General features: G+C 61.6%; 57 protein-coding genes and 1 tRNA gene (1 of these 58 running past the window's edge). 34 read left to right on the plus strand and 24 right to left on the minus strand.

Annotation, left to right across the window (positions count from 1 at the left end):
- Positions 1-186 precede the first annotated feature (186 nt).
- The 9 genes from BC360_RS14205 to BC360_RS14245 all read left to right on the plus strand — a co-directional run bounded on the left by BC360_RS14205 (position 187) and on the right by BC360_RS14245 (position 10,099).
- Entirely contained in the window at positions 187-1,140 is a 954-nt protein-coding gene (locus BC360_RS14205; protein WP_065795638.1) for a sugar-binding transcriptional regulator, read from the plus strand.
- Positions 1,141-1,349: 209 nt separating this feature from the next.
- Positions 1,350-2,660, plus strand: a complete 1,311-nt coding sequence (locus BC360_RS14210) for an ABC transporter substrate-binding protein (RefSeq protein ID WP_065783109.1) — start codon at positions 1,350-1,352, stop codon at positions 2,658-2,660.
- Positions 2,661-2,802: 142 nt separating this feature from the next.
- Complete coding sequence (locus tag BC360_RS14215; protein ID WP_065783108.1) at positions 2,803-3,675, plus strand: carbohydrate ABC transporter permease; 873 nt, start codon at positions 2,803-2,805, stop codon at positions 3,673-3,675.
- Between the two features lie 5 nt (positions 3,676-3,680).
- Positions 3,681-4,511 carry a carbohydrate ABC transporter permease gene (locus BC360_RS14220; RefSeq protein ID WP_065783107.1) on the plus strand — a complete coding sequence of 277 codons (831 nt, stop codon included), beginning with the start codon at positions 3,681-3,683 and terminating at the stop codon, positions 4,509-4,511.
- Positions 4,512-4,522: 11 nt separating this feature from the next.
- The gene (locus BC360_RS14225; protein WP_065795639.1) at positions 4,523-5,524 is read left to right on the plus strand and encodes an ABC transporter ATP-binding protein; all 1,002 of its coding nucleotides are present in this window, start codon (positions 4,523-4,525) and stop codon (positions 5,522-5,524) included.
- Positions 5,521-6,294 carry an L-iditol 2-dehydrogenase gene (locus tag BC360_RS14230; protein ID WP_065795640.1) on the plus strand — a complete coding sequence of 258 codons (774 nt, stop codon included), beginning with the start codon at positions 5,521-5,523 and terminating at the stop codon, positions 6,292-6,294. The genes BC360_RS14225 and BC360_RS14230 overlap by 4 nt, the downstream gene beginning before the upstream one ends.
- A 40-nt stretch (positions 6,295-6,334) precedes the next feature.
- A complete protein-coding gene (locus tag BC360_RS14235; protein ID WP_065795641.1) occupies positions 6,335-7,819 on the plus strand; it encodes a mannitol dehydrogenase family protein in 1,485 nt (494 codons plus the stop codon).
- A gap of 6 nt (positions 7,820-7,825) precedes the next feature.
- Positions 7,826-8,494, plus strand: coding sequence for an HAD family hydrolase (locus BC360_RS14240; RefSeq protein ID WP_065795642.1), 669 nt, complete (start codon positions 7,826-7,828; stop codon positions 8,492-8,494).
- Positions 8,495-8,515: 21 nt separating this feature from the next.
- Entirely contained in the window at positions 8,516-10,099 is a 1,584-nt protein-coding gene (locus BC360_RS14245; protein ID WP_065795643.1) for an FGGY-family carbohydrate kinase, read from the plus strand.
- Between the two features lie 286 nt (positions 10,100-10,385).
- On the opposite strand, the gene BC360_RS14250 is transcribed toward BC360_RS14245, so the two are convergent.
- A complete protein-coding gene (locus BC360_RS14250) occupies positions 10,386-11,180 on the minus strand; it encodes a response regulator (protein WP_065795644.1) in 795 nt (264 codons plus the stop codon).
- A gap of 135 nt (positions 11,181-11,315) precedes the next feature.
- Between BC360_RS14250 and BC360_RS14255 the strand changes: the two genes are divergently transcribed.
- From BC360_RS14255 to BC360_RS14265, 3 genes are all read left to right on the plus strand, one after another.
- Positions 11,316-11,510: a NepR family anti-sigma factor gene (locus BC360_RS14255; RefSeq protein ID WP_053248081.1), complete on the plus strand. Its 195-nt coding sequence runs from the start codon at positions 11,316-11,318 to the stop codon at positions 11,508-11,510.
- Positions 11,511-11,518: 8 nt separating this feature from the next.
- Entirely contained in the window at positions 11,519-12,073 is a 555-nt protein-coding gene (locus BC360_RS14260) for an RNA polymerase sigma factor (protein ID WP_053248082.1), read from the plus strand.
- A gap of 147 nt (positions 12,074-12,220) precedes the next feature.
- Positions 12,221-13,729, plus strand: a complete 1,509-nt coding sequence (locus BC360_RS14265) for a sensor histidine kinase (RefSeq protein ID WP_065795645.1) — start codon at positions 12,221-12,223, stop codon at positions 13,727-13,729.
- Here the strand turns inward: BC360_RS14265 and BC360_RS14270 are convergent.
- The 7 genes from BC360_RS14270 to hemP form a co-directional block, all read right to left on the minus strand.
- Complete coding sequence (locus BC360_RS14270; protein WP_065795646.1) at positions 13,726-14,157, minus strand: hypothetical protein; 432 nt, start codon at positions 14,155-14,157, stop codon at positions 13,726-13,728. The genes BC360_RS14265 and BC360_RS14270 overlap by 4 nt on opposite strands.
- Before the next feature lie 84 nt (positions 14,158-14,241).
- Positions 14,242-14,610: a DUF883 family protein gene (locus BC360_RS14275; RefSeq protein WP_065783098.1), complete on the minus strand. Its 369-nt coding sequence runs from the start codon at positions 14,608-14,610 to the stop codon at positions 14,242-14,244.
- Between the two features lie 167 nt (positions 14,611-14,777).
- Complete coding sequence (locus BC360_RS14280; protein WP_065795647.1) at positions 14,778-15,569, minus strand: heme ABC transporter ATP-binding protein; 792 nt, start codon at positions 15,567-15,569, stop codon at positions 14,778-14,780.
- A 9-nt stretch (positions 15,570-15,578) separates the two neighbouring features.
- Entirely contained in the window at positions 15,579-16,703 is a 1,125-nt protein-coding gene (locus tag BC360_RS14285) for a FecCD family ABC transporter permease (protein WP_065795648.1), read from the minus strand.
- A complete protein-coding gene (locus tag BC360_RS14290) occupies positions 16,690-17,640 on the minus strand; it encodes a heme/hemin ABC transporter substrate-binding protein (protein ID WP_065783095.1) in 951 nt (316 codons plus the stop codon). Before BC360_RS14290 ends, BC360_RS14285 begins: the two co-directional genes overlap by 14 nt.
- Before the next feature lie 10 nt (positions 17,641-17,650).
- Entirely contained in the window at positions 17,651-18,712 is a 1,062-nt protein-coding gene (locus BC360_RS14295) for a hemin-degrading factor (RefSeq protein ID WP_065795649.1), read from the minus strand.
- A gap of 10 nt (positions 18,713-18,722) precedes the next feature.
- Positions 18,723-18,905 carry a hemin uptake protein HemP gene (hemP, locus tag BC360_RS33050; RefSeq protein WP_065795650.1) on the minus strand — a complete coding sequence of 61 codons (183 nt, stop codon included), beginning with the start codon at positions 18,903-18,905 and terminating at the stop codon, positions 18,723-18,725.
- 213 nt (positions 18,906-19,118) lie between these two features.
- Here hemP and BC360_RS14305 point away from each other — a divergent pair, with 213 nt between their 5' ends.
- From BC360_RS14305 to BC360_RS14325, 5 genes are all read left to right on the plus strand, one after another.
- The gene (locus tag BC360_RS14305; protein ID WP_139110041.1) at positions 19,119-19,553 is read left to right on the plus strand and encodes a hypothetical protein; all 435 of its coding nucleotides are present in this window, start codon (positions 19,119-19,121) and stop codon (positions 19,551-19,553) included.
- 61 nt (positions 19,554-19,614) lie between these two features.
- On the plus strand, positions 19,615-20,532 hold the full coding sequence (locus tag BC360_RS14310) for an energy transducer TonB (protein WP_065795652.1): 918 nt from the start codon (positions 19,615-19,617) through the stop codon (positions 20,530-20,532).
- 234 nt (positions 20,533-20,766) lie between these two features.
- Positions 20,767-21,177 carry a DUF2325 domain-containing protein gene (locus tag BC360_RS14315; protein ID WP_065783090.1) on the plus strand — a complete coding sequence of 137 codons (411 nt, stop codon included), beginning with the start codon at positions 20,767-20,769 and terminating at the stop codon, positions 21,175-21,177.
- 67 nt (positions 21,178-21,244) lie between these two features.
- A complete protein-coding gene (locus BC360_RS14320) occupies positions 21,245-21,514 on the plus strand; it encodes a hypothetical protein (protein ID WP_065783089.1) in 270 nt (89 codons plus the stop codon).
- Positions 21,515-21,524: 10 nt separating this feature from the next.
- Entirely contained in the window at positions 21,525-21,839 is a 315-nt protein-coding gene (locus tag BC360_RS14325; RefSeq protein WP_065783088.1) for an antibiotic biosynthesis monooxygenase family protein, read from the plus strand.
- A gap of 31 nt (positions 21,840-21,870) precedes the next feature.
- On the opposite strand, the gene BC360_RS14330 is transcribed toward BC360_RS14325, so the two are convergent.
- A complete protein-coding gene (locus BC360_RS14330; protein WP_065783087.1) occupies positions 21,871-22,239 on the minus strand; it encodes a DUF423 domain-containing protein in 369 nt (122 codons plus the stop codon).
- A gap of 7 nt (positions 22,240-22,246) precedes the next feature.
- Positions 22,247-22,639 carry a group II truncated hemoglobin gene (locus tag BC360_RS14335; protein WP_065783086.1) on the minus strand — a complete coding sequence of 131 codons (393 nt, stop codon included), beginning with the start codon at positions 22,637-22,639 and terminating at the stop codon, positions 22,247-22,249.
- Positions 22,640-22,778: 139 nt separating this feature from the next.
- On the opposite strand from BC360_RS14335, the gene BC360_RS14340 reads away from it, so the two are divergent.
- The 4 genes from BC360_RS14340 to BC360_RS14355 all read left to right on the plus strand — a co-directional run bounded on the left by BC360_RS14340 (position 22,779) and on the right by BC360_RS14355 (position 25,640).
- The gene (locus BC360_RS14340) at positions 22,779-23,339 is read left to right on the plus strand and encodes a TetR/AcrR family transcriptional regulator (RefSeq protein ID WP_065783085.1); all 561 of its coding nucleotides are present in this window, start codon (positions 22,779-22,781) and stop codon (positions 23,337-23,339) included.
- Between the two features lie 17 nt (positions 23,340-23,356).
- On the plus strand, positions 23,357-23,698 hold the full coding sequence (locus tag BC360_RS14345; RefSeq protein WP_065795653.1) for a DMT family transporter: 342 nt from the start codon (positions 23,357-23,359) through the stop codon (positions 23,696-23,698).
- A 107-nt stretch (positions 23,699-23,805) separates the two neighbouring features.
- Positions 23,806-24,591, plus strand: coding sequence for a ThuA domain-containing protein (locus BC360_RS14350; protein WP_065783084.1), 786 nt, complete (start codon positions 23,806-23,808; stop codon positions 24,589-24,591).
- 5 nt (positions 24,592-24,596) lie between these two features.
- Positions 24,597-25,640, plus strand: coding sequence for a Gfo/Idh/MocA family protein (locus BC360_RS14355; RefSeq protein WP_065795654.1), 1,044 nt, complete (start codon positions 24,597-24,599; stop codon positions 25,638-25,640).
- Between the two features lie 9 nt (positions 25,641-25,649).
- Here BC360_RS14355 and BC360_RS14360 read toward each other — a convergent pair whose 3' ends face one another.
- Together BC360_RS14360 and BC360_RS14365 are read right to left on the minus strand one after the other, a co-directional pair.
- Positions 25,650-26,666, minus strand: coding sequence for a substrate-binding domain-containing protein (locus tag BC360_RS14360; RefSeq protein ID WP_065783082.1), 1,017 nt, complete (start codon positions 26,664-26,666; stop codon positions 25,650-25,652).
- Between the two features lie 66 nt (positions 26,667-26,732).
- Positions 26,733-27,938, minus strand: coding sequence for an alpha/beta hydrolase (locus BC360_RS14365; protein ID WP_065783146.1), 1,206 nt, complete (start codon positions 27,936-27,938; stop codon positions 26,733-26,735).
- 351 nt (positions 27,939-28,289) lie between these two features.
- Here BC360_RS14365 and BC360_RS14370 point away from each other — a divergent pair, with 351 nt between their 5' ends.
- The 6 genes from BC360_RS14370 to BC360_RS14395 are packed head-to-tail and all read left to right on the plus strand — an operon-like array spanning position 28,290 to position 34,640.
- Entirely contained in the window at positions 28,290-29,345 is a 1,056-nt protein-coding gene (locus BC360_RS14370; protein ID WP_065795655.1) for a dipeptidase, read from the plus strand.
- A gap of 48 nt (positions 29,346-29,393) precedes the next feature.
- On the plus strand, positions 29,394-31,034 hold the full coding sequence (locus BC360_RS14375; RefSeq protein WP_065783080.1) for an ABC transporter substrate-binding protein: 1,641 nt from the start codon (positions 29,394-29,396) through the stop codon (positions 31,032-31,034).
- 42 nt (positions 31,035-31,076) lie between these two features.
- Positions 31,077-32,120 carry an ABC transporter permease gene (locus BC360_RS14380; RefSeq protein ID WP_065795656.1) on the plus strand — a complete coding sequence of 348 codons (1,044 nt, stop codon included), beginning with the start codon at positions 31,077-31,079 and terminating at the stop codon, positions 32,118-32,120.
- Entirely contained in the window at positions 32,117-33,049 is a 933-nt protein-coding gene (gene nikC / locus BC360_RS14385) for a nickel transporter permease (RefSeq protein ID WP_065795657.1), read from the plus strand. Before BC360_RS14380 ends, nikC begins: the two co-directional genes overlap by 4 nt.
- Positions 33,046-33,879 (plus strand): ABC transporter ATP-binding protein, encoded by an 834-nt coding sequence (locus tag BC360_RS14390; RefSeq protein WP_065795658.1) that lies wholly within the window; start codon positions 33,046-33,048, stop codon positions 33,877-33,879. Before nikC ends, BC360_RS14390 begins: the two co-directional genes overlap by 4 nt.
- On the plus strand, positions 33,876-34,640 hold the full coding sequence (locus BC360_RS14395) for an ABC transporter ATP-binding protein (protein WP_065795659.1): 765 nt from the start codon (positions 33,876-33,878) through the stop codon (positions 34,638-34,640). Before BC360_RS14390 ends, BC360_RS14395 begins: the two co-directional genes overlap by 4 nt.
- A 193-nt stretch (positions 34,641-34,833) precedes the next feature.
- Here the strand turns inward: BC360_RS14395 and BC360_RS14400 are convergent, their stop codons facing one another.
- Positions 34,834-35,571, minus strand: coding sequence for a glycosyltransferase family 2 protein (locus BC360_RS14400; RefSeq protein WP_065795660.1), 738 nt, complete (start codon positions 35,569-35,571; stop codon positions 34,834-34,836).
- 433 nt (positions 35,572-36,004) lie between these two features.
- On the opposite strand from BC360_RS14400, the gene BC360_RS14405 reads away from it, so the two are divergent.
- From BC360_RS14405 to BC360_RS14415, 3 genes are all read left to right on the plus strand, one after another.
- A complete protein-coding gene (locus tag BC360_RS14405) occupies positions 36,005-36,787 on the plus strand; it encodes a glycosyltransferase family 25 protein (protein WP_065795661.1) in 783 nt (260 codons plus the stop codon).
- A 60-nt stretch (positions 36,788-36,847) separates the two neighbouring features.
- Entirely contained in the window at positions 36,848-37,714 is an 867-nt protein-coding gene (locus BC360_RS14410; protein WP_065795662.1) for an alpha-1,2-fucosyltransferase, read from the plus strand.
- A gap of 201 nt (positions 37,715-37,915) precedes the next feature.
- Positions 37,916-38,632, plus strand: a complete 717-nt coding sequence (locus BC360_RS14415) for an FkbM family methyltransferase (RefSeq protein ID WP_065795663.1) — start codon at positions 37,916-37,918, stop codon at positions 38,630-38,632.
- A gap of 121 nt (positions 38,633-38,753) precedes the next feature.
- Here the strand turns inward: BC360_RS14415 and BC360_RS14420 are convergent, their stop codons facing one another.
- The 4 genes from BC360_RS14420 to gmd all read right to left on the minus strand — a co-directional run bounded on the left by BC360_RS14420 (position 38,754) and on the right by gmd (position 43,091).
- Complete coding sequence (locus BC360_RS14420; RefSeq protein ID WP_083222554.1) at positions 38,754-39,764, minus strand: glycosyltransferase family 10 domain-containing protein; 1,011 nt, start codon at positions 39,762-39,764, stop codon at positions 38,754-38,756.
- A gap of 131 nt (positions 39,765-39,895) precedes the next feature.
- Complete coding sequence (locus tag BC360_RS14425; protein WP_065795665.1) at positions 39,896-41,071, minus strand: DegT/DnrJ/EryC1/StrS family aminotransferase; 1,176 nt, start codon at positions 41,069-41,071, stop codon at positions 39,896-39,898.
- 1 nt (position 41,072) lies between these two features.
- The gene (locus BC360_RS14430) at positions 41,073-41,996 is read right to left on the minus strand and encodes a GDP-L-fucose synthase family protein (protein ID WP_083222555.1); all 924 of its coding nucleotides are present in this window, start codon (positions 41,994-41,996) and stop codon (positions 41,073-41,075) included.
- 42 nt (positions 41,997-42,038) lie between these two features.
- Positions 42,039-43,091 (minus strand): GDP-mannose 4,6-dehydratase, encoded by a 1,053-nt coding sequence (gmd, locus tag BC360_RS14435; RefSeq protein WP_065795667.1) that lies wholly within the window; start codon positions 43,089-43,091, stop codon positions 42,039-42,041.
- Between the two features lie 381 nt (positions 43,092-43,472).
- On the opposite strand from gmd, the gene BC360_RS14440 reads away from it, so the two are divergent.
- Entirely contained in the window at positions 43,473-45,191 is a 1,719-nt protein-coding gene (locus BC360_RS14440; protein ID WP_244512731.1) for an adenylate/guanylate cyclase domain-containing protein, read from the plus strand.
- A 97-nt stretch (positions 45,192-45,288) separates the two neighbouring features.
- On the opposite strand, the gene BC360_RS14445 is transcribed toward BC360_RS14440, so the two are convergent.
- Positions 45,289-46,032, minus strand: a complete 744-nt coding sequence (locus BC360_RS14445; protein ID WP_065795668.1) for an SDR family oxidoreductase — start codon at positions 46,030-46,032, stop codon at positions 45,289-45,291.
- A 97-nt stretch (positions 46,033-46,129) separates the two neighbouring features.
- Here BC360_RS14445 and BC360_RS14450 point away from each other — a divergent pair, with 97 nt between their 5' ends.
- Positions 46,130-47,041, plus strand: a complete 912-nt coding sequence (locus BC360_RS14450; RefSeq protein ID WP_065795669.1) for an AraC family transcriptional regulator — start codon at positions 46,130-46,132, stop codon at positions 47,039-47,041.
- 158 nt (positions 47,042-47,199) lie between these two features.
- Here the strand turns inward: BC360_RS14450 and BC360_RS14455 are convergent, their stop codons facing one another.
- The 6 genes from BC360_RS14455 to xylF all read right to left on the minus strand — a co-directional run bounded on the left by BC360_RS14455 (position 47,200) and on the right by xylF (position 52,936).
- Complete coding sequence (locus BC360_RS14455; RefSeq protein WP_139110039.1) at positions 47,200-48,150, minus strand: hypothetical protein; 951 nt, start codon at positions 48,148-48,150, stop codon at positions 47,200-47,202.
- 225 nt (positions 48,151-48,375) lie between these two features.
- Complete coding sequence (locus BC360_RS14460) at positions 48,376-48,876, minus strand: hypothetical protein (protein WP_065795671.1); 501 nt, start codon at positions 48,874-48,876, stop codon at positions 48,376-48,378.
- Between the two features lie 158 nt (positions 48,877-49,034).
- Positions 49,035-49,111 (minus strand) — tRNA-Arg (locus tag BC360_RS14465).
- 319 nt (positions 49,112-49,430) lie between these two features.
- Positions 49,431-50,216: an ATP-binding cassette domain-containing protein gene (locus tag BC360_RS14470; RefSeq protein ID WP_053248122.1), complete on the minus strand. Its 786-nt coding sequence runs from the start codon at positions 50,214-50,216 to the stop codon at positions 49,431-49,433.
- Between the two features lie 15 nt (positions 50,217-50,231).
- Complete coding sequence (locus tag BC360_RS14475; protein WP_065783063.1) at positions 50,232-51,560, minus strand: sugar ABC transporter permease; 1,329 nt, start codon at positions 51,558-51,560, stop codon at positions 50,232-50,234.
- 338 nt (positions 51,561-51,898) lie between these two features.
- Positions 51,899-52,936, minus strand: a complete 1,038-nt coding sequence (xylF, locus tag BC360_RS14480) for a D-xylose ABC transporter substrate-binding protein (protein ID WP_065783062.1) — start codon at positions 52,934-52,936, stop codon at positions 51,899-51,901.
- A 575-nt stretch (positions 52,937-53,511) separates the two neighbouring features.
- Here xylF and BC360_RS14485 point away from each other — a divergent pair.
- Together BC360_RS14485 and BC360_RS14490 are read left to right on the plus strand one after the other, a co-directional pair.
- Positions 53,512-54,732 (plus strand): ROK family transcriptional regulator, encoded by a 1,221-nt coding sequence (locus BC360_RS14485; protein ID WP_065795685.1) that lies wholly within the window; start codon positions 53,512-53,514, stop codon positions 54,730-54,732.
- A gap of 132 nt (positions 54,733-54,864) precedes the next feature.
- Positions 54,865-56,152: the 5' portion of an EAL domain-containing protein gene (locus BC360_RS14490; protein ID WP_065795672.1), read on the plus strand. Its footprint extends 1,079 nt past the window's final position; only the first 1,288 of its 2,367 coding nucleotides appear in the window; it begins with the start codon at positions 54,865-54,867; the stop codon falls past the right edge of the window.

The following is a 56,152-nucleotide window of genomic DNA, read 5'->3' on the forward strand; positions in this document are numbered from 1 at the left end:
GCCATTGTTCTTGGGTGCTGTTTGACAGGGCAGGGCAAATAGTGGCAGCAAATTGGAGCGGGATGAGGAAAAGTGTGTGCGGTTTTCTGCCCGCATCCCGCTCTAGCTTTAAGGGAAGCGATTGCGATGTTTTTGGGCTGATTCGACCCAAAAACATCGCAATCGCGGGGGGAATGGAGAATAGGCATGGCGCGCAGGGCTGAGGCGAACAACAGGCTGGACGATGCTGCCCGCGCGGGTTGGCTCTACTATGTCGCCGGCCGCACCCAGGACGAGATCGCCACGGTCATGGGCATCTCGCGCCAATCGGCGCAACGGCTCGTTTCACTTGCCATGGCCGAACGCCTGATCAAGGTCCGGCTCGACCACCCGATCGCCGCATGTCTGGAGGCCGCCGAAAGGCTTCGCGAGAAATACGACCTGAAGCATGTCGACGTTGTCCCGAGCGATCCCGGATCGAGTTCGACCACGGTCGGTATCGCCGAGGCCGGCGCGGCCGAGATCGAGCGCTGGCTCAAGTCACCGGAGCCCCAGGTGCTGGCGATCGGCACAGGCCGCACCCTGAAGGCAGCGATCGACCAGCTGCCGGCGATGGAATGTCCGCAGCACCGCATCGTCTCCTTGACCGGCAATATCAGGCTCGACGGCTCGGCCGCCTATTACAACGTCATCTTCAGCATGGCCGATGCGGTCAAGGCACGGCATTTTCCGATGCCGCTGCCGGTGCTTGCCTCGTCGCCGGAAGAACGCGCGGTGCTGCACAGCCAGAGCCTCGTTCAGGTGGCGCTGAAGCTCGGGGCGCAGGCCAATGTCGCCTTCGTGGGCGTCGGCGAGCTCGGCCCCGAGGCGCCGCTTTGCCAGGATGGATTTCTGTCACAGGACGAAATGGGGGAACTGACGAGGTCCGGCGCCGCCGGGGAAATCTGCGGCTGGATGTTCGACCACGACGGCGCATTGCTGGCCGGCAGCTTCAACGACCGCGTCGCCTCGGTTCCGCTACCCTCTCGCGACAATGCGTCGGTGATCGGTTTCGCCAAGGGACGGCGCAAATACGAGGCGCTGAGGGCCGCGCTCAAGGGGCGGATCATCAACGGCATTATCACCGACGAGGCGACCGCCGCCTATCTGCTCAACGCCTGATCGCAGCGATTAAGCTTGGGAAGGGCCGGCCATGCGCCGGCCTTTTGGCGTTCATATGGCCACTTGCTGATAAAAAATCGACAATCAAAACAGCTTCGTAACGTCTCTGGTTGCAGCGCAGCAACGAAAGCGGATTGACATTCTTTCGCGATAGGTGAGTAATTGCCCATGAGCAAGGCAAATGCTCAATTTCTTCTGGGAGGAAGTCGATGAATTTGAGAACTTTCCTGCTGGGCACATGCTCGGCAGTCGCTCTGGCAGGTCTGGCCCAAGCAGAAACGCTGACCATTGCGACCGTGAACAACGGCGACATGATCCGGATGCAGAAGCTGACGGATGCTTTTACGTCCAAGAATCCGGACATCCAGCTCGAGTGGGTAACGCTCGAGGAAAACGTGCTGCGCCAGCGCGTGACGACGGATATCGCCACCAAAGGCGGCCAGTACGACATCATGACCATCGGCACCTATGAAGTGCCGATCTGGGCCAAGCAGGGCTGGCTGTTGCCGCTCGACAATCTCGGCGCCGACTATGATGTCGACGACCTGCTGCCGGCGATCCGCTCGGGCCTCACCATCGACGACAAGCTTTATGCCGCACCATTCTACGGCGAAAGCTCGATGGTGATGTACCGCAAGGACCTGTTTGAGAAGGCGGGGCTCACCATGCCCGACGCGCCGACCTGGGACTTCATCGCCGACGCGGCGCGCAAGATCACCGACAAGGGCAACGAAGTCTACGGCATCTGCCTGCGCGGCAAGGCGGGCTGGGGCGAGAACATGGCCTTCCTGACCGCAACCGCGAACGCCTTCGGCGCCCGCTGGTTCGACGAGAACTGGAAGCCGCAGTTCGACCAGCCGGAATGGAAGAATGCGCTCGACTTCTACGTCAAGCTGATGAACGACGCCGGACCGCCCGGCGCATCCTCGAACGGCTTCAACGAAAACCTGTCGCTGTTCCAGACCGGCAAGTGCGGCATGTGGATCGACGCAACGGTTGCGGCCTCGTTCGTCACCAACCCGAAGGAATCAACGGTCGCCGACAAGGTGGGCTTCGCGCTTGCACCCGATACCGGCCTAGGCAAACGCGGTAACTGGCTCTGGGCCTGGAACCTCGCCATCCCCGCCGGTTCGCAGAAGGTGGCCGCGGCCGAGAAGTTCATCGCCTGGGCAACCGGCAAGGACTATCTGACGCTCGTTGCCGACAAGGAAGGCTGGGCCAACGTTCCTCCGGGCACGCGCACCTCGCTCTACGCGAACCCTGAGTACCAGAAGGCGGCGCCATTCGCGAAGATGACGCTCGACTCGATCAACGCTGCCGACCCGAAGAACCCGGCCGTCAAGCCGGTACCCTATGTCGGCGTGCAGTTCGTGGCGATCCCGGAATTCCAGGGTCTCGGCACGGCCGTCGGGCAGCAGTTCTCGGCGGCGCTTGCCGGCCAGATGAGCGTCGACGAGGCGCTTGCCAGCGCCCAGAAGCTGACCGAGCGCGAAATGACCAAGGCCGGTTACATCAAATAGCGCTCCCAAGGGCCCGGGGTGCCGGCCGCAAATGGCTGGCGCCCCGGTAATTCCCGGAGGTAGCCAAGGGGCTCGCGCGCACGAACGCGCCGACCCAACCCGATCTCGAAACAGCATTGAATTCCGTCATTTGGGGGACGCCATGGCGACCTTGCACACCCGCTCCGCCGCGCGTCTGATGATCGCGCCCTCGGTGCTTCTGCTTCTGGCCTGGATGATCGTTCCGCTGGCCATGACAATCTATTTCTCGTTCCTGCGCTACAACCTTTTGATGCCGGGGATGGAAGAGTTCGCGGGCTTTTCGAACTACAGTTACTTCCTCACCGACCCCGCTTTCTTCCAGGCGATCTTCAACACGCTCGCCATCGTGCTCGGCGTGCTCTTTATCACCGTCGTCGGCGGCATCGCGCTGGCGCTTCTTCTGGACCAGCCGATGTTCGGGCAGGGGATCGTGCGCATCCTGGTGATCGCGCCGTTCCTGATCATGCCGACGGTCGCCGCGCTGGTGTGGAAGAACATGTTCATGAACCCGGTCAACGGGCTGTTTGCCTGGGTGGCCAAGCTCTTCGGGCTGCAGCCCTTCGACTTTCTCGCCAATGCACCCTTGATGTCGGTGATCCTCATCGTCGCCTGGCAATGGCTGCCCTTTGCGACGCTGATCCTTTTGACGGCGCTGCAATCGCTCGATGAGGAGCAGAAGGAAGCAGCCCAGATGGACGGCGCCAGCGCCTGGAGCCGCTTCATCTATCTGACCCTGCCGCATCTCTCCCGCGCGATCACGGTCGTCATCCTCATTCAGACGATCTTCCTGCTCTCGGTCTTTGCGGAAATCCTGGTGACGACCAATGGCGGGCCGGGCACGCAGAGCACCAACCTGACCTTCCTCGTCTATGCGCAGGCGCTCCTGCAGTTCGACGTGGGCGGCGCGTCCGCTGGGGGCATCATCGCAGTCATCCTCGCCAACATCGTCGCATTCTTCCTGATGCGCATGATCGGCAAGACGCTGGAGGCTTGAGAACCATGGCACGCAATGTCTCCACCCAACGCAAACTGGTCATCACCGTCGTCGCCTGGACGATCGGGATCCTGATCTTCTTTCCGATCCTCTGGACGTTCCTGACGAGCTTCAAGACCGAGGCCGAGGCGATTGCCTCGCCGCCGTCCTTGCTCTTCTTCGAGTGGACGACGGAGAACTACTTCGAAGTGCAGAGCCGCTCGAACTACTTCCGCCACTTCATGAACTCGGTCGTCGTCTCCTTCGGCTCGACGCTGATCGGCCTCGTCATCGCCATTCCGTCCGCCTGGGCGATGGCGTTCTCGCCGACCAAGCGCACCAAGGACGTGCTGATGTGGATGCTCTCCACCAAGATGATGCCATCGGTCGGCGTACTGGTGCCGATGTACCTGTTGTTCCGCAACACCGGGCTGCTTGATACCCGCACCGGGCTGGTGATCGTGCTGACGCTGATCAATCTGCCGATCATCATCTGGATGCTCTACACCTACTTCAAGGAGATCCCCGGCGAGATCCTCGAGGCGGCACGCATGGACGGCGCCTCGCTCGCCAAGGAGATCATCTATGTGCTGACGCCGATGGCGATCCCCGGCATCGCCTCGACGCTTTTGCTCAACATCATCCTCGCCTGGAACGAGGCGTTCTGGACGCTGAACCTCAGCGCCGCGAAAGCGGCGCCGCTGACGGCCTTCATCGCCTCCTATTCGAGCCCCGAAGGCCTGTTCTACGCCAAGCTTTCGGCGGCCTCGACCATGGCCATCGCCCCCATCCTCATACTCGGCTGGTTCTCGCAGAAGCAGCTCGTGCGCGGCCTCACCTTCGGCGCGGTCAAATAAGGGATACGACAATGGGAAACATTACACTCAGAAACGTCTCGAAGGTCTTCGGCGCCCATGCCGTCATCCCGTCGATCGACCTCAACATCAACGATGGCGAGTTCGTGGTCTTCGTCGGCCCGTCGGGCTGCGGAAAATCGACGCTGCTGCGGCTGATCGCCGGGCTTGAGGATGTCAGCGACGGCGAGATCGTCATCGACGGCAAGAACGCCACCGAACTGCCGCCGGCGCAACGTGGCCTGTCGATGGTGTTCCAGTCCTATGCGCTCTATCCGCATATGAGCGTTCGCTCGAACATAGCCTTTCCGCTGAAGATGGCGAACGAGGACAAGGCCGCCATCGACAGGAAGGTCTCGGACGCCGCCCGCGTGCTCAACCTGACCGACTATCTCGATCGCAAGCCCCGCCAGCTCTCCGGCGGCCAGCGCCAGCGCGTCGCCATCGGCCGCGCGATCGTGCGCCAGCCGAAGGCGTTCCTGTTCGACGAGCCGTTGTCGAACCTCGACGCAGCCCTGCGCGTCAACATGCGGCTGGAGATCAGCCAGTTGCACCAGGACCTGAAGACGACCATGGTCTACGTCACCCACGACCAGGTCGAGGCGATGACCATGGCCGATAAGATCGTGGTGCTCAATCGCGGGCGCATCGAGCAGGTCGGCTCGCCACTCGACCTCTACCACAAGCCGGACAATCTCTTCGTCGCAGGCTTTATCGGTTCACCGCGCATGAACTTCGTTTCCGGTGCGCCGGCCGCCGCCTACCAGGCGCACACGATGGGCATCCGGCCCGAGCATCTGCTGCTTTCCAAGGAAAGTGGCACCTGGAGCGGCACAGTCGGCGTTGCCGAGCATCTCGGCTCTGACACCTTCCTGCATGTCAATGTCGACAATATCGGCACGGTGACCGCGCGTGTCAGCGGCGATTTCGCCGTCACCCATGGCGACCGGGTGTTCCTGACGCCCGATGCCCAGCGTGTCCACAGGTTCGACGACAAGGGGCTGGCAGTTCGATGAAACGTCTTCACGGGAAAAGCGCGCTGATCACCGGATCCGCGCGGGGTATCGGTCGCGCCTTCGCCGAAGCCTATGTGCGCGAAGGCGCCAGGGTGGCAATTGCCGACATCAATGTGACGCGGGCGCGTGAGACCGCATCGGAAATCGGCCCAAGCGCCTATGCCGTCGAGATGGACGTGACGCAGCAAGGCTCGATCGATGCGGCGATCGCATCGGTCGTCGCCGAGGCTGGGGGGCTCGATATTCTCGTCAACAATGCGGCGCTCTTCGATCTCGCACCGATCGTCGAGATCACCCGCGAAAGCTATGACCGGCTGTTTGCAATCAATGTTTCGGGAACGCTGTTCACGATGCAGGCTGCCGCCAGGCAGATGATCGCGCAGGGCCGGGGCGGCAAGATCATCAATATGGCAAGTCAGGCAGGCCGGCGCGGCGAGGCGCTGGTCGCCGTCTATTGCGCCACCAAGGCAGCGGTCATCAGCCTGACCCAGTCGGCCGGGCTGAACCTGATCAAGCATCGCATCAACGTCAACGCCATCGCGCCCGGTGTGGTCGACGGCGAGCACTGGGACGGCGTCGACGCGCTGTTTGCCAAATACGAGAACCGTCCGCGCGGCGAGAAGAAGAGGCTTGCGGGCGCGGAAGTGCCCTATGGGCGCATGGGAACGGCCGAGGATCTCACCGGCATGGCGATCTTCCTCGCCTCGGCCGAGAGCGATTACGTCGTTTCGCAGACCTACAACGTCGATGGCGGCAACTGGATGAGCTGAGGCCAGTCTTCGGACGGTGCCTCGATAAGGAAACGGGACCATGACGACCAAACTCTCTCTTGCGGCGCTCGACGCAGTGAAGGCCAGGGCCGGCGTGCCAAGCTACGACCGTGCCGGGCTGAAAGCCGGCATTGTGCATTTCGGTGTCGGCAATTTTCACCGTGCCCATCAGGCCGTCTATCTCGACGATCTCTTCAATGCCGGGCACGACCACGACTGGGCGATCATCGGCGCAGGTGTGCTGCCCTCCGACGAACAGATGCGAGCCAAGCTTGAGGCACAGGATTTCCTCACGACGGTGGTCGAACAGGACAACAACCGCACCGGCGCGCATGTGACCGGCGCGATGATCGACTACCTGAAGCCCGGGGATGTCGCCGGCATCGTTGCGAAGCTTGCCGATCCGGCGATCCGCATCGTTTCGCTGACGATCACCGAGGGCGGCTATTTCATCGACCCGGCCTCCGGCGTCTTCAATCCGACCCACCCAGCCATCGTCGACGACGCCCAAAATCCGGCTTCGCCGAAGACGGTTTTCGGCCTGATCGTCGCCGGGATGAAGGCCCGTCGCGACAGCCAGGTCCCGCCGTTCACGGTGATGTCCTGCGACAACATTCCGGGCAATGGCGAGGTGACGCACGCGGCGGTGTCTGGCCTTGCGCGGCTCTTCGACCCTGATTTCGCCGACTGGATCGATGCCAATGTCGCCTTCCCCAACGGCATGGTGGATCGCATCACGCCGGCCACCGGCGCACGCGAAATCGGCATCGTGGCTGCGGACTACGAGATCGAGGACGCCTGGCCGGTGTTCTGCGAAGAATTCAAGCAATGGGTGCTGGAAGATCATTTTCCGCAAGGACGCCCGGCGCTCGAGAAGGTCGGCGTGCAGTTCGTGCCCGATGTCGCGCCCTACGAGCACATGAAGATCCGTATCCTCAATGGCGGCCATGCGGCGATCGCCTATCCCGCTGCCTTGCTCGACATCCATTTCGTCCACGAGGCGATGGAGGAGCCGCTGATCCGTGCCTTCCTCGCCAAACTTGAACATGACGAGATCATTCCCGTCATTCCGCCGGTGCCGGACACCGATCTCGGCGATTATTACAGGCTGATCGAGACGCGTTTCTCCAACCCGAAGATCGGCGATACGATCCCGCGGCTGGCGCAGGACGGCTCCAACCGGCAGCCGAAATTCATCCTGCCGTCGACAGCGGACCGGCTGGCGCGCGGCGAAGATGTCGTCGGCCTGGCGCTTGTGTCGGCGCTTTGGTGCCGCTACTCCGCCGGCACGACCGACAGCGGCAGGCAGATCGTCTTCAACGACCAGAACGCCGATAGGCTTCAGGCGGCAGCCGTTGCCGCCAAACAGGATCCGATGGCCTTTCTGGCGCTGTCGGACATTTTTGGCGCGGTCGCGCAGTCCGATCTTTTCCGCAGGCGTTTCGCCCAAGTATTGAAAACCCTTTGGGAAAAGGGTACGCGCGCTACGCTCCAGCTTTATCTGGACGGTAAGCTCGGGGGCTAGGGTGTTATGGCGGACGGCGCGTCCAGGCTGGTGATTTTCGATTGCGACGGCGTGCTGGTCGACAGTGAACCGATCTCGCTCGAAGTCCTGGTGGACGTGCTGGCTGCAGCCGGCGTGTCGATGACGACGGAGGAGGCGACCGAAAGGTTTCTCGGGCGCAGCCTGAAAAGCATGTCTGCCATTCTTCACGACGAGTATGGCCTGGCGACTGACGACGCCTTTCTCGAAGATATGCGCACGCGGCTGTACCAGCGTTTCCGCACGGAGCTGCAGCCGATCGCCGGCATCCGCCAGGCGGTCGAAGGGCTTGGTGTCGCCTGTTGCGTCGCCTCGTCCAGCCAGCCGGAACGCATCCGGCTGTCGCTGACCGTCACCGGCCTGATCGATCTTTTCGAGCCGAATATCTTCTCTGCAACGATGGTCAAACATGGCAAGCCGGCGCCCGACCTGTTTCTGCTGGCAAGCCGGGAGATGGGCTACGCGCCCAAGGACTGTATCGTCGTCGAAGACAGTCCGGCCGGCATCGAGGCGGCGCATGCCGCCGGCATGCGGGCTTTTGCCTTCGCCGGTGGCGGACATGCGCGCAGCGACCGTCACCGACAGACACTGGCCGACCTCGGCCCCGACGTGCTGTTTGACGACATGGGCGAATTGTTACAGTTTGTCCGCCAATAACAGGGACGGGGACCTCCATTGATGCGTGAATTCGTCGTTGCGGTCGATGTCGGCACCGGCAGCGCCCGCGCCGGTATCTTCGACCGGAATGGCAGGCTGTTGGCGCGCGCCGACCTGCCGATCGCCATGAACCGGCCGGAGGAAAATCATGCCGAACACGATTCGGAAGATATCTGGAGGGCTGTCTGCGGCTCGGTGAAGGCCGCAAGAGACAAGGCCGGCATCGCCCCCGAAAGCGTTGCCTCCATCGGTTTCGACGCGACCTGTTCGCTCGTGGTTCGCGACCGGGACGGTGCGCCGCTTTCCGTCAATCGAAAGGGCGAGGCGCGCTGGGACACGATCGTCTGGCTCGATCATCGGGCGCTGGCGGAAGCCGATTTCTGCACCGCCACCGAACACCCGGTTCTCGATTTCTCCGGCCGCGTCATGTCGCCGGAGATGGAGATGCCGAAGCTGATGTGGCTGAAGCGGAACCTGCCGGCGCAGTGGGAGAAGGCGGGCTTTTTCTTCGATCTTGCCGACTATTTGTCCTGGCGGGCGACGGGTAGTGCGGCGCGCTCGCGCTGCACGCTGACCGCGAAATGGAATTATCTCGCCCATGAACAGCGCGGCTGGCAGGCGGACTATCTTGTGCGGATCGGCCTTGAAGATCTGCTGACGCGGGGCGGATTGCCGGAGGAAACGCTGCCGGTCGCAAGCTCGGTCGGCGGCCTGTCCGCGAAGGCTGCCGCAGAGCTCGGCCTTGATACCGGTTGCCAGGTGGCGCCGGGATTGATCGATGCCTATGCCGGCGCGCTCGGCGTGCTCGGCGGCTTTGCCGGAAAACCGGAAAAGCTCGAGCGGCAGCTCGCGCTGATCGCCGGAACCTCCAGCTGCATCGTCGCCTTCTCCAAGGACATGAAGCCTGGCTTCGGCATGTGGGGGCCGTATTTCGAAGCGGTGCTGCCCGGGGCCTGGCTGATCGAGGGAGGCCAATCGGCAACCGGCGCCCTGCTCGATCACATCGTGCGCATTCATGGCGGCGGATTGGAGCCGACGACCGAGACCCACGGCCGGATCATTGCACGTGTCCAGGAATTGCGCGCCCTGCACGGCGCGCAATTTGCCGAGCGGCTGCATGTGTTGCCGGATTTCCATGGCAATCGTTCGCCGCTTGCCGATCCGCACGGGCTCGGTGTCATCAGCGGTCTGCCGCTCGATTCGTCGTTCGATGCGCTGTGCCGGCTCTATTGGCGCACCTGCGTGGCGATCGCGCTCGGTATCCGCCATATCCTCGAGACGATGCGTGAGGTCGGCTACGAACTCGACACGCTTCACGTCACCGGCGGCCACGTTCGCAATGCGCTTCTGATGGAGCTTTATTGCGATGTCACGGGGTGCCGGGTCGTTGCGCCCGATGCGCCTGACGCTGTGCTGCTCGGCACGGCGATGGCGGCGGCGGTTTCCGGTCAGGTTCACGTCGATCTCGGTGCGGCCGGCGCTGCCATGGCGTCCGGCGGGCGAGAGCAGTTGCCGAACGCCGCCATGCGCGAAATCTACGACGGTGACTACCGCCGCTTCCTTGCACTTTATCGTCATCGGGACGAGCTCGACGCACTCCAATAAAAAATCGAACGCAACGCAGACTGCCGGGAACCTTTGCCTGCGTCACGCATTTTATTGGAGACCGGACGGTGGCGCGCATCGCCCCCAATGTGGCGCCGGAGGCAAGCCGCCGGTCTACAACTCACTTCCCCGGTGAGTTGAAAAATGTCAGCCAGTGCCTTCCCTCGGCACTGGCTGTTTTGTTTTTTAGCCCTTTCATTGCCGGGTGTGCCGGCTGAAACAAGCAGTCAGCAGACAAACGAAAGCCGGCGACCGAGGCCGCCGGCGATAAAGGCTGTGTCGATGATCAGGCTGCGGCCTTCGTCGACTCGTTGAAGAACAGCGCCTGGCTGATCAGTGCCTTCACCATGTCAGGATTGAAAGGCTTGGTGACCAGGAAGGTCGGCTCGGGACGTTCGCCGGTCAGCAACCTCTCGGGGAATGCGGTGATGAAGATCACCGGGATAGCGCTGGTCTTCAGAATGTCGTTGACCGCGTCGATGCCGGAGCTGCCGTCGGCAAGCTGGATATCGGCAAGCACCATGCTCGGCCGGGTCTTCTTGTAAAGCGCAATCGCCTCGTCGTGGGTGCGGGCGATGCCGGTGACACGGTGGCCGAGGCTCTCGACCATGTTTTCGATATCGATGGCAATCAGCGGTTCGTCCTCGATGATCATGATATCTGTTGCGACCTGTCGCGAGATTTCCTGAGAGGCGCGGTTGAGAAGGGCGCCGACCTTGTCGTCGCTGACGTCAAGGATTTCGCTGGCTTCCTCGGGCCGGAAACCTTCGACCGAGACGAGAAGGAAAGCCTGCCGGGCAAGCGGCGACACGTTTGCCAGATTGACCGAGGCGCGCTGCTCCCAGGCAAAGGGCGAAACCGGTTCGGGAACCAGCACCGAAGAGGAGCCGAAGAGCGACGTATAGAGGCGGAACAGCGAGACCCGGTCATTGCGGGCCTCCGGGAAAATGGAGGTATCGGCAATCAGGGCCTCAAGCACGGCGGCCACATAGGCGTCGCCGGATGTCTGCGAGCCGGTCAATGCGCGCGAGTAGCGGCGCAGATAGGGCAGCAGCGGCGCGATCCGTGTGGACAATGTCATTGGGCACTCCCTCGAGAATATTTCTTGCAGTGACGTCGCCAAAACGTTTCACGCAAAAAAAAGTTCCGGGAGGGAACATTTCATTTTTCAGACGCGTTAAGGCGGTAATGAACACCACAAGGCGACATATTGACAATGAAGTATAAAACAGGGGCGGGGCGCACTTCCGGTACGACCTCATGGACCGAAGACCCGAACGCGCAGATTGCGGCCAAGCTGAAGGCGCTCTACCAGTCCGTCCAGGAAGAAGCGATACCCTCACGTTTTCTCGATCTTCTGGAGAAACTCGACGCAGCCGAGCAGCAGGCGGTTCTGCAGGGAAGGGAGTGAACGCCGGAATGTCGTCGGAAAAGAATGATTTCAAGCGAGAGATGCTCGCCGCTCTGCCGAGCCTTCGTGCCTTTGCCATGTCCCTCATCGGTCGCCATGACCGGGCCGACGATCTTGTCCAGGACACGATCATGAAAGCCTGGGCCAAGCAGGACCATTTCCAGATGGGCACCAACATGAAGGCTTGGCTGTTCACGATCCTGCGCAACGAGCTTTACAGCCAGATGCGCAAGCGCGGACGCGAGGTGCAGGACAGCGACGGCCATTTCACCGAATCGCTGGCCCACCATCCGGAGCAATATGGTTCACTCGATCTGCAGGATTTCCGGCGGGCGCTGGAGATGCTGCCGCCGGATCAGCGCGAGGCGATCATTCTCGTCGGTGCGTCGGGCTTTTCCTACGAGGAGGCGGCGACGATCTGCGGCTGCGCCCTCGGTACGATCAAGAGCCGGGTGAACCGCGCCCGCCAGCGCCTTCAGGATATCCTCCAGGTGCAGGGTGAGAACGACTACGGTCCGGACGAGACGTCCGCCCCCATTACGTCACGGGCATTCGTTTCCTGATCCGAAAGCGTTTTTGGCTGCCAGGGCGTTGCAAATCGAGAGCAGCCCTGCTTTCACTGGCGGCCTGAACGCCTCCGCAGACAAGCGCCGTGCGCAGATAGCAATCGGCGCCGGCCGACGGATGCGGCAGTTTGGAGTTGAGGCGGGATGCGCGAAAAAAGAGAAGAAAAAACCGCCCCGCCGGCCACATCGTTGCTCGACGCCCCTGAGCGCCTGAGTGTGCTGCATGCGACGGTGCCCGACATGGCGGTGCCCGACGCGGACTTCGACGGCATTGCCAAAATCGCCGCAGACCTCTTCGACGCGCCGATCGCGCTCGTGAGCCTTCTCGATCGAGAGTGGCAATGGTTCAAGGCTGCCGTCGGCACAACGGAGACGCGGGCGTCGTCGGAAGATTCGTTCTGCATACACGCCGCCGCCGATGCTGACAGCGTCGGCCTTGTTGTTCTCGACGCCTCCGTCGATCTGCGCTTTCGCAATCGGCCGCGGCCCGCCGGCGCGCCCTTCCTGCGCTTTTACGCCGGCGCGTCGATCATTCTCGATGGCCAGCCGATCGGCACGGTTTGCGTGCTGGATGTCGTGCCGCGCAAGGAGATCGCGCCGTATCTGATGGAACAATTGCGCCGGCTGGCCGATCTGGCCGCCACGCTTTTCAAGTTGAAAGACGAGGCCCGCCGCCGTGCGATCAAGGAGGCGGCGCTTTCCCGCGAGGAACAGCGCCACGCGATGGCGCTGGAAGCGGCCAACATCGGCAGCTGGCTCTGGGACGTCCGGTCTGGCATGATCGCCGGCAACAGCGCCATGATGCGCATGTTCGGATTGCCCGCGGAGCGGCCGTTCGGCGCCAGGGAAGTGTTCGGCGCCATTCATTCCGATGACCGTGGCGCGACCTTCGCCAAGCTTCGCCAGGCAATGAAGGCGGATGAGGAGTATGACGGCATGTTCCGGGTCGGTAACACCGGCCGCTGGCTGCTTGGTCGCGGGCGAGTGCATGATCGGGACAGCAAAGGAAATCCGCTGACCTTCATCGGCGTCACCATCGATGTCACCGACCAGCAGGCATCGGTTCAGCGGACGCGGCTGTTGCTCAAGGAACTCAATCACCGGGTCAAGAATACGCTGGCGATGCTGCAGTCTCTCGCCCGCCAGACCCTGCGCCAGACCAGCGATCCCGCCGAATTCATGACCGCTTTTGCCGGAAGACTTCAGGCAATCTCGGAGGCGCATGGTCTGCTTTCCGACCACGAGTGGGGCACGATCCGGCTTGCGGACCTGATTTCCAAGCAACTGATGCCACATGTCAGCGTCTATGCGGACCAGATCGAATTGCACAAGGACGAAGTGCTGCTCGGCCCCGACCAGGCCGTCGGCCTGGGGCTCGTGCTGCACGAACTTGCGACCAATGCCGTGAAATACGGCTCGCTGTCGGTACTGAACGGCAAGGTGGTGCTGACGGCACGCAACGTCGTCGAGGAAGGCGAGGCGGTGTTGCATCTGACCTGGACTGAGGTTGGCGGGCCGCCAGTGCGCGAACCGAAGCGTCGCGGCTTCGGCTCCATTCTGATCGAGCGCAGCCTCGACAAGGTTCTCGGCAGTTCGGTGAAGGTGGAATACATGGCGGCCGGGGTGACTGCCCTGATCCGCCTGCCGCTTTAGGGTTCCCGCCGCGGCCTGCGTTTCTTGCCTGCGCCGAGCAAGGCGCCGATGGCAAGGGCGGTGCCGACCGCGAGCAGCGGCTGTTTGCGCAGAATGCTGGCCGCGGCCAGCATGGTCAGATTGGTTTGCATCATCGACCGCCGCCGACGCTCTTCGGCGAGCCGCCTATCCCGCCCTTGCAGGGCGATCATCACGATGATCAGCACCAGGGCTGTCAGGATGAGGGCTGCGGCTATCGACGCCGCTGCGACGACCGGCGAATAGGCGGCGCTGAGATAAAGCGCGATTGCGATCAGTGCGAAGATGTAGGCGGTGACAAGCAGCGCGGCGACAACGGCGCACAAGACTGCGTTGCGTTTGAAACGTGATGCGGTGGCGCCGATGTCGGCGGCCAGCAAGGCGGACAGGGCAGCCCCGAGTGGTCCCATGCGCTTTTTACTCCTGGTAACACGTCAAAACGGGTGGGACGCTGCTGGCGTTCCCACCCCGTTCCATGATTGCCTGCCGTGCACCTAGCGCCGCAGAAGTGCTGCGGCGATCAGGCCGATGAGAGCCGCCGTGCCAAGTGTTGCGAACGGGTGTTCGCGCACCGCGTTGCGAAGCTGCTTTTCCGTGCCCGCGTAACGATCGCGCAGGTCGCCCAACAATTCCTCGCCGCTTGCGAGCAGGTCCTGAAGGCCGGCTTCCGCCTGGTCGCGCGCATCATGTGCCTTGCTGCGTGCCTGTTTCGACGCGTCGGCACTGCGGTCGGCAAGCAACGCGACGAGTGCCGCCATGTCGCTGCGCAGTTCGCTGAGCTGGTCTTCGATCGAAATGTCCTTGAGCGCGCCGTTGCGCTTGCTCGACCGGGAACTGGAACCTGAGAAGAGGCCTGAAGCCATGATTGGTCTCCCTTTCGCTGCAACGCCGGCCAAGGGCGACCGGCGTGATCTGCTCGAACCGGCGTGGCAAGCTCATCGCCACGGCCGGCACTTCAGGAAGGACAACGCACGAGTGCGCAAATTGTTTCGATAAATCTTGAAGTTGGCGCGATTTGCCGCCGTCGCCGCTAGAGCGTCGCCGTCTGCGGCAACACGAAGGGCACGCCGGCGGCCGGCATGGCGCTGACCTGCATGCGGCAGCCGAACACCGCTTCCATCGTCTCGTCGGTGAGCACATCGCGCGGAGCGCCGCTTGCTCGGATCTTGCCGGCTTTCATCATGATCATCCGGTCGGCGAACATCGCCGTCAGGTTGAGGTCATGCATGACGGCGATGACGCCGCCGCCCCGCTCGCAGAATCGGCGCGCAAGCTGCATGATCGTCAGCTGATGGCGGATATCGAGGCTCGAGACTGGCTCGTCGAGTAAGAGGTAACGCGGTTCGCCATCGGCGACCGGGTCGGAAATCTGACAGAGGACGCGGGCAAGTTGGACGCGCTGCTGTTCGCCGCCCGAAAGCTCCTGATAGAAGCGCCCGGCAAAGCCGCCGAGATCGACAGCCTCGAGCGCATCGGCGGCAATGCGGTCATTGGCCTTGGCATCGGAGGTCGCGCCCGAGGCCAGGCCAAGCCGCACCACTTCGCGCACCGTGAAAGGAAACGAAATCACGGTGGATTGCGGCAGCACCCCGCGTTTCAGCGCGAGCTCCCAGGGTTTCAGGCCCATGAGATTGCGGCCGTTGATGCTGATCGAACCGCCTTCTGGCGGCAGCTCGCCGGAAATCGCCTTCAACGTCGTGGTCTTACCACAGCCGTTCGGCCCGACGATCGCGGTCAGCGCACCTGGCACTGCTTCAAGCGAAACGCCATGGATGACCTGACGTCCGCCAAGCCGGACGGAGAGGTTGGATACCTTGATCATGGTCTCGTCTCACAGTCCCATATTCGTGCGACCGCGCAGCAGGATCCAGAGGAAGAACGGCGCGCCGATGAAGGCGGTGACGATGCCGATCGGCAGCTCTGCCGGCGAGGCGATGGTGCGGGCGATCATATCGGCCAGGATCAGCAAGGTTCCGCCGAGCAGCGCCGATGCCGGCAGGAGGTAGCGGTGATCCGGGCCGATAACGAGGCGCAGCAAATGCGGCACGACGATGCCGACGAAACCGATGCCGCCGCTGACCGCCACCGACGCGCCGGTTGCCGCGGCGACGCTGACTATGGCGATGTTCTTCATGCGCTGCACTGGAATGCCCATGTGGAACGCGGCCGCTTCGCCGAGCGTGATGGCGTTGAGACCGCGTGACAGGAAGGGCGTGACGGCCAGCGACAGAAGGATGATCGGTGCTGCCGCGGCGATCTTCGTCCAATTGGCGCCGGCAAGCGAGCCGAGGCCCCAGAAGGTGACGTCGCGCAGCTGCTTGTCGTCGGCCATGAAGATCAGCACGCCGGTGAATGCGCCGGTCAGTGCACCGAGCGCGATGCCCGCGAGAAGCAGCGTCGCAACCGACGTCTGGCCGCCGCGCGTGGCGATCCGGTAGAGGAGCAGGGTGGTCACGAGGCCGCCGATGAAGGCCGCAACCGGCAAGGCATAAAAGCCGAAGAGCGCAAACAACGGTCCGAACACCGCAGAGCCGAGCACGATCAGCAGGACGGCGCCAAGACTTGCACCGGAGGAAACGCCGACAAGGCCGGGATCGGCCAGCGGATTGCGGAACAGCCCCTGCATGACGACGCCGGAGACGGCGAGCGATGCGCCAACGAGCATGCCGAGCACGGCGCGCGGCAGCCGGATGTCGAGAATGATGATACGGTCGCGAACGGTCAGGACCTGGTCCGCGTCGTTGGTGCCCAGGAGCCAGCGCACGACGTTGGACAGCGAAGCATCGGCAGCGCCGGTCATGATCGAACCGACGAAGGTTGCCGCCGCAAAAACGACGAGCAGCGCAATGATGACGCGGGCCAGCCGCGCACGATTGCCGGACCGCCATTCGGCCCGGATATCGGCGGCGAGGGCCGTCAGGCGCATGCCCCGGTCCAATGCCTCACTGCGAGGCATTGGTCTTCTTTCCGTAGATTGCGGCATTGAGCTCGCGGATGGCGCCTGCCGTGCGCGGGCCGAAACCGAGCAGGTGCAGGCCGTCCATGCGGATCAGCGCCTTGTTTTTGGCGGCAGGCGTCAGGCTCAGCGACGGCAGGGCGAAAAGTTCGTCCGCCTTGGCGCTGTGCTCGCCGCCGCGATCCATCATCAGGATGACGTCGGGCTTGGCTTCGATGATCGCCTCGTCGGTCAGGGCCTTGTAGCCGGGGAACTTTCCGGCGGCGTTGATCGCGCCGGAAAGCTCGATGATGCCGTTGGCGGCGGTGCCGGTGCCCGAAGCCATGATCTTGCCGCCCTGGGTGCTGAGCACGAAAAGAACGCGTTTGCGTTCGCTTTCCGGACGCTTGGCGCCATCGGCGATGGCCGCGGCAAGATCGGCTTCCACCGATTTTGCCAGCGCTTCGGCCTTGTCAGGTACATTGAGAAAGGCGCCGACCGAGCGGATCTTGGCCGGGATGCTGTCCTTGTCGAAGGTTTCCGGCACGCTGGTAAAGGCGATGTTGGCCTCCTTCAGGACGGCAAGCGCCTCCGGTGGGCCGCTGCCTTCGATGGCGATGATGGCGCTCGGATTGACCGCGATGATGCCTTCCGGAGCGAGCTGGCGCATGTAGCCGATATCAGGCAGCTTGGTTGCCGCTTCCGGATAGGTGCTCGTCGAGTCGCGGCCGACCAATCGGCCTTCCTCGCCAAGCGCGTAGATGATCTCGGTAATCGCGCCGCCGACCGAAACGACGCGCGAGACGTCCGGCTGCTCTATGCTCTGCGCCATTGCCGGACGGATGAACGACGGCGCCCCCGGCGCCACGGCGGGCAGCAGGAAAGGAGCCGAAACCGCAAATGCGGCCAGGGCCAGCTCCCAGCGGCGAAGGCGGCGGAAGTCGAGACCGTTGATCATCACACTGTCCTTAAGCTGCGACGGTGGTGTTGAGGCGCGCCAGGCCTTCGGCGATATCGCGCCATTCGGGACGCTCGGCAAAACCTTCCTTACGCTTGCCGAAGAACTGGATGATCATCTCGCCCTTGGCATCGAGCGCCTCGATCGAGGTGACGTGACCATCGACCGTCGGCTTGCGCACGGCCCAAAGCTCGGCAATGTGATCGGTGCGCAGGTGAAGATGGAAGGTCGGGTCCATGACGTTGAGCCAAGGGCCCATCGGAGCGATCTTGGCGATCGGGCCGGAATGGATCTGGATCATGCCGCGGTTGCCGACGAAGCACATGATCGGCAGTTCGATCTCGGCGCTGGTGCGCATCATCGTCTCGACGCTTGACGGCTCGAGACGCCATGCAAAGTCGTCACCAATATGCTGCAGCGCCTGACGGCGACCGATCTTCAGCTTGCGCAGCAGGCCGTGGAACTGATGCGTGTCGGTCATCTTGGCCCAGCGGTCGCGTAGTTCGGTAACGTCGACGACACTTTCCTGCTTGTCATCGGCAGCCGGTGCGCTGGCGTCGGCGACGAAGGTCTGCGACTGGTCGTCGAGACGGAAGTCTTCGACGATCTTGTCGTAGGCGGCGAGATTCGACGTCGGGCGCAGGTGCAGCTTGTGCACGGCATTGCCCCATTTGTCGAAGAACTGCAGGCTCTTGCGTGCTTCACCGCTGTCGTCGGTCTTGGTCACGGCAAAGGCATGCGCCCATGCGCTCGGGAAGACGCGCAGGTCGATCTGCTCGCCGAGCACGATGCTGGCCATCTCGCCGGTCGTGATCTTTTCGTAGACGCCGATCTTTTCGTGAACGGCGCTCTCGTTGCGGGTCAGCGCCATGACCTCGCCCAGCTCCTCGGCGCGCAGCAGGAAGCGGTTGGCATCCGCGTCGATGCGCACCGCGGTCAAACCACATTCTGCGGCCACGAGGGCTGCTTCCGAAACGCCAAGCTGAGCCGCGATGTCGCGCTCGCGCATTTTCGGGTTTTCAGCGCGGTAGGCACGGATTTCGGACGGGGTAGGGCGGAGGCTCTCGGTCATTGTCATTTGCCTATTTGTTCAGGATCAGTTTGCCTTGGCGGGTGATCTTCATGCGGTAGATCGCCCCGTCGTGGGAAATGAGGATCTCGCTTTCGCCGCGAAAAAGGTCGCGGCTCTCGACGATCCGCTGGACACGCTGCGCTAAGGCCGCAGGTTGCGAAAGTCGCGCATGATCGGTGTCGTCGGCTGCCACGGTTCAGTCGTCTCTAGATGGCGGGAGGCGGTGTCTTTCCCGCATTTCCTGCCGTGCAATTCGTTTACTATCTTGACTTCATTACTCATATTTCTTTATGGACGCAATACCGGATCGCCACACTCAACTTAAGATGCTCCGCGCTTGTGGATAGATGGCGACGACTTCAACGCTCCGAGCCTCGGAGCGCCGATCGTGAGTGGTATTAGAATGATGCACCTTTCCCGTATGGTTGTTCCCGTGGCCTTCGCATTGGCGCTTGCAGCAAGCGGTGCCGGCGCTCAGGACGCTGCGTCCGCCGGCGCGCTCAACATCGAGCTCAACGAGATCGCGCCGTCGCAGAAGGGTTGCAAGCTGACATTCGTCGCTGGAAACGAATTCGCTCAGTCGTTGAGCAAGGTTTCCTTCGAGTTCGTAATCTTCGACCAGAAGGGACTGGTCGAGCGCATGGCGGTGCTCGACTTCCGCGATCTGCCCGCAGGCAAGACCAAGGTTCGGCAATTCGATCTTCCCGGCACGAATTGCGAAGCGGTGAAGAGCCTGCTGATCAATGACGCGCCCGCCTGCGTCGGCGACGGCGTCCAGGGCGATGCCTGCATGAAGGGCCTGAAGACCGGCTCGAAGTCCGCGGTCGAACTCAAGGGCTGAGATCGGTTTTCGCGTTGGGTACTGCGTTTGCGTCGCGGCTCGCGGCGAAAGTTAGGCTAGGATGAAGCACACCATCAAATGGATCGGCGCGATCGCGTTCTCCCTCGTGGCGCATGCCAGCGGGGCTATGTTGTTTGCACCGTCCGAACCGAAAGACGAGCCGGCCTTCGTGATGGGCGGCGTGGCGACGGAAGTCGCCCTTCTCGGCGATGCCTTCGACGAAACGCTGCAGGCCGGGGACCCTTCCGAAATCGTTGAGCCGACCGAAGACACGCCCGACGAGCTGAAGCCGGAGGAGATAGAGCCGGTCGAGGAGGTGACGTCGACCACGCCCGAGATCGTGGCCGAGCAGCCGCACGACCTGGTCGCCACGGAAGCAGACGTGATCCTGCCGGCGGAAGAGGTTCCCACGCTGCAGGTTGCAGAAGCGATGGTCACGGCCAGCGTTGCCCCGATCGAGACCGTCGTGCCGGAAGAGAAGCCGGAGATCCAGGAGCCGAAGAAGGAGAAGGTCGAAAAGCCCGAACCGAAGAAGGATCCGGTCAAGAAGAAGAAGGTTACCCGCAAGAAGTCGGGCGACAAGGGCGAGCAAGCGCAAAGCCAGGTCAAGGGCAAGGCCGACGGCGTGGAAAACGCCAAGGCTGCAACGGCTTCCGGGCAGGGCAAGGTGGCGAGCGCCGAGGGCAATGCGTCCTTCGACAATTACAAGGGCAAGGTTCGCAACAAGATCAGCAAGAAGCGCAAGTATCCTTCCCAGGCGCGGCGCCAGGGGGTAACCGGCGTTGCAACCGTAAGCTTTGTTGTCCAGGCCGATGGTGGGCTTTCCGGCCTGCGGCTGAGTGGAAGTTCCGGGTCGTCGATTCTCGACGAGGCGGCGCTCGACACCGTGCGCCGCGCGGCACCGTTCCCTTCGATCCCTGCCAGCATCGGCAAGAGCAGCATATCGTTCAATCTCCCGATCGATTACACGCCGGGTTGAGGCTTTCCAAGGCCGCTTCATCGCCGTGTGTGATGGCCGGCGTCTCTCGCCGGGTGGCCTCCGGAACGCTTGAAATAAATATGATTATAAAACTCATGTTTATACTTTACTCTGATAGTCAAGTTTAATAAGTTGCCGCCGTGACGCAACCGAACGGTGTGTGTCGAGATCATATCCCGATGCGATCGGTTGCCATGAGGGCCGTCGACGCAGCAATGAGGCGGAGAAGATTGCATGCGCGGCAAGCGTCACCATAATGCGGCCAAGAACGGCAAGGGTCGTTCCGGTTCCGAACGGGTCGAGGTCCGCGAAGAGGTCGCCAAGACGACCCTCGAAGGCCGCAGCTTCCTCTATGTCGGCGGACGTGACTGCCAGGTTGCGCATCTGCGCGAAATCGCCAGCTCCTTTGGCGCCGAGCTGCTGCACCACGATGGCGGCCTGCGCGAGGCGGTGTCGCGCATCGACCGCGTTCTTCCCTCCGTCGACTGTGTCTTCTGCCCGATCGATTGCATCAGTCACGATGCGTGTCTTCGGGTGAAGACCGGCTGCAAGAAGTGGGGCAAGGCCTTCGTGCCCCTGCGCAACGGCTCGAAGTCGAGCCTTGAGCGGGCGCTGCAGGACCTGACCAACAGCCGCAACGACTAGGACAAGCCAAAGTTATGACGTGCGGCGACGGCGAGCGGCCGCCCGCGCGCATGGAGATTTTTTCGAGATGAATGATGACCGCCCGGACCAGTGCATGATGATCGGCCTGCACAAATTGGCAGCGCAGAATGGCGACGGGCTCGTGCCCGAGCTCTACGAATTGCTGACGCGGCGTTCCCGCATGCTCGAGGAAAACCCCAACGTCACCGAGTTCCCGTCCTGGGAAACGCGTCGGCCCGGCCGGGATCCTTTCGGACTTGCAGAGCCGCAGGAGGGCACTATTGTTGCCTTCCCGAGGGCCGCAAACGAGCCGGCTCGCAAGAAAGACAGCGCATAAGAGGCAGACCATGTTCTTTGCAATGAACCGTTTTCGTATCGCCATCGGCCAGGAAGAGGCGTTCGAAGCCGTCTGGAAAGGGCGTGATTCAAGCCTTGCGGACATGCCGGGTTTTGTCTCGTTCCACCTTCTGAGGGGCGAAAGCGTGCCGGAAGAGGGCTACACGCTCTTCGTTTCGAACTCGACCTGGAAGGACAAGGATGCCTTTTCCGCCTGGACGAAGTCGGAGAACTTCCGGGCTGCACACAAGAATGCCGGCGATAACCGCTCGATGTATCTCGGCCCGCCGAAGTTCGAAGGCTTTTCCGTCGTCGAAGGCGCCTGATCCCAGGCGCCCTAGACTGGCGCGGTAAGCGTCAAGGCGCCTTTCGCGGCAGGAAGGCGCCGACCGAAACGGCAAGCCAGCCGGCCATGATCGTCGTGCCGCCGAGCGGCGCGGACATCGGAAACAGCCCGTGTCCCGTGGCGTGACGCATGGCCAGATCGGCGGAAAACAACGCCGTGCCAAAGGCGATCAGCAGGGCTGCGACCGGAGCGGTGCGGAAGCTCGGCCAGGCCGCATAAAGCGCGACGAGCGCCGGCGCATGCGCCAGGCACATGGCCGAGATCCCGGCGAGCAGCCTGGGGTCGGTGCCATGCGAGGCGGCTGCAGCACTGACCACCCCGGCAATCCCCATCAACCCGGCAACAAAGAGCGTCGTTGCGCGCAATCCACTTGAAGGCATGGTCAGGTCATTCCTTGTTCTGCATATGCAAGGCGAGGCGGGTGATCGGATCGAGAATGATCTGCCGCAGTTTCGGGTGGGCAACGGTTTCTTCCAGTGCGCGGGTAAAGCAGAGCAGCCACTCGTCGCGCTCTTCCGGCCCGATCTCGGCGACGAAATGCCGGCGCCGCAGCATGGGATGGCCGCGCTTTTCCACATAGATCGGCGGACCACCGAGCCAACCGGTCAGATACTCGTAGAATTTTTCCTCGCTGCCGGAGAGATCCGCTGGATGAACCGCACGGCAGCGCGCCGCTTCGGGCAGCGTGTCCATCAATTCGTAAAAGCGACGGGTGAGCGCACGCACCGTCGGGTCGCCGCCGATCGCTTCGTAGAGTGTCGTCGTTTCCGGTTCTGCCATCGCCGTTTCCTTCGTCCCCGAAGTCCTAGCCCGCGAAGCCCTTACGGACAACGGCTTTCCATTCTCGTCTTTGCGGCGTTTCGGCGCGGTTCAACACATTGACCTTGACAAACCGTCCAGACGGTATCTTTATTGAGGCATGACAGAAGCCCATCGCCGCAAGAAGCAACCCGAACAGGTCCGCCAGCAATTGCTGGAGGTGGCCGCACGCCTTTCGCATGAGCAGGGCGTGGCTGGCATCACGCTCGACGCGGTGTCGCACGCGGCAGGCGTCAGCAAGGGCGGGCTGCTGCATCATTTCCCCAACAAGTCGGCGCTGCTCGATGGATTGTTCGACGATCTGATCGCCCGCTTCGATGCGGCGATCGAGGCGGCGATGGCTGACGATCCGGATGCACAGGGGCGCTTTACCCGCGCCTATGTCGATGTCTGCTCGAAGCTCGATCCGGAGACCGACGTTCCGGGCTGGCGCATGCTGACGATCGCGCTGATTGCCGAACCAAACCTGAAAATCCGCTGGCGCGAATGGGTCAACCGCCGTGCCGCGGAGTTTGCGGAAACCGATGGGTCGCCCAACTGCGTGCTCGCCCGTTTTGCCGCCGACGGCCTTTGGCTCGCCGACCTGATGCAGAGCCATGAACTCGATGCCGAAGCCCGTGCCGCATTGGCTGACAATCTCAAAGCGCTTTCGGCGCGATAGGCCGGACGGAGATCAAGATGAACCCCGCCATGCTCTATGCCGTCCTGGTCGTAGCGATCGTCTTCGAGGTGCTTGGCACCTCGGCGATGCAGGCCGCACAGCATTTTACCCGGCTGGTGCCGACCGCAACGATGGTTGTTTGCTACGCCGTCGCCTTCTTCTTTCTGTCCTATACGCTGCGCTACATTCCGGTCGGCATTGCTTACGCAGTCTGGAGCGGCCTCGGCATTGTTTTGATTTCGTTCGTCGGATACTTCGCCTTCGGCCAGAAGCTGGATCTCGCCGCCATGCTCGGGCTCGGGCTCATCATTGCCGGCGTCGTCGTCCTCAACGTCTTCTCGAAATCCACCTTCCACTGACGGCAGGAGAGGGCAAAAAGCTCTTGCAAAGGCGCAGCCGCCTCACTAGTTCTATAAATTGAAACCGCTTTCAATTTTAACAGCTGCGCATAAACGGGAGTTTGCCGATGCCAATCCGCACAGTCGTCTGGGGTGAGAACATCCATGAGCAGACCAATGAGGTCGTCAGAAGCATCTATCCGAACGGAATGCACAACACGATCGCGGCGGCGCTGAACACGGACGTTTCGATCGAGGCGTCGACGGCGACGCTGCAGGAGCCGGAACATGGCCTGACCGAGGAGCGGCTGGCCAAGACAGATGTGCTTCTGTGGTGGGGGCACAAGGATCATGGTGCGGTCAGTGACGAGGTGGTCGAGCGCGTGGCAAAACGCGTTTGGGAAGGCATGGGCCTGATCGTTCTGCATTCCGGCCACTTCTCCAAGATCTTCAAGCGGCTGATGGGCACGCCCTGTGCACTCAAGTGGCGCGAGGCCGGCGAGCGCGAGCGTCTCTGGGCGATCAATCCCCGCCACCCGATCGCCGAGGGGATCGGCGAGAACTTCGTTCTCGAGAACGAGGAGATGTATGGCGAGCAGTTTTCCGTGCCGGAACCGCTGGAGACAGTGTTCATCTCCTGGTTCGCCGGTGGCGAAGTGTTTCGTTCGGGCCTGACCTGGCGCCGTGGCGCCGGCAACATCTTCTATTTCCGCCCGGGCCACGAGACCTATCCGACCTACCATGACGCCAATGTCCAGAAGGTGCTGCGCAACTCGGTAAAATGGGCCTACAACGCCGACAATCGCTACACGGCGATCCATGATGCACCGAACGTGCCGGTCGAAAAGGCGCTGGAGCCGATCGTCGAGCGTGGGCCGAAGCTGCACCAGGCCGGCGAAGCGGGTTACAGGTGAGCGCCATGCGTCTTCTCGTTGTTGGAACCGGCGGCATGGCCAACAGCCATGCCGAAGCCTTCGCCCGGATCGAAGGTGTGGAAATGGTGGGGGCGGTCGACGTCGACCCCAAGCGCGCCAGCGGCTTTGCCGAGAGACACGGCATTGCCAATACATTCACGTCGCTGGACGAGGCGATCGCCTGGGGCAAGTTCGATGCGGCGGCGAACGTGACGCCCGACAAGGCGCATCACCCGACGACGCTGGCGCTTCTTGCCGCCGGCAAGCATGTGCTGTGCGAAAAACCGCTTGCGGAGAACTATGCCAAGGCTGCAGAAATGGCCGACGCAGCTGAACAATCCGGGCTGGTGACCATGGTCAACCTGACCTATCGCAACGTCGCGCCGCTGCAGAAGGCGAGGGCGATGGTGCTGGCCGGCGACATCGGCAAGCTGCGTCATCTCGAGGCCTCCTATCTGCAGAGTTGGCTGGTCTCAAAGGCATGGGGCGACTGGGCGACGGAATCGCAATGGCTCTGGCGGCTGTCCACGAAACACGGCTCGAACGGCGTTCTGGGCGATGTCGGCATCCATATTCTCGACTTTGCGGGCTACGGGGCCGGCACCGATGCCGAGCGGATCTTCGCGCGGCTGAAGACCTTCGACAAGGCGCCGGGAAACCGCATCGGCGAATATGACCTCGACGCCAATGACAGCTTCGTCATGACCGCCGAGTTCGGCAACGGCGCCATGGGCGTGATCCATGCCAGCCGCTGGGCGACCGGCCACCTCAACGAGTTGCGGCTGCGCCTTCATGGCGACAAGGGCGCGCTCGAGGTGGTGCATACACCTGACGGCTCGACGCTTCGCGCCTGCCTCGGCGTCGATGTCGAGACGGCGACCTGGCGCGATGTCGATGCCGGCACGGTGCCGACCAACTACCAGCATTTTGCGGCCGCCGTCAGCGAGCGCAAGACGGTCGAGCCCGGCTTCCGCCATGCGGCGAACCTGCAGAAGGTACTCGATCTGGCGATGGAGACAGAGGCCGAAAGGCGCGAACTCTCGGTCTGATGGAAAGTCTCAGCCGGCGGGCGGCGCGGTGGAGTTGCGCATGACCAGTTCCACCGGCCAGACCTCGCTGAGGTCGGCCGCCGGCGTGCCCTGAAGAAGATCCAGAACCATCTCGGCGATCCGCGTTCCCGCAGCGCGGATCGATGAGCGTGTGGTGGTGAGCGTCGGGATCAGGTTCTCGGGGCTCAGATAGGGAAAGACGTCGTCGTGGGCGATCAGCGAAATGTGTTCGCCGACCGTCAGGCCGGCACTGCGGATCGCCCGCATGGCACCGAGCGCCGACATCATCGAGCCCGCCAGCACCGCCGTCGGCCGGCTTTCCTGCGCCAGAAAACCCTGCATCAGGCGAAAGCCCATCTCATCGGTGAAATCGCCATTGCCAAGCAGATTGGGATCGATGTCGATGCCGCAGGCGCCAAGCGCCGCCGCGTAGCCATCTTGCCGATGTTCGGTAAAGGTATAGCCGCGATGCCCGTTGACCAGCGCGATGCGGCGATGACCGAGTGCGGTCAGCAGATCGGTCGCCTGGCGGATCGCGCCGAAATTGTCGATGTCGAGAAAGGCGAAATCGCCTGCCGCCTCGGTGCGCCCATGCAGCACGAAGGGCAGTCGCAGGTCGGAAAGCAAGGCGATGCGCGGATCGTCGACCGCAGGCGAATGCAGGATCACCGCATCGACGCGCTTGCTGGCGGCTAACCGGCGATAGGTCGCAAGCTCCGCTTCCCGCGTGTCGACGGTCGAAAGCAGGATATCGACGTCTGCCTGTTGCAGCCGGCTGCCGAGCCCACCCATGAATTCGCTGGTGTGCGGGCCGAAATCGCCGCCGCCGCGAAAGACGATGCCGATGGTGCCGACGCGTCCGGTCGCAAGCCCGAGCGCGCTGGTGTTTGGTCGGTAGCCAAGCTCGGCCGCCGCCTTCAGCACCCGCTCACGCGTTGCCTTCTTGACTTCCGGATAGCCGCTGAGCGCACGGCTGACCGTCGTTTGAGACAGCCCCAGCCGGCCTGCGAACTCCTTGAGATTCATTTCATTTTCTCGTTGACCCTAGAGATCATAGCCTGCCGGGCTTTGCCTGCGCAACAAGGTCTGACGTCAGGGGGTAACCGCCGAGCCGACGGTGTTTTCCATCGATTGCCCGAGGCGGCGAACCTGATTGTCGTAGTTGGCGCGGGTGCGCGGGTCGAAGATCATGATCGGTGTGGATACCGCGATGCTCGCAGCACTACCGACGGTCTGGGCGGTGCCGAGCGCCACCGCGCCGACGCGCTCTCCGAGACCGACATCGGAATCGGTCACCGTCTGCCCGGCGATCAGGCGGTTGCCGAGCAATTGCACGACCTCAGGGCTTTCGGCGAATTTTCCGTGGTTCAGTTTGTCGCCGCCTTTCAGCGCCGTCAGGTCGAGAACGGTGATGCCGGCCGTTTCCAGCTGGGTCCGATAGGGCTCGACCGTCGGGTCGATCTGCCCAAGCCGGTCGATATTGCCGGAGATCCGGCGCGAGAGGTTGAGCGCGCGGTCGTCGCGCGACACGAACAGCGTGAATTTCGGTCGCGCCTTGCCCATGGCCTGGATCTGCTTGCCGAAGACGTCGACGTCGAGGTCCGGGGACGCGAGAATGACATCGGTAATCTTCGGCGCAATGCGACCGTCGCGGATTGCCATCTGCCGCAGCGCTTCGACGGTGACCCACGATCCCATCGAGTGGGCCATGACGGTGATTTCGCCGACCTTCGGGTCGCGCGCTGCGCGGTGCAGCAGATCTTCCAGCGCATCGCGGGAATAGTTGGTGCTTTCCTTGTCGTAGTTATAGTCGAAGATGCTGGCGCGTGACGGCCAGGTGAAGATCACCGGCGCGACATCCGTTCCTGAATCGTGGACGATCTGGGCATAACGATAGACCGCGTCCTCATAGCGGTTGTTGAAACCGTGAACAAAGATCAGCACGCGCCGGCTTTTCGGCAGATTGCCCTTCAACCAGGACTGGGCATCATCCTTGCCCTTCAACGGCGTCACGCTGACCGTTGAAAACTCGCGTTCGGGATTGGCCGGCAGCTTCTTCGGCCATTGAACCTGGCCCACCACGCGGTTCTTGGCGGGCGGGATCGAGACGACGATTTCCGTCAGAGAGAGTTCGTCAGAGCGCTCACCGCTGAAAAGCACGCCCGGCTCAGTAGAAGGCGCACGGGTGGTGGCGACCAGCAGGTCGACTTCCGAAGCGCCGCCGGCTGTCCCGGACGGGACGAGCACACCGACGGGTCGGCTGGCGCAGGCTGCGAGAACGGATGCCAGGACCAGCATGGTGGCGACGCGGCTGATTTGGCCCGGTCGGCCAGCCAGAGAAAACAAACGCTGCAACAAAACCCCCAATGCCGCATCATGCGGCGCGCCGATCGTCATCGGGACCAGGCAATTCTCTTGCCCTAGAAATGGCAGAATTTCTGCCCTCCGGATAGCTTTTCGGCCTGTTCGCGCCCTTTCTGACGTCGCACGTGCGGCAAACATGCAACATTTCGCGACAGCCGGCCCTGGGTAAAACCCCTCGATATTCATTGAAAAGGTATCGGCCTTTCAATAGCATCCGACCAACCCTCCGCGGGTGCGGCGTCGAATGCCTCACCCGATCTCCCTGAAATCATGAGGAAATCCGGAATGCAGGCGGTTTTCGATGGCCATAATGACGTGCTTCTGCGGTTGTGGCAGAACGCGCGCAAGGGAAGTGACCCGGTTCGTGAGTTCGTCGACGGTACCGATCAGGGGCATATCGATGCGCCGCGTTCGAAGACCGGCGGTCTGGTCGGTGGCCTGTGTGCGATCTACGTGCCGTCCGGCGATCTGGTTCTGAAGGCCCCGGACGAGAATGGCCACTACGTCACGCCGCTCTCGGCACCGCTCGAGCATTTGCCGTCGCTTGGTGTCGCCATCGAGATGGCCGATATCGCCGTTCGTCTCGATCGGGCCGGTGCCTGGAAGCTCTGCCGGTCGACGGCAGAGATCCGCGAAGCCGTCGGGCAGGGCACTTTTGCATCCGTTCTGCACATGGAGGGCTGCGAAGCCATCGGTGCTGATCTGTCCGCACTTGAAACCTTCTATGCCGCCGGCCTGCGTTCGCTTGGGCCGGTCTGGAGCCGCCACAACGCGTTTGCGTACGGCGTGCCCTTTGCCTTCCCGATGTCGCCCGACACGGCGCCGGGCCTGACCGACGCCGGCTTCGAGCTGGTCAAGGCCTGCAACCGCCTCGGCATTCTCATCGATCTCGCCCATATCACCGAGAAGGGCTTCTGGGACGTCGCCAGGACGAGCGACCAGCCGCTGGTCGTCAGCCATTCGAACGCCCATGCGCTGACGGCGGTTGCGCGCAACCTCACCGACAAGCAGCTCGATGCCGTCAGCGAGAGCAAGGGCCTCGTTGGCCTGAACTATGCAACGACGATGCTGCGCGCCGATGCGCAGGAAAATGCCGCGACGCCGCTTTCCGACATGGTCCGCCACATCGACTATATGGTCGAGCGCATGGGGATCGATTGCGTCGGGCTCGGTTCGGACTTCGATGGTGCGACGATACCGGAAGACATCGCCGACGCGGCGGGCAGTCAGAAGCTCGTTGCCGCACTTAGGGGCGCTGGATATGGTGACGCCGAACTGGCAAAGATATGCCGGGAGAACTGGCTGAGAGTTCTGGGGCAGGCTTGGCACGAGGCCGCCTGATCCATGAAGAAGAGCCCCAAAAGGGCACAAACGAGGGAACTGCAAAAAATGATGCACAAGCTCAATGGACGTCTTCGTCTTCTGACCGCTTCGGCAGCGCTGGCCATGGTGATGGCAGCGACCGCACCGGCCTTTGCCGAAACGCCGAAGGACACGCTGGTCGAAGCCTTTGCAATCGACGACGTCATCACCATGGATCCGGGCGAAGCCTTCGAGCTGACCGCTGCCGAAATCACCGGCAACACCTACAGCATGCTGGTGCGCCTCGACATCAACGACACCACCAAGATTGTCGGTGACCTGGCAGACAGCTGGACGGTTTCCGACGATGGCCTGACCTACACGTTCAAGCTGAAGTCTGGCCTGAAGTTTGCCTCCGGCAACCCGGTCACCGCCGAGGATGTCGCCTGGTCGTTTGAACGCGCCGTCAAGCTCGACAAGAGCCCCGCCTTCATCCTCACACAGTTCGGCCTCAACGGCGATAACGTGACGGAAAAGGCCAAGGCCGCTGATGAAACGACCTTCGTCTTCACGGTCGATCAGCCCTACGCGCCGAGCTTCGTGCTCAACTGCCTGACGGCGACCGTTGCTGCCGTGCTCGACAAGAAGCTGGTGCTCGACAACGTCAAGCCGGTCACGCCGACGGACGACTACAAGTACGACAACGACTTCGGCAATGAGTGGTTGAAGACCGGCTATGCCGGTTCGGGTCCGTTCAAGCTGCGCGAATGGCGCGCCAACGAAGTCATCGTTCTCGAGCGCAACGACAACTACTATGGCGAACAGGCAAAGCTCGCCCGCGTCATCTATCGTCACATGAAGGAAAGCTCGGGCCAGCGCCTGGCGCTCGAAGCCGGCGACATCGACGTCGCGCGCAACCTGGAGCCGGGCGACCTGGACGCCGTTTCGAAGAATGCGGATCTCGGCACGACGAATGCTCCGAAGGGCACGGTCTATTACATCAGCCTCAACCAGAAGAACGCCAATCTCGCCAAGCCCGAGGTGCGCGAAGCCTTCAAGTATCTGGTCGACTACGATGCGATCGGCTCGACGATCATCAAGGGTATCGGCGAGATCCACCAGAGCTTCCTGCCGAAGGGCGTTTTGGGTGCCCTCGACGAGAACCCCTACAAGTTCGACGTCGCCAAGGCGAAGGAATTGCTGGCCAAGGCCGGCCTGACCGACGGCTTCACCGTCACCATGGACGTGCGCAACGGCCAACCGGTCACCGGCCTTGCCGAATCCTTCCAGCAGACGCTCGGCCAGGCCGGCGTGAAGCTGGAGATCATCCCCGGCGACGGCAAGCAGACGCTGACGAAGTATCGTGCCCGTAACCACGACATGTATATCGGTCAGTGGGGTATGGACTATTTCGACCCGAACTCGAACGCCGAAACCTTCACCAGCAACCCTGACAACTCCGACGAAGGCAAGAACAAGACGCTTGCCTGGCGCAATGCCTGGGACGTTCCGGAGCTGACGAAGAAGACCAAGGATGCCCTGCTCGAGCGCGACAGCGCCAAGCGTGCGGAAACCTACAAGGAACTGCAGAAGACGGTTCTCGGCGAAAGCCCGTTCGTGATCATCTTCCAGCAGACCGAAGTCGCCGGCTACCGCGGCAACGTCAAGGGCCTGAAGCTCGGCCCGAGCTTCGACACCAACTTCGTTGCTGGCATCTCGAAGGAATAACCCGAAAGGATAGTTCCCTTGAGCATGAGCGGAACAGAACGGATGGGCGGGCGCCGACGCGCCCGTCCGGCGAAGATCATGGGCGCCGTATTGCGCTTCCTCGTGATCGTCGTCACCACCTATCTCGGCCTTCTGGCCGTCACCTTCTTCATCGGCCGGGTGATCCCGATCGACCCGGTGCTCGCCGTCCTCGGCGACCGGGCGCCGTCGCATGTCGTCGAAAGGACGCGCGAGGCGATGGGGCTGAACCTGCCCCTCTATCAACAATTCTTCATCTATGTCCGCCAGGCGCTGACCGGCGACTTCGGGATTTCGGTCCTGACGACCAATCCCGTGATGACCGATATCCGCCGCGTCTTCCCGGCGACCATGGAGCTTGCGACGCTCGGCACCCTGATCGGCGCCGTCTTCGGCGTGCCGCTCGGCGTACTCGCGGCCGTCAAGCGCGGCAGCATCGCCGACCAGATCGTGCGCGTCATCGGCCTTGTCGGCTATTCCGTGCCGATCTTCTGGCTGGCGCTCCTGTCGCTGCTGGTTTTCTACGCCCGGCTGAAGTGGGTCGCCTATCCCGGCCGCATCGACATCGTCTTCGAATATACGTTTACGCCGATCACTGGCTTCTACCTGTTTGATGCCCTCTGGCAGTGGCAGTGGGACGTGCTCTGGGACGTCTTCCGCCACATCATCCTGCCGGCGTCGCTGCTCGGCTATTTCTCGCTCGCCTATATCAGCCGCATGACGCGCAGCTTCATGCTCAACGAGCTGCAGCAGGAATATATCGTTGCCGCCCGCGCCAAGGGGCTTTCGGAAACTCGCATCATCTGGGGCCATGCGCTGCGCAATGCCGCCGTGCCGCTCGTCACCGTGATCGCGCTTTCCTATGCCGGTCTGCTCGAAGGTTCGGTCCTGACCGAAACCGTCTTCGCCTGGCCGGGCCTTGGCCTCTACATCACCAACTCGCTGCAGAATGCCGACATGAATGCCGTTCTCGGTGGCACCATCGTCATCGGTTCGGTGTTCATCGGCATCAATCTCCTGTCCGACCTTCTCTATCGGACGCTTGACCCGAGGACGCGCCAGCGATGAGCACCGTCACTGAAACACGCCCAATGACACGCCGGGAATGGCTGCTGTCCGACCGGCCGCAGTCGCGCACGCAGGCGCGTCTCGGCCGCGCCTACATGACCTGGCGGCGCTTTTCCGGCAACAAGCTGGCCGTGCTCGGCCTGTTGATCCTCCTGGCGCTGGTGTTCGTGGCGGCCTTTGCCGGCGTGCTCGCGCCACATTCGCCCTATATCGGCGATCTTGCCAATGCCCGCCTGCTGCCGCCCGGCAGCGAGGGCCATCTGCTCGGCACCGACGATCTCGGGCGAGACATTCTCTCCCGGCTGATCCACGGCTCGCGGCTGACGCTTGCGGTGGTGTTGCTGGTTGCGATCATCGCCGCGCCCGTCGGCCTTATCGTCGGCGCGGTCGCTGGCTATGCCGGCGGATGGGTCGACGCGGTGCTGATGCGGATCACCGACATCTTCCTCGCCTTTCCGAAGCTGGTTCTGGCGCTTGCATTCGTCGCAGCGCTCGGCCCGGGCATCGAGAATGCCGTCATCGCCATCGCCATTACCTCCTGGCCGCCCTATGCGCGCATTGCCAGGGCGGAAACGCTGACGGTGCGCAATTCCGACTACATCGCCGCCGTGCAATTGATGGGCGCTTCGCCGGCGCGCATCGTCTTCCGGCATGTGATGCCGATGTGCATGTCGTCGTTGATCGTGCGCGTCACGCTCGACATGGCGGGCATCATCCTGACGGCCGCCGGTCTCGGCTTCCTCGGCCTTGGCGCACAGCCGCCTCTGCCGGAATGGGGTGCGATGATCGCCTCCGGTCGCCGCTTCATCCTCGATCAGTGGTGGGTTGCGACCATGCCCGGCGTCGCGATCCTGATCGTCAGCCTCGGCTTCAACCTGCTTGGTGACGGCCTGCGCGACGCGCTCGACCCGCGGGAGAGCGGACAATGAAGCCGCTTTTGACCGTTGACGACCTCAAGGTTTCGTTTCCGACCCGCACCGGGCTGATCGAAGCCGTTCGCGGGGTCTCCTTCACGCTCGGCCGCGAGCGCCTGGGCATTGTCGGCGAGAGTGGTTCCGGCAAGTCGCAAACCGGGCGGGCTATCATGGGACTGACGCCGGCGCATGCGCAGGTAACAGCCAAGACGCTTTCCTTCGAAGGCATCGACCTGCTTTCTGCTTCGCCGAGAGTGCGGCGGGACCTGAGGGGAAAGCGGATCGCGATGATCCTGCAGGACCCGAAATACTCGCTGAACCCCGTCATGAGCATCGGGCGGCAGATCGTCGAAACGCTCAAGCGGCATGAGAGCGTCAGTCGCTCAGAAGCGCGCGAGCGGGCGCTCGACATGCTGGCGGCGGTACAGATCCGCGACCCCAAGCGCGTCTACGATCTCTATCCGCACGAAGTTTCAGGCGGAATGGGGCAGCGCGCGATGATCGCGATGATGCTGGTGGCGGGCCCGGAGCTTCTGATCGCCGACGAACCGACGTCGGCGCTCGATGTGACGGTTCAACTCGAGGTGCTGTCGATCCTCGACAAGCTGGTCGCAGACCGCGGCATGGGTCTGATCTTCGTTTCGCACGACCTGCGGCTGGTGTCGTCGTTCTGCGACCGCGTTATCGTCATGTATGCCGGCAAGATCGTCGAAGAGCTTGCCGCTTCAGACCTTGCCAATGCCCGCCATCCCTATACCCAGGGCCTGTTGAACTGCATGCCGGCGATCGGTTCCGATCGCCATCCCCTGCCGGTTCTTGATCGCAAACCGGAGTGGGCACTATGACGACCGCCACCGTAACCGTCGAAAATCTTGTCGTCACCTATGACGAGTTCAAGGCGCTGGACGATGTCAGCATCGATGTCGCACCCGGCGAATCCTTCGGGCTCGTCGGCGAGTCCGGCTCTGGCAAGTCGACCTTGCTTCGGGCGGTCGCCGGTCTTGCGCCGGTGACATCGGGCAAGATCCGTGTGCATGACCGGGTTCTGACCGGCAATCGTCGCGACAAGGCATTTTATCGCGATGTGCAGATGGTGTTCCAGGACCCCTATGGTTCGCTGCATCCGCGCCAGACGATCGACCGGCAGTTGCTCGAACCTCTCGCGATTCACGGCGTTGCCGATGGCGAGCGGCGCATTCTCAAGGCGCTCGATGAGGTCGGCCTCGGCTCGGGTTTTCGCTTCCGCTACCCGCACCAGCTATCCGGCGGCCAGCGCCAGCGCATCGCGATTGCCCGGGCACTGATCCTCGAGCCGTCGATCCTGCTTCTCGACGAGCCGACTTCGGCGCTCGATGCGTCGGTGCAGGCGGAGGTCCTGAACCTGCTCGAACAGGTCCGGCGCGACCGCAAGCTCACCTTCATCATGGTCAGCCACGACCTCGGCGTCGTCACCCATATGTGTGATCGCCTGGCGGTGATGCAGAACGGGCGGGTGGTCGAGCGGCTGTCCTCGGCGGATCTCGTGGCGGGGCGGATCGGCGAAGAGTACACGCGCAATCTTATGATTGCGAGCAAGGGCTTCCAGCGCAAGGGTGCTGCCGCCTGACGTTGAGGATCCGGTCGTCGAGTTGAAACAGGCTCGACGGCCGAGAAATCCGCGTTCGTTGCGAGAGGTGCGCGGGCGCCGCCGGTCGCTCAGGCCCGAGGCCAGAGGGTTTGCGGTCTAGATGGAGCCGCCCCCGACCGCTTCGGTTTGATGCATTTCCGAAAAACCACCCTGCACCGTTTCTGGAACTGCCTTAGCTGTTTTCTTCCCAGGTCGAGGTGGAGTTGGTGATCACCTTGCGGATGTTGCGCTGCTCGCGCCATTCCCGTCCCATGTCGCGGATGACGGGCTTTGCTTCCGGCGAGAAGATGTAGTTGCGGTATCCGGCGACATAGGCTTCCATGGCCGGGTTGACGCCCGAATAGAACTGCTTTTCCGGATCGCGCGTAAGGTCCATCAGCCCCGCACAATGACGCGCGAAACTGCCGCGCAGGATCGACGGCGACGTGGTGAACTTCGGGAAGGTCCGAAACAGCGGGATCTTGATGCCGAGCAGCCGGGCATACTCGTTGCGCTGATGGAAATGGCCCTTGCGGGCGATATCCCAGTTCTGGTCGGCGGTGTGAAACGACACCTGCATGATCGAGGGATCGGCAAAGGGGGCGAGCAGTTCCTCGCCCATGTCTCTGAGCGAAATCCAGTCGTCTTCCAGATGGAAGACATAATCCGACGTGCTTGCCGACCACACTCTCGCGACCGCAGCACAAAAACCCGGTTGCTCCGGCTCGAAAATCACTGCATCGGGGAAACGGCCGCGAACGATCTCGACGCAGGCGGCATGGTCTTCCGGGGAGCCGAAGACCGGATCGAGATTAAGATACGCCGACCCCATAGCCAGATGGCTCAGCACCTTCCCACGAAAGCTGGCAAGGGTTTGGGCAAGCAATTCGGGGCGTCTGGTGGCGACGATGCAAAGGTCAATCCGGGGCATTGCTCTTCCTGCTTGTTGCGGCGGCTTGCTGCCTGCCTTTCGCGCGATAGCTCCCGGCGGCGGAGTTCTCGGGAGGTTCCAAGGCGCTGGTAGGGCGTGCCACAACGGCCACAGTATCGCTGCCAATGAAGGTCTTCGCTTAGACCAAGCCACGATTTTGCGCAATTGCGGAGCCCCAGACTTCCATGCGATATCATCGAAGGTTCGGCTGTGCCGGTGATGCCTTGTAAGGGTCAACTTGCCGTCGCGTACGGCGGGCGCCGTTTCTGAGGACGATCGTGCGGGCCGCGCCCCAACGCTGTGCACTCAATCCGTCCTGAAGCGGATAACATGAATCCGGCGATACCCGGGTTGGGACTGCGGTGACGGATTGACAAATTCGCGCCAATTGGCACAGAAACCTTATGAAACGTGATGATTAAGTGACCAAGGGATGATCGATAAAGTGAAGGATACTGAGCTCGAGATTGTCGTGGTCAATCTGGAACGTTCTGTTGAGCGACGCCAGAACATGGTGCGTCTGCTTGAACCACTGGGATTGCCCTACAGCTTTTTCGATGCGGTCGACGGGCGCAAGGAGCGGCATTCGTCTTTTGACCATTTTGACGAGCGTCTTGCTGAAGTTCGCAGAGGGTTCATTCTCAACGCAGGTGAACTTGGGTGCTTCGCCAGCCACTATCTCCTTTGGGAGCGAAGCGTGCGAGAGAACAAACCGCTTCTCATCTTTGAAGATGATGTTGTTCTCAACGACAAATTTGTAGAAGCCTATCATTTCGCCGCCCGCAAGATCGAGCGCTATGGACTCTTGCGTTTTTCCGGGCACAAGCGTCGCCATTGGGCGACGTGCGAGCGCCTGGACCACTCGATGCGCATTGTCCGGTTCGAGCGCGGACCGCACGGGACGTCATGCTATGCGGTGTCGCCGAAGGCTGCGTCCAAGCTGTTGGCCAAGGCCGCGATCTGGTTCGAGCCCGTCGATTGCCACTTGGACCGGTTCTGGACCCATGGGGTCGGCTCCTACGGTATTTCGCCGTTGCCTGTCACTCATGCGGCAGAAACGGCCGAGCAATCGGAGATTTGGCAAGGGGGCCAGCGTGAGAAGAAGTCGCGGCGTTTCCGGCGATTGCGGGCGATTTACCGCGCTCGTGACGATATCGGTCGCTTCCTGAGCAATCTGCCATATGTGGGGCGATGGAAAGAGCCGAACGAGGCGTGACGGCCCTTGGCGAGACCGGTCAGAACCTGCTGAAGCAACCCAACAATCGAAGGTAAACTCTTGATAATTACGCGTATCCTTGGTGGTCTCGGCAACCAGATGTTTCAGTATGCGGCTGGCCGGTCGCTCGCGTCTGCAAGCGGACAAACGCTGAAGCTGGATCTGACGGAAATGCAAAGCTACAAGACTTGGGCTTTTGGGTTGGAGCAGTTTGCGATTCAAGCGGAGAGCGCTCGCGCGGAAGAAGTGCCGGCGAGGCCGGGCAAGGGGCTTTTCAACAAGGTGAAGTCGCGGCTGCTGCCCACGGCACCGGCCTGCATCGTCGCCAAGGAGCGAGCCAATACTTTCGACGCGACGATCCTCGACTTGCGTGGCCCAGTGCACCTCCAAGGGTATTGGCAGACCGAGAAGTACTTTGCTTCGGTGGCAGGTGTCGTTCGTCAGGAGTTCCAGCTCAAGGCGCCGTTCAGCGCCTCGAGGCACGAGGTCTTGCAGCAGGTGCGCGCTGCCGATGCGCCCATCTCCGTCCATGTTCGCCGCGGTGACTATGTCAGCAATCCCTCGGCCAACGCCGTTCACGGGACCTGCGAACCGGAGTGGTATGCCGAGGCGATGCGCCAGATGGCTGCGCGTTTGGACAACCCGTCCTTTTTTGTGTTTTCCGATGATCCGGCCTGGGCGCGCGCCAACTTGCCGTCCTCGGCGTCCATGGTCGTTGTGGAGCCTCAGGCTGATGGCAAGGACGGCGAGGACATGCACCTGATGGCGGCGTGCCGGGCACACATTATCGCCAACAGCACATTCAGTTGGTGGGGGGCGTGGCTCAATCCGAGAGCGGACAAGCACGTGATCGCGCCGACACAGTGGTTCCGCTCAAGGGAGCACGACGCAAGCGATATCCTGCCTTCCACGTGGCAACGCTTGTAAGTGCCGCAACCCGAGAAGCCGCGGGTGGCGCTGGACAGCGAGCCAGACTGCGGGTGGTATAGAGAACTTTCTGTTAAGAGCGGCCGCCGGCGACGATTTTTCCGGAGATAAGCTCTGGAAAATCCTGTTTAGCATACCGAATAAAATCGGCGGGAGCGCACGTTGTTTTTCCTCGATAGGCAAGAGGCTCTGGATTAGGCTATGTCAACTGCGAATGAGCAATCAAGGAAAAGGCAAAATTTCTTTGCCAGGAAGTACGGAAAGATCTCCCGGAAGATTAAGGGCTTCTATCGAGTATGGGTGCTGGGGGATGTCTTTCCAAGAGAAGTGCGCCGATGGTTTAAAGACAAAGGCGATGAGACGCTTCGTCTCCAATACGATCTAGGTCCCGATTCTGTCGTCTTCGACGTCGGCGGCTACAAGGGCGATTTTGCCGAGAGAATATCCGGCATATATGGGTGTTACGTCTACATCTTCGAGCCCAGCAAAGATTTCTACGAGATCTGCTTGAATAGATTTCAAGGCAATGAGAAAATTCGCTGTTTCAACTTCGGATTGAGCGACGTTGACGGCTCCTTTATCCTTTCTGATGACGCTGACGGCTCATCCGTGAAGCAGGACAATACGGATGGACAGGGGACCGTTGTGCGTGTTCGCCGTTTCTCCGACGTAGTCCGTGAACTCGATGTCAAAAAGATCGACCTGATCAAGATCAATATAGAGGGTGGCGAGTACGATCTTCTTCCTCATATTATTGAGGAAGGGCTTGTTGGCAATATAGGCAATATTCAAGTCCAGTTTCATACCTTCATCAAGGATGCGAAGCGTATGAGGGCAAGAATAATCAAGATGCTGGAAAGCACGCATAAATGCGATTGGTGCTACGTGTTCGTGTGGGAAAATTGGAGTTTGAAGTAGCAGGAAGCTTGCGCGCTCTCCGGGTAGCGTCGGTGGTGCGATCATCCGGTTTCTCGGCAATCATGGGCCTGAGTGCCGCCGGTGCAGAAGCATCAACGCTTGATGCCGGAAGCTGATGTGCCTAGCCTCCGGTGACCCACTTGACAAGCTTCCGTGTTTTTTGGCGGATTCGCTTCGATAGCCGGGCGTGGTTTGGATCGAAGGCTCTTTCCCACCGCAGCCCTGCGGCTGAAGGCGGCCTGCTTCTGTCTTGATGTTTCAGCTGTCTGGCCAGCTTTGCCAGGATGGCAAAGAGGTTGTGATCATAAAGGACCCGCCGGCGGGCTGCCTCGAGTTCCGGCAGGGCGGTTTCTGCAAGATCAGACTCGATGACCGCCTTGATCGTGCGAATTGCGTTGCTGAAATCGTAAATATCGATCTGGGTGAGGGCGCCCGGAGAGAAGTACTGCTCAATGTTGGGGCAGCCGTGATAGATCGGATAAGTGAGCGTCAGGAATGGGTCTGCCAGCTTTTCTGTCCAATAATCAGCGTAGCTACAGTTCTCCAGCGCAATATGATAGCGATAATCGGACAAGACTTCGTTCTTGTCGCCAAATCCATTGATGTTCCGACCGAAGACATCAATTTCGGCGCCAAAATAATCCTTCAGCTTCTTTACAAAATTCAGTCGTTCCCGGTGTTCCTGTGTGAATGCCTTGTTTGATGCAACGACGGACACCAGTTTCGTCTTGGGCGGGTGGAAGTTCTCGAATTCGGTAAAACCAAGGGGCGTGTCTAGGAGTTCGCCGCTGTGGCTCCATGCACCGACATGCCAAGGCAGCCCAACCTGGCTGAAAATCGTCTGTGGGTGAGTGGTGGCTTTGTCTGTCGTCAGAACGCTGTCGAACTGCGACAAAAAGCCGGGCAAGTAGGATTTTACGTTTGCCGGCTCCGAAGCCACGAATACGGCTAGCCGCGGGTTCAGCCTGCCGGATAGATCTTCGGGGATCCCGTCGAATACGAATACGACATCACAGGATTCAAGATCGCCGGCGAATTGGAACAGAACATCATCCCATACAGGAACAGGTTGAGGAAATTGTCTAATCCAGTGCCACGTCGGAATGTTTGAAACGAATCCGGCTTTTATCAAGAGAGAAACCCTCGCATATAGGCGGAGGCGCGCGGCAGGTGGTCTGCTGCCGGCACCGCTCGCATTGGGGCCAGTCGAATGAACTGGTTCCCGTCATGAGCGCGGCAAGGGGCAAGAGCCCCGCGCTGTCGCTACTTCCAATTCGTCCTATCGAAGACCGAGCGCAGCAGTTCGAACTCCTGCTCAAGCGGGTAGTGGTGGTTGCCGATGAAGAAGCCGGATTTGTCGACCGTATCGGCGTTGACCAGGTCGCCGGCAATGGAATAGTCAAACCACTTCAGAACTTCGTTCTTGGCAAAATTACCCGCCACGATTGGCCGGACATCGACCTGTGCCTCGGTGAGCAACTGGAGCATGCTTTCCCGCGTCACGCCCGAGTCGGGTTCGACAATCAGGCTGAAGCCAAACCAACTGCTTTCGCCTACTTCGCGCTGGACCCGCAGGAACGGATAGTCGCGCACCAACCTGAGGAATTTTTCGGCGTTTTTCCGGCGCTCTTCGACGATACTGGGCAGCTTGCGAAGCTGGGCCAATCCCAGCGCGCCGCTCATTTCCAGGGGGCGCAGATTGTAGCCGGGAAGCACGAACCGGAACGACTCCGTAAACGGGTCAGCGCTTTTCTCGGTCGTCACCCGGTTTACTTTCGGCAGGTTCCTTGTCCAGCCGTGGGCGCGCAAGGACAACATGACATGGAACAGTTCCTCGTCGTCGGTCACGACAAGCCCACCTTCCATAGTGGATATGTGATGGCTGAAGAAGGAACTGAAGGACCCCATCAGTCCGAAAGTGCCGGCCTGCTTGCCTTCATACAAAGCGCCCATCGACTCGCAATTGTCTTCGATGAGGGTGATGTCGCGATCGCCGATAATGGCCTTGATGCGGGCAAAATCATTGGGATTGCCGAGCAGGTTCACGGCCATGATCGCTTTTGTATCCGGCGTTATTGCCTGAGACAATTGCTCGAGGTCGTAGTTCAGTGTCTGTGCGTCGATGTCCACAAAACGGAGCTTCAGCCCATACTGATGAAGCGGGTAGTAGGTCGTGCTCCACGACACTGCAGGAACAATGACTTCCGCCCCCGGTAGCAGAGGCGACGCCGAGCGATACCGCAGCGCGGCGATCATCAGGAGGTTGGCGGAGGAACCGGAGTTGACCATGACGCAATACTTGCTGCCGACATAGTCTGCAAAGGCTCTCTCGAACTGCGAAACCTTCTCGCCCATCGTAAACATGCCAGACTTTATCACTGTCTGGAGGGCTTCATATTCTTCTTCATCCCAAGTGGAATTGGCTAACGGATAAGGCATATCAGGCTTCCATTGAAAGGTAGTATTCGTAGGTTTCGCGGATACCGTCGCGAAGCGTCGTGCGTGGCGCCCACCCCAGCATTGTCTGTTTTGTCACGTCCAGCAGCTTGCGTTTCATTCCGACCGGTTTTGAGATGTCATGCGCAAAGGTGCCGTCATAGCCGATAACATCCGCGGCAACCTGGTAGTATTCGTTCACAGTAAAATCGTCGCCCAGGCCGATGTTCAGCAAACTCGGCATGGAATCGAAGTTGGCGATGGCGAAGACGATCGCATCCGCGAGATCTCCAGCGAACATGAATTCGCGCCGTGCCGACCCATCCCCCCAAATCTCGACTGATTTCTCGCCGCGCAGCTTGGCGACATGCAGCTTGTGAATGATCGCGGGTATGAGATGCGAAACGCCCGGATCGAATTTGTCAAATGGGCCATACAAATTGCAAGGTATTATCGTCTTGTAGTTGTATTGCGGAGTCTCTCTCGTCACGTATTCGCATAAGCGCGCAACGGCGCATTTGGCCAGAGCGTATCCTTCATTCGTCGGCTCGAGCGTCCCGCTCAGAACCTGGTCCTCTCGCAACGGGTCTTCGCTGTTTCGAGGATACATGCAAGAGCTCCCTAAATTGAGCAACCGCGCCACTCCGGCCGATCGGGCCGCAAGGACGATGTTGTTTCCCATGATCCAGTTGTCGGAGAGGAACCGCACCGGGTGGTTGATGTTGGCATGGATGCCGCCGACGACGCCTGCGGCATGTATCACCAGATCGGGGCTCAATTGCTTCAGGACATTCTGTGTTTGGTCAAAGTCCAGCAGGTCAAGCTCGCCTCGGCCAGGGGCGGCAATGTCGATCCCGACATTGCGACACAGCGATACGAGGTTGCGCCCAACCATACCGCCTCCACCTGTGAGCAGAATTTTCGTCACTCTCGTATCTCGCTTTGCAGTTCGTGCAGGGGCACAGCAGGGTTACTGGCTTTCCATTTCGCGGAGGTCGTGTTCCACCATCTCCCTGACGAGATCTCTGACGCCGATCTCATGCGACCAGCCCAGTTTCTCCAGGGCCTTGGATGGATCGCCGATCAACAGGTCGACCTCGGTTGGCCGGAAATAGCGTGGATCCACTTCGACGAGCACCTGGCCGGTCGCATCATCGATTCCTGTTTCCTCCACACCGCTGCCTTGCCAGCGCAGGTTGATGCCAACATCGGCGAAAGCCCATTCGACGAACGTCCGCACCTCGGTGGTTTTCCCCGTGGCGAGCACGTAGTCGTCGGCCTTGTCCTGTTGCAGCATAAGCCACATTCCACGAACATACTCGCGCGCGTGGCCCCAGTCTCGTTTGGCGTCGAGATTGCCGAGGTAGAGTTTGTCTTGTTTGCCGAGCTTAATGGCCGCGGCCGCGCGGGTTATCTTCCTCGTAACAAAGGTCTCTCCGCGCAACGGGCTTTCGTGGTTGAAGAGAATCCCGTTCGAAGCGTGCATTCCGTATGCTTCGCGATAGTTTACGACAATCCAGTAAGCGTAGAGCTTTGCGGCGGCATAGGGGCTTCGGGGATAGAACGGCGTTGTTTCGCGCTGAGGGACTTCCTGGACCAGGCCATAGAGTTCGGACGTCGATGCCTGGTAGAACCGTGCCTTGTCGGTCAGCCCCAGGATGCGAATGGCTTCCAGCAACCGCAAAGTGCCGAGGGCATCCGAATTAGCGGTGTATTCCGGCGTTTCGAACGAGACCTGAACATGGCTTTGTGCGGCCAGGTTGTAAATTTCGTCCGGCTGAGTTTCCTGCATGATCCGAATGAGGTTTGTGGCATCCGTCATGTCGCCATAATGCAGGAAGAAGCGCGCATTCTTCTCGTGAGGATCCTGGTAGATATGGTCGATCCTGCCGGTATTGAAAGACGAAGACCGCCGTTTGATGCCGTGTACGATGTAACCCTTGTCCAGCAGGAATTGTGCAAGGTAGGCGCCATCCTGTCCCGTCACGCCAGTGACGAGGGCGACCTTAGATTTCTCAGCCATACGAACTTGTCCCATGGTTAGCTATAAACTTATGCCAGCGAATTAGAGCCACGCGGAACGGCGCCGTTTCTGTCGTTCGAATCTCGACCGTCAAATCTGCACACTCCACACGTCGCAGGCTGTATATGAAAACAACGGCTCAATAAACCATTTGGCTGCAGCTCTACCAGCCTTCTCGTAACTTCGACCCGGCACGTTATAGATGACGAAGAAGAAATGATGAAGTTAGCACGCAGGCCGGCCCTCACGCGTCGCCCAGATGTCGGCGCGCGACGAGGCGTTCCCTCTTTTGTGAAGCTAACGCTAAAATAGCGATTGCTGTCTGGTCCGCTGCATTATGCTATCCTCCCGTGCTGACAATCGAGTTGGTCGGCGAAGGCGATGGAGATGCAGCGCAAGCTGGTTGCGATCATGGTGGCGGATTTCGTCGGGTCGACTGCGGCGATGGAAGCCCATGAGGAAGAGGCTGTGGAATGCGTCTCCGCGTGCCTGAGGGCGGTGGGCGACACGGTCGCGCGCCACGATGGCCGGGTTTTTAACACCGCCGGCGATGCGGTGCTTGCGGAGTTCACGAGCCCGGTCAACGCTCTTCGCGCGGCCATGGAGGCGCGCAGCTCGCTGGCGGCTATCCCCGATGCCACGCCGAACGACATGCGCTTCGGGCTGCATCTCGCCGATGTGCTTGCCGTCGGCGACGACCTCCGGGGAAATGGTGTCAATCTTGCCGCCCGGCTGCAATCGAGCGCTGCCGCCGGCGAGATCGAGGTGTCCGAGGCACTGTATGAGCAGGTCCGCAGGGTCTCGCCCTGCGCCTTCGAAGAGATCGGCGAGCGTCGGTTCAAGGGTGTCACCGAACCGATGCGTGTCTACCGGGTCGGGACGACGATCGACAGGCATCGGTTTCTCTCGGCGCCAACGCGCGAGGCGCCGCCGGCCTCAATGCGTCCGAACTCGGTGATCGTCACGCCCTTCGTTGCCTTCGCGGCCGGACAGGAGGACCAGTCGTTCCTGACCGAAGGGTTGACCGATGACCTCACATTGGAACTCGGCCGGCTGAAGGGCCTGTTCGTCAGTTCGCGGTCTGCCTCCGTGGTGCTTTCCATCCGCGATCCAGTCGAGGTGGGCAGGGCGCTTGGTGTGCGTTATGTCGTTTCGGGCTCCGTGCGCAAGCTGGGCGGCCTCGTGCGCCTCAACGTGTCGCTGTGCGAGACCGCCCACGGGCATGTCGTCTGGTCCGACCGGATCGAGCGGCCGTTCGAGGAGTTGCTTGCCGTCATCGACGAGGTAACCGCCCGCATCGCCGCGACGGTGGCGGGGCGGATAGAGCAGGCGGAACTGGTCGCCGCGCGGCTGAAGCGGCCGGAAAACATGTCGGCCTACGAATATTACCTGCTTGGCCTCGACCACCATCGCCTGATCGGCGTCGCCGATCGGCACATCGGTGAAGCCATGCGCTGGTTCGAGCGCTCCATGGATGCGGACCCGACCTTCGGGCGGCCGGTCGCCATGCATGTGTGCGCCTGGAGCAACCTGCCGGATTTCGACCTTTCGGCCGGTGAGCGGCAGGTCGCGCACGCACTCGACCTCGATCCAACCGACCCGGACTCCCATCGCATCATGGGTGCGATCAAGTGCATGGAGGGGGACTTCGGGGCGTCACGGCATCACCATGAGCGGGCGATGGAGCTTGCGCCCAACGATGCCTATATCGCCGGCCGTTGTGCGGCCTTCTACACCTATGCGAACGAGGCGGAACGGGCGCTCGAGCTGCTCGACCGGGCCGAGATGCTGGATCCGTTCCTGCCGGTTTGGATCGTGGAGGAGCGCGTCGCCTCGCTTTATGTGCTCGGCCGGCACGACGAGCTTTTTGCCGTGGCGCGGGCGCTGCCTTATCAGACCCGGCGCACGCTGATCTATCGGATCGCCGCGCGGATGGCGCGCGGCGATACCGATCGGGCCCGGCAACTGGTGGCGCAGATCCAGGCTCTCGATCCGAAGCTTTCGGCCGGCTACATCCGCACCCAGGAGTTCTTTAAGGATCGGGCGATCACCGAAGCGCTCATCGACAGCGTGCATGCCGCAGGCTTGCCGCTCGTCTGACAGTTGCCGTCGGGAAACGGGGCTTTTGCCGTTTCGCATCCGTCGAAAACCTTGGCGCCGTGCCACCGCGCGCCGCGCTGGTCGGCGCCAGCGGCTTTCAGCTAGCGCGCGCCAAAGCCACGGCATCGGCTCCGGCCGGGAAATGCAGCTGTTCCGACAGATCGTTGGCAGCGTGCCAGATTGTTTCCGCAACGTCCGTCTCCCTGGTGATCAGAGCCGGGTTGGCGAAAGCGGCGAAGATCGGCTGCGCGAACGCAGCATAGGTCTCCGGGATCAGGTCTTCGATGCGCACGCCGGTGTTCTGCGAAAACCGCGTGCTCGGAGCGTAGCCGGGCTCGACCAGTTTGGCGCGCACGCCGAAGGCGCGAAGCTCGTGGGCGAGCGACCCTGTGAACCCCTCGATCGCCGTCTTGCTCGCGGTATAGGCGGCCGCCAGCGGCATGGCGGCGAGCGTCACGCTGGAGGTGACGTTGACCACGACGCCCGACCGCCTGCCGCGCAACTGCGGGATCACCGCCTGCGTCATCGCCATGACGCCGAACGTGTTGGTCTCGAAGATCTTGCGCACGTGCGACATCGGCGTTGCCTCGAAGGCGCCGACCACGCCGATGCCGGCATTGTTGACGAGCGCATCGATCGGACCGCTTGCCTCCAGGGCCGCCGAAATGCTTTCGGGATCGGTCACATCCAGTTGCACGACGCGCATGCGCTCCGATCGGGGCAGAATATCCTCGCGCGGCGTGCGCATGGTCGCCACCACGTTCCAGCCCTTGGCGTGAAAAAGCCGGGCCGTTTCGAGGCCGTAGCCCGAGGAGCAGCCGGTGATCAATACGGTTTTCATGACGATTTCCTTGTTGGTTTCAATGACGCCATGCTACCGAATGAAATCCGGACGATATATAATTGAAAGTCCGCATTTGATTTGTGGTAGTCCGGAAATGATCGATCCGCTCTCTGAAATCATCACGCTGCTGCGACCACGTGCCGTGTTTACGAAAAGCATCAGCGGTGCCGGCCGCTGGGGCGTGCGCTATTCCGACTTCGGCCATCCCGGCTTCTGCACCGTTCTCGAAGGGGCCTGCCGTCTGGCAGTCGACGGTCAGGCCCCGCTGGCACTGGAAGCGGGGGACTTCGTCCTCTTGCCGACAACGCCCGGCTTCACAATGTCGGGCTTCGAGCCCGTCACCCCGACATTCATCGATCCCAAGGCACCGCCGGTACCGGGCGACGAAGTTCGCCACGGCGATCCCGATGGCCCGGCGAGTGTGCGGCTGCTCGGTGGCTACTTCGTCTTTGAAACGGAGGATGCCGGATTGCTGGTGTCGCTGCTGCCAGCGCAGGTGCATGTGCGCGGCGCCGAACGGCTTTTGATCCTGGTTCGGCTGTTGACAGAAGAGGCGACTGAGCAGCGCCCCGGCCGCGATCTGGTGCTTCAGCGCTTCGTCGAAGTGCTGCTCATTGAGGCGCTGCGGCTGACCCAGCGGCCGGACGCCCCGCCGGGCTTGCTGCGCGGGCTCGCCGATCCGCGGCTGGCGGAAGCGATAAGGGCGATGCACGGCAACCCGGCGCGGTCCTGGACAGTGGCCGAGCTGGCGAAAGCGGCCGGGCTTTCCCGCTCCGCTTTGTTCGAAAGGTTCACGCGCAACGTCGGCCTGCCGCCGATGGAATACCTGCTCGCCTGGCGCATGGCGATGGCAAAGGACCTGCTGCGCAGCCACAACGTCGAGATCGCCGATGTCGCCGAACGGGTCGGTTACGGCTCGGCCAGCACCTTCAGCACCGCCTTCAGCCGGCACGTGGGCCAGGCGCCGGGGCGGTACGCGCGGGCAGTGGCGGTGGTGGAGGGTTAGGGGCAGGCGTGTTGCGCTGCCCCTCAGGGGTCGATGGACAAGCGATAGGTCCTGTCGACCATCGCCACGATGATCTCGTAGAGTTCGTCCCGCGCCTGCTCGGCCGTGATTTCTGCCAGCTGAAGTCAAACATCGACCGACGCGGCAGACGGGGCCAGTCAGGACCCAGGCTTGTAGATCTTCGCCTCAACCGCCAAGCGGCACCAATTTGGGTCCCCAATCTCTTTTTCGCACTCATTCACTTTTTGTTGTAGTTGTGCCTCAGCCTGCTCGCGTGCCGCGGCTTCCGCAGCTACTTCCTCAGCTATCTTTCGCTCGTGCTCAGATTTCGTGTAGATGTAAGCAGCTTTGACTTTACGCCCACATAACTCCTCGACCCGATTGGGCAGGGCATCGCTAATTGGGTACAGCCACCGTGGATCGTAGCCCCGATCCTGTGCAGCCAACAGAATCTTATCCGTCTCTGTAGTGCAGATGATTGCAGTATCGATGCAGCCAGCCGTTCGCAGATGTTGATAAATGGCATCCTCTTTGACTTTGTCGTAGCGGCCGGGCGAAATAGCGTCAAAACCGTCTTTTCTTTCTCCACTGGCACATGCCCGTGTCATCTTCCGAAAATCGCGATACTCGATAGCATTCTCCAGTGCGCTCGCGTCGAAGAGATTCTCGGCAAGGGCTTTCGTGTTCTCTGCTGTTCGATCTGTATTCTCCGCCGTTGCTAACGTGTTATCTGCCGTTTCAGCCGTATTCTTGGCGATAGCCTCAACGTTTTTCTCGAGGCCAAGAAGCTTTGACTGAAACTCTGCGATTAGCTGGCTCCTCTCGGCGGCTGCGCCGTTGTCTCCGCCCTGGGTGATGGACCACGTCCCCATAGCCGTGAGCATGATTCCAAAAACTGCGGTAGACTTCGCCAGGTCGCTATCCCACCCAATCCGACGGATGAGCGGCAACGTAGCGATCAGCAGCAACACGCCAATCAACAACGTCCAATAACGAAAGTTTCCAATCGGTGCTCCAAGATCACTCGCCAAGCCGATAGCACCGCTGATCAGGCCGAATTCACAGAGTTTTCCCGCACCAGACAAGGTGCTCTTGATACGATTGAGCAACACCATCTCCTTTTTTCTCGGAGATATAGGTTCGCTATTTAAGGTTCAGCAAAAGGGTAAAGTTAATGAACTGCGCGACAGCTTTCATGGCTTTCGCAGAGTCGCCGATATTAGGTCGATGTCTGTGAGTGCTGGCTGGAGTAATGGCAATTCGACGTTTGCCTTTGCACGACCTCTACCGCGATGTGGAGAATTTACCTGCCGGCTCAAACGATGCTCACAGTGTTACAACAGCACAGTGATCGGTTCGGCTGGAGAAGTGTCCAATTGCATGACGTTATAGCTATCGTTGTGGGTGTCTGTGAAATCCGTGAACATCGCTCCAGTAGAGGTGCGACCGGGAGAACGGTCTCGCCTCCTCAGGAGGAAGTCCACAAACTGCGCCGATTTTTGCCAGACCTTTCTTCTAATCGCAGGCTCAGCATAGTCGAACCCGAGCACACTCTTTGGAATAATGGTTCCCAGCGGCGAAGTCTGCCTAAGCCAGACGGCGTTGTCGTGATAGCTCACCAGGATCCGCCAGATTTGCTCATTGGGGAGGGTTAGAAAATCCCGCCAAAGCGTCAGAGAACGCGCATGGCTATGTCTAAGTTGTTCGCTGATCATGTGCCGCGCCGCGAACAGATAGGAAGGATCAGAGCGCAACACCCGAACAAAGAGGCGGTGCATCAGGAGCCGCGTCATTTCGTTTATCCTATCGGTGCGGGAGATGATGTCGCCGGCCATGTTCCTTTTCCTAAACAATGCCAATGTTTTGGTGAGTCCAAAAAAAACTATCCGCAAGGTCCACGAAATTTAAGGGTTCCGAAACGCCTGCGCCAGCTACTTCCATCACATGCGAGGACAAGGGAAGGCTGATAAATCAATGATTTCAAGGAGGAAAATGGCGCACCCGACAGGATTCGAACCTGTGACCTTTGGAATCGGAATCCAACACTCTATCCAGCTGAGCTACGGGTGCATCCGTTTGCAGCGAGGCCGCCGAAGCGGGCTGTGAGCGGTTCATAGCTTAGCTTGCGCGTCGCTTCAATGGTGAAATGACGGAGTTTGCAGGGGAATTTGCGAAGGGCTGCAAATTGATAGTCACGCCAGCCGGCGGCTGGGCCCCTGAAATATGTCTGAGGAGGCCTCGGGCGGGAGGACTTGAGGCTTGCCATGCGTGCCGCGCATGGGGGGCGGGCACGGCGATCGCTTGGAATTCGCGTCTGCCAAGGCGAGGCCTTGCGCCAAGGCCCTGAAACGCATGGCCCGGCGATTGCCGGGCCATGCTTTGTCGTTGATTATGCGGTCTGCATGGCGCCGGGGCCGGGGATCGCCTTGGGCGGGACCTTGCCCATGATGATCATGCCGAGCACTTCATCCTTGGTCACGTCCTCGGTGCGGGCCTGGCCGACGACCTGGCCGTTCTTCATCACCGAGACACGGTCGGCGAGGTCGAAGACGTCGTGGATGTCGTGGCTGATCAGGAAGATGCCGATGCCTTCGCGCTTCAGCTGCTTGATCAACTCGCCGACCTGGGCGGTTTCCTGGGGCCCGAGGGCTGCCGTCGGTTCGTCCATGATCAGGATGCGGGCGTCGAACAGGATGGCGCGGGCGATTGCCACCGATTGCCGCTGACCGCCCGAAAGCGCCTTCACCGGTTCCTTGAAACGCTGGAAGTTGGGGTTGAGGCGCCCCATCACTTCGCGGGCCTTGGCCTCCATCGCCACATCGTCGAGCGTGCCCCAGGGGGTGCGCAGCTCGCGGCCGAGATAGAGGTTGGCGGCGGCATCGACGTTATCGGCGACGGCCAGCGTCTGGTAGATCGTCTCGATGCCGTATTTCTTGGCGTCGCGCGGATTGCTGATGTCGGCGGCTTCGCCATTGATCAGAATCTCGCCGGCGTCGCGTTTGTAGGCGCCCGACAGGATCTTGATCAGCGTCGACTTGCCGGCGCCGTTATGGCCGAGAAGCGCCACCACCTCGCCGGGATAGAGGTCGACGGAGGCGTTGTCGACCGCATGGATGCCGCCGAAGGAGATGGAAATGTTCTTCATTTCCACGAGCGGAGTGCGTTGGTCTTTCATTGGTCGGACTCCTTCTTACTTGGCACGGGCGCGGTAGATGGTGTCGAGCCATACGGCCACGACCAGAACCACGCCGACGACGATGCGCTGGAACGGCGAGTCTATCCCCAGCAGCACCATGCCCGACTGCAGCGATTGCATGACGAGTGCACCGATCATCGCGCCGGCGATCGTGCCGACACCGCCGGCAAGCGACGTGCCGCCGATGACCGCGGCCGCGATCGTGTAGAGCTCGTCGAGCTCGCCCTGCGCATTGGTCGCGGCATTGAGGCGGGCCGTCGAGATCGCCGCAGCGATGGCGCAGAGTACGCCCATCAGCATGAAGATCTTGACGGTGACCCAGCGGGTCTTGATGCCGGCGAGTTCAGCGGCCTCCGGGTTGCCGCCAAGCGCAAAGACGTAGCGGCCGAAGCGTAGGCGGGTGGCGATGAAGGTCATGACGATGCCGACGGCGATGGCGACCAGCACGGGAATGGCGATGCCGTGCGAAATCAACAGGCCGCCGTCCGGCCAGGCGATGCCGTTGGCGTCGGCGTATTTGCGGGCGATGTTGACCGGCCAGTAATAGCGGTTGGCGATCGAGATCGCGCCCATCACCAGGATGCAGCCAAGGATACCGAGGAAATACTCGGCCCAGACCGGCCGCAGCGGAAAGCCGAAACGCTTGCGCTGCTTGCGCGAGTTGAGGATGGCCCCGACGATGGCGATACAGGCGATGATGCCGACGATCCAGCTGGCCGTCGCTCCGATCGACCCCTCGGTGCCGCCGCCCATCAGGCGGAAGGTGGCGTTCATCGGTGCCACGGTCTGTCCGCTGGTGACGAACCATGTGGCGCCCCGCCAGACGAGCAGGCCGCCGAGTGTGACGATGAAGGCCGGCACGTTGAGGAAGGCGATGATCGAGCCCTGGAGTGCGCCGATCGCTGCGCCGACGGCAATGCCGCAGGCAAGCGTGATGATCCAGATGGCGGGATGCTCGAGCCCGAGATATTGCGGCAGGACCTTGACCTGCATGACCCCCATGATCATGCCGCAGAAGCCAAGCACGGAGCCGACCGACAGGTCGATGTTGCGGGTGACGATGATCAGCACCATGCCGGTCGCCATCACGGCGACGGAAGAAGTCTGAACCGTCAGGTTCCAAAGGTTGCGCGGCGTCAGGAACAGGCCGCCGGTCATGATCTCGAAGCCGAGCCAGATGATGGCCAGCGCGCCGACCATGCCGAGCAAGCGGGTGTCGATCTCGGTGGCGCGGAAAAAGCGCTTCACCGGGTTCTCGTCCGCGTTGCGGGCTCGGTTGGCCTGGGTGCTCTGTGTCTGGTTGCCCTGTGTGATGTCGGCCATGGACGTGCCTTCCCCCCACTTTCTGTTGATGTCACCGCGTCCGCCGGCGCGAAACCGCCGGAATGGGACGCGACAAGTCTGATGATGAAGACAGCAGTCGAGCGCTTCTCTCGTTCGTGCCAATGCGTGCCGAAGGCTTACAGCGCCGCGTGTCAAATTTGACGCGCTAAGGACGCTGTAAAACTTCAAGCCTGCTGCGTGACCTTCTCCTTAAATCGGTTCCGATTTAAGGGATTATGCAGCAGGCATTGTCCGCCCCCGTCACACCTTGCGCAAGCGCCGCAACGGATGCGTTGCGGCGCTTGTCGAAGGTTAGAGCTCAACCCTGTCCGGGCGGCTTACTTGCACGCAGCGACGTCGCCGTTGACGCCCTGGCAAGCTTCGTCCTTGGAGATCCAGCCGGCGTCGATGACGACGTTCAGGTTGTCCTTGGTGATCGGAAGCGGTGCGAGGAAGACCGACTGCATGGCGACGCCCTTGGGGCCGCCATTGAAGGCCATCACGCCGGCGATTTCTTCCATCTTCTTGCCGCCGGCAAGTTCGGCGGCGATTTCGGCCGCACGCTTGCCGAGTTCACGCGAGTCCTTCCAGACCGAAACGGTCTGGGTGCCGAGTGCTACGCGGTTGAGGGCTGCCTTGTCGGCGTCCTGGCCGGAAACCGGAACAGAACCGGCCAGCCCCTGGGCGTCGAGGGCTGCGACCGCGCCACCGGCGGTGCCGTCGTTGGAGGCGACGACCGCGTCGACCTTGTTGTCGTTGGCGGTCAGGAACTGCTCCATGTTCTTCTGGGCATTTTCCGGCTTCCAGCCGTCGGTGTAGGCTTCCCCGACATTCTTGATCTTGCCGGCGTCGACGGCTTCCTTCAGCACTTCCATCTGTCCGGAGAAGAGGAAGTCGGCGTTCGGGTCGGCAGACGAGCCCTTGATGAAGACATAGTTGCCTTCCGGCTTGACCTTGAACACTTCGCGAGCCTGCATGCGGCCCACTTCCTTGTTGTCGAAGGTGATGTAGAAGGCGGCCGGATTTTCGATCAGGCGGTCGTAGCCGACGACAGGAATACCTTCGGCGGCGGCCTTTTCGATGGCCGGGGCGATGGCGTCGCTGTCCTGGGCAAGCACGATCAGAGCGTTGGCGCCCTGGGCGATCAGTGCCTCGATGTCGGTCAGCTGCTTGGCAGCGGAAGACTGGGCGTCTGCGGAAATGTATTTGTCGCCGGATGCCTCAAGTGCTGCCTTGATGGCGGCTTCGTCGGTTTTCCAACGCTCTTCCTGGAAGTTGGACCAGGAAACGCCGACCACCAGGTCCTTAGCGATGGCGGCGGAATGCATCGACGCGATGATGGCAGCCCCTGCCATCAGCTTCAAAACGGATTTCATTTCATCCTCCCGAGTGGCGGCCGGCTGAGCGTGCGAACCTCCCGCACCATCCTCGACCAGCCTTGCAACGCTGTCGAAATGCCACCGTAACATCGTCCGGTTTTATTTTCTCGACAGTCGAGAAAATGAATGTCAGAGAATCCGGGGGCTGTCAACACGGCCAAATCGGCAGCGTTCGACACCGCGACACATCCTTTTCCCGTGTTTTCAATCGGGTTTCACGAGAGCGTCGGCGATCCTTGTCACGGTTGGGTGGGGGATTGTTATGTCATTTCAACGGTCACGGTCACCAAACCTGTGTCGGGCGCCGGATGCTTTGCCTGCTGCGTCAACGGATCTTGACCGGCTGCCGTGCCGTTCACCCCTGGTCACCACCTTCCCGGCCGACGCCGAGCAGGGGCATCGCCGTTCCACGGCGCCCGAAATGGCCTGTGGATTATTTCTCGACAGTCGAGAAAATCAGTGGCAGAGATTGGCAAGGCTGTCGACAAGGCCGTCCGCGCCTTGCCTCGCCGTTCAACAGATGCTTTGGGAGGGCATGTGTTCGAAGGATCCGCCACCGGCAAGGACGTATGATGCTGACCAAGTCCAGCACTGAGCTCGTGCGTCAGCAGAACAGCACTCTGGTTCTTGCCGCGCTGAGGCGCGCCCGAAATCTCTCCCATACCGAAATTTCTGCCGCCACCGGGCTGGCGTCGGCGACGGTTTCGGCGATCACCGCCGAGCTCGAGCGGGCAGGCGTGATCGCCAAGGCGGAGCAGCATGTGCAGGGCGGGCGGGGTCGCCCGCGCGTGCTGTTCACGCCGCGCCGCGACTGCGGCTATGTCATCGTCGCGCGCATCTCGTCGGATGTCGTGCAATATTCGCTGACAGACTATGGCGGCACGCTGCTCGACCGCTTCGAGGAGAGCCGCAATCACGACCAGCGCGGCACTGCCGCCTTCGCGCAAACATTTGTCGATGCGCTGGAGCGCTTGCTGCAACGCTCGCGCCTGACGCGCGATCGGGTGCTTGCCGTCTCCATCAGCAGCAAAGGGCTGGTCGACGCGGATACCGGCGCGGCACGGCTGCTCTGGTCTCCCGTCTTCGGCAGCGAGCAACTCGACTTTGCCGCGCTGCTTGCGCCGGGCTGGCGGGCGAAGGTGATGCTCAACAACGAGACGCTGCTGGTGGCGCAGGCGCTGGCGGCCGAAGCGGAGCGCGCGCCGGAGGGCGGCTTCCGGTCGCTCGCCGCCATCTCGCTCGGCCACAGCATTGGCCTCGGGGTTGCCCGCAAGGGCAGGTTCGGCGAGATCGACGTGACGGCGCCGAATTTCGGGCACATGCTGCATGCGCCGTCGGCGGGACTGTGCCGATGCGGCGCCTATGGCTGCATCGAGGCGGCGGCCGGGTTCTACGGCATCCTGCGGGCAGCCTTCGAAGTGCCGCCCGACACGATCCCGGCCAAGTTCGTGCCGATCGCCGAGATGGACAAGATTGCAGCGAGTGCGCGCCAGGGCCATCGAATGGCCGGCTACGCCTTTCGCCAGGCCGGCCTCGCGCTCGGCAACGGTATCTCGCGCATGCTCAGTCTTTACGAGCGCATGCCGATCCATGTCACCGGTCCCGGCACACGCTACTTCGATCTGCTGCGCGGCGGGTTGGAGGAGGGCGTGTCCCAGTCGCTCCAGCTCCGGCTTCAGGGAGCGCCGGAAATATCGGTCGTGCTCGACGAGCAGCGGCTCGTTTTCGACGGACATCTGGAGCGTGCCTTGGGCGTGATCGACGGCGATATCGCGGCCGCCGGGCAGGCCTGAAAGGGCCATTGCCTCGATTGTGCGAGCTTTCAACCATTTTTGGGGTTGTGCCGAAGGCGAGCAATCATAGTAATACAATTTACAGTTATTTAGCGACTCCTTGTCAAGGTATCGTTGACGCGGGAGACGGTCATGTTTTCAGTGATTGCATGCATACGCGATGACCACGATTGGCGCCTGGTTCTGGTGGCCGCCGTGGTTTGCCTGGCCGGTTGCGTCGCGACCATGCTGTTGCTGTTGCGTGCGCAGCGAAGCGAAGGCAACCAGCGCGGCCTCTGGACCGCGGCCAGTGGTTTTGCCTGCGGTATCGGCGTCTGGTCGACCCATTTCATTGCCATGCTTGCCTATGATGGCGGGATGACGGTTTCCTACGGCGCCTGGGGAACGACGCTGTCGATCGTACTCGCGATCTCGGCGGCGTGGGTTGCTTTCACGGTCGGGCTTGGTGCGCGCTCGCATTACGCACTGGCATCAAGCGGTGTCATACTGGGCATCGGCATTGCCGCTATGCATTTTACCGGCATGCAGGCGCTCGAGATGCCGAGACACGTTGTCCACGACGCAAGGTTCACGGTTTTCGCCATCGTCGTCGGCACCTTGCTGTCGATCGCTGCGCTTCATGCGTTTCATGTGCTGCGCAATACCCGCCGGCTCGTCGTCTCGACCCTGCTGCTCGTCGTTGCCATCTGCGTCCTGCACTTCACGGCAATGAGTGGTGTCACGCTGGTGCCGGCGCCGGATATTCCGACGGCCGATGTCATCCATCCCGCCTGGCTTGCCGGCGGGGTTATTGCTGCCTCGACCATGTTGATCATCCTGGCTTTCGGCGCCTTGTTCGTCGACCGCCATCTGACCGATCTGCGTGGACTTGCCAATGCGTCACTGGAAGGCATGGCCATCGTGCACGAGGGCTGCATCATCGACGCCAACGAGCGTTTTGCGCGCCTGGCGGGGTGGAAGGTCTCCGAACTCGTCGGCAGAGATCCGGCGGAGATTTTTGCCTTCGGCACGGAGGGATTGGCGCGCCAGCGTCGAGGCGACGGCCCGGCGGAGATCGATCTGGTCAATACGGTCGGCCAGTCCGTACCCGTCGAGTTCATGTGCCGGACCATCGAATACCGCGGGCGCGAATGCGAAGTGATCTTCGTGCGCGACCTCAGCGCGCGCAAGGAGGCCGAACGCACCATCGAGCATCTGGCGCATCACGATGCGCTGACCGATCTTCCCAATCGCGGTTTTTTCGACCGTCGCCTCGCCCAGGCCATGGCGGCTGCGGCGGCGAAGAATGAGCAGCTTGCGATCCTTTGTCTTGATCTCGATCGCTTCAAGGCGGTCAACGATATCTTTGGTCATGGCGAGGGCGATCGCATCCTCATGAAGGTTGCCGACATCCTGCGCAAGGCGACCGGCGAGGGGGATA

This window comes from Ensifer sp. LC163 (assembly GCF_001695855.1).
Lineage (GTDB): Bacteria > Pseudomonadota > Alphaproteobacteria > Rhizobiales > Rhizobiaceae > Ensifer.

Bases quoted from the DNA above. Each gene is read 5' to 3' on its own strand.
- BC360_RS14205 (WP_065795638.1), top strand. From the start codon at position 187: ATGGCGCGCAGGGCTGAGGCGAACAACAGGCTGGACGATGCTGCCCGC.
- BC360_RS14210 (WP_065783109.1), top strand. From the start codon at position 1,350: ATGAATTTGAGAACTTTCCTGCTGGGCACATGCTCGGCAGTCGCTCTG.
- BC360_RS14215 (WP_065783108.1), top strand. From the start codon at position 2,803: ATGGCGACCTTGCACACCCGCTCCGCCGCGCGTCTGATGATCGCGCCC.
- BC360_RS14220 (WP_065783107.1), top strand. From the start codon at position 3,681: ATGGCACGCAATGTCTCCACCCAACGCAAACTGGTCATCACCGTCGTC.
- BC360_RS14225 (WP_065795639.1), top strand. From the start codon at position 4,523: ATGGGAAACATTACACTCAGAAACGTCTCGAAGGTCTTCGGCGCCCAT.
- BC360_RS14230 (WP_065795640.1), top strand. From the start codon at position 5,521: ATGAAACGTCTTCACGGGAAAAGCGCGCTGATCACCGGATCCGCGCGG.
- BC360_RS14235 (WP_065795641.1), top strand. From the start codon at position 6,335: ATGACGACCAAACTCTCTCTTGCGGCGCTCGACGCAGTGAAGGCCAGG.
- BC360_RS14240 (WP_065795642.1), top strand. From the start codon at position 7,826: ATGGCGGACGGCGCGTCCAGGCTGGTGATTTTCGATTGCGACGGCGTG.
- BC360_RS14245 (WP_065795643.1), top strand. From the start codon at position 8,516: ATGCGTGAATTCGTCGTTGCGGTCGATGTCGGCACCGGCAGCGCCCGC.
- BC360_RS14250 (WP_065795644.1), bottom strand. From the start codon at position 11,180: ATGACATTGTCCACACGGATCGCGCCGCTGCTGCCCTATCTGCGCCGC.
- BC360_RS14255 (WP_053248081.1), top strand. From the start codon at position 11,316: ATGAAGTATAAAACAGGGGCGGGGCGCACTTCCGGTACGACCTCATGG.
- BC360_RS14260 (WP_053248082.1), top strand. From the start codon at position 11,519: ATGTCGTCGGAAAAGAATGATTTCAAGCGAGAGATGCTCGCCGCTCTG.
- BC360_RS14265 (WP_065795645.1), top strand. From the start codon at position 12,221: ATGCGCGAAAAAAGAGAAGAAAAAACCGCCCCGCCGGCCACATCGTTG.
- BC360_RS14270 (WP_065795646.1), bottom strand. From the start codon at position 14,157: ATGGGACCACTCGGGGCTGCCCTGTCCGCCTTGCTGGCCGCCGACATC.
- BC360_RS14275 (WP_065783098.1), bottom strand. From the start codon at position 14,610: ATGGCTTCAGGCCTCTTCTCAGGTTCCAGTTCCCGGTCGAGCAAGCGC.
- BC360_RS14280 (WP_065795647.1), bottom strand. From the start codon at position 15,569: ATGATCAAGGTATCCAACCTCTCCGTCCGGCTTGGCGGACGTCAGGTC.
- BC360_RS14285 (WP_065795648.1), bottom strand. From the start codon at position 16,703: ATGCCTCGCAGTGAGGCATTGGACCGGGGCATGCGCCTGACGGCCCTC.
- BC360_RS14290 (WP_065783095.1), bottom strand. From the start codon at position 17,640: ATGATCAACGGTCTCGACTTCCGCCGCCTTCGCCGCTGGGAGCTGGCC.
- BC360_RS14295 (WP_065795649.1), bottom strand. From the start codon at position 18,712: ATGACCGAGAGCCTCCGCCCTACCCCGTCCGAAATCCGTGCCTACCGC.
- BC360_RS14305 (WP_139110041.1), top strand. From the start codon at position 19,119: ATGCACCTTTCCCGTATGGTTGTTCCCGTGGCCTTCGCATTGGCGCTT.
- BC360_RS14310 (WP_065795652.1), top strand. From the start codon at position 19,615: ATGAAGCACACCATCAAATGGATCGGCGCGATCGCGTTCTCCCTCGTG.
- BC360_RS14315 (WP_065783090.1), top strand. From the start codon at position 20,767: ATGCGCGGCAAGCGTCACCATAATGCGGCCAAGAACGGCAAGGGTCGT.
- BC360_RS14320 (WP_065783089.1), top strand. From the start codon at position 21,245: ATGAATGATGACCGCCCGGACCAGTGCATGATGATCGGCCTGCACAAA.
- BC360_RS14325 (WP_065783088.1), top strand. From the start codon at position 21,525: ATGTTCTTTGCAATGAACCGTTTTCGTATCGCCATCGGCCAGGAAGAG.
- BC360_RS14330 (WP_065783087.1), bottom strand. From the start codon at position 22,239: ATGCCTTCAAGTGGATTGCGCGCAACGACGCTCTTTGTTGCCGGGTTG.
- BC360_RS14335 (WP_065783086.1), bottom strand. From the start codon at position 22,639: ATGGCAGAACCGGAAACGACGACACTCTACGAAGCGATCGGCGGCGAC.
- BC360_RS14340 (WP_065783085.1), top strand. From the start codon at position 22,779: ATGACAGAAGCCCATCGCCGCAAGAAGCAACCCGAACAGGTCCGCCAG.
- BC360_RS14345 (WP_065795653.1), top strand. From the start codon at position 23,357: ATGAACCCCGCCATGCTCTATGCCGTCCTGGTCGTAGCGATCGTCTTC.
- BC360_RS14350 (WP_065783084.1), top strand. From the start codon at position 23,806: ATGCCAATCCGCACAGTCGTCTGGGGTGAGAACATCCATGAGCAGACC.
- BC360_RS14355 (WP_065795654.1), top strand. From the start codon at position 24,597: ATGCGTCTTCTCGTTGTTGGAACCGGCGGCATGGCCAACAGCCATGCC.
- BC360_RS14360 (WP_065783082.1), bottom strand. From the start codon at position 26,666: ATGAATCTCAAGGAGTTCGCAGGCCGGCTGGGGCTGTCTCAAACGACG.
- BC360_RS14365 (WP_065783146.1), bottom strand. From the start codon at position 27,938: ATGCTGGTCCTGGCATCCGTTCTCGCAGCCTGCGCCAGCCGACCCGTC.
- BC360_RS14370 (WP_065795655.1), top strand. From the start codon at position 28,290: ATGCAGGCGGTTTTCGATGGCCATAATGACGTGCTTCTGCGGTTGTGG.
- BC360_RS14375 (WP_065783080.1), top strand. From the start codon at position 29,394: ATGATGCACAAGCTCAATGGACGTCTTCGTCTTCTGACCGCTTCGGCA.
- BC360_RS14380 (WP_065795656.1), top strand. From the start codon at position 31,077: ATGGGCGGGCGCCGACGCGCCCGTCCGGCGAAGATCATGGGCGCCGTA.
- nikC (WP_065795657.1), top strand. From the start codon at position 32,117: ATGAGCACCGTCACTGAAACACGCCCAATGACACGCCGGGAATGGCTG.
- BC360_RS14390 (WP_065795658.1), top strand. From the start codon at position 33,046: ATGAAGCCGCTTTTGACCGTTGACGACCTCAAGGTTTCGTTTCCGACC.
- BC360_RS14395 (WP_065795659.1), top strand. From the start codon at position 33,876: ATGACGACCGCCACCGTAACCGTCGAAAATCTTGTCGTCACCTATGAC.
- BC360_RS14400 (WP_065795660.1), bottom strand. From the start codon at position 35,571: ATGCCCCGGATTGACCTTTGCATCGTCGCCACCAGACGCCCCGAATTG.
- BC360_RS14405 (WP_065795661.1), top strand. From the start codon at position 36,005: ATGATCGATAAAGTGAAGGATACTGAGCTCGAGATTGTCGTGGTCAAT.
- BC360_RS14415 (WP_065795663.1), top strand. From the start codon at position 37,916: ATGTCAACTGCGAATGAGCAATCAAGGAAAAGGCAAAATTTCTTTGCC.
- BC360_RS14425 (WP_065795665.1), bottom strand. From the start codon at position 41,071: ATGCCTTATCCGTTAGCCAATTCCACTTGGGATGAAGAAGAATATGAA.
- gmd (WP_065795667.1), bottom strand. From the start codon at position 43,091: ATGGCTGAGAAATCTAAGGTCGCCCTCGTCACTGGCGTGACGGGACAG.
- BC360_RS14440 (WP_244512731.1), top strand. From the start codon at position 43,473: ATGGAGATGCAGCGCAAGCTGGTTGCGATCATGGTGGCGGATTTCGTC.
- BC360_RS14445 (WP_065795668.1), bottom strand. From the start codon at position 46,032: ATGAAAACCGTATTGATCACCGGCTGCTCCTCGGGCTACGGCCTCGAA.
- BC360_RS14450 (WP_065795669.1), top strand. From the start codon at position 46,130: ATGATCGATCCGCTCTCTGAAATCATCACGCTGCTGCGACCACGTGCC.
- BC360_RS14460 (WP_065795671.1), bottom strand. From the start codon at position 48,876: ATGGCCGGCGACATCATCTCCCGCACCGATAGGATAAACGAAATGACG.
- BC360_RS14470 (WP_053248122.1), bottom strand. From the start codon at position 50,216: ATGAAAGACCAACGCACTCCGCTCGTGGAAATGAAGAACATTTCCATC.
- BC360_RS14475 (WP_065783063.1), bottom strand. From the start codon at position 51,560: ATGGCCGACATCACACAGGGCAACCAGACACAGAGCACCCAGGCCAAC.
- xylF (WP_065783062.1), bottom strand. From the start codon at position 52,936: ATGAAATCCGTTTTGAAGCTGATGGCAGGGGCTGCCATCATCGCGTCG.
- BC360_RS14485 (WP_065795685.1), top strand. From the start codon at position 53,512: ATGCTGACCAAGTCCAGCACTGAGCTCGTGCGTCAGCAGAACAGCACT.